The sequence below is a fragment of the Sphingobacterium sp. 40-24 genome, from assembly GCF_001899705.1.
Lineage (GTDB): Bacteria > Bacteroidota > Bacteroidia > Sphingobacteriales > Sphingobacteriaceae > Sphingobacterium > Sphingobacterium multivorum.
In genome coordinates this window covers 57,672-114,669 of record NZ_MKWH01000040.1, presented here as the reverse complement: position 1 = coordinate 114,669, position 56,998 = coordinate 57,672, and the positions used below count along the sequence as shown (strand labels likewise).

Here is a 56,998-nt window from a genome sequence, read left to right as displayed (position 1 = left end):
TCCTCATCTTGAGGATTACCATGGAAGTAAATAGTCACAGGATCTAATTTTTTTCCTGCATAAGCTTCAGCACCTTTAAATGCTGAGAATCCGATAATCATGGCTCCGCCTAATATCATGTAGCCATAATTGTTTAAAAATTTGGTTAGCATATTGCTACCCTCCTTTCTGTATTGCAAGCCAATAATTGATGAGTAAAGTTGTTGGTCTGCAAACTTTTGGTAAATAATTGTTGTCGGTACGGTTCTGTGTACCGATCGTATCTGTATGCCAGCCTGCCTACTATAGGCCTACTGACGCTGTCATATACTGGAGTATGGTCCATGCTGTCTGGTATAAACCAGATTTCATGTATTGGTTTAAATGCTGCGTTTTTATAGTTTACAATTCCTGTTGCTAGAATAATCGTGAGAAAGAGGCCGATAGAAGTCTTGTTGCTTAAGTTGTTTCGGCCGTGAAGCAAAACCTTACGATTGAGTATTTGGCCTACTAGCGATAGACCAAGAATAAGGAGATTAAAGATCAGATGCGTTGTCCAGGAGATATGACTGAGAAAGCTGGTACACATACACGGTTTCTTGTCATACACATCAAGGACGCCAAGGGCAATATAAATCGAAAACAAAGTGATCATGATAGTCGATGTTATCCAGCCCCAATGCTGTAAACGGCGTGCAGGCAACCCAAGCAAAGCTCCGATGCTAATCTCTACCAGGGGAAGCAGCCAGAAGAGCAGGGGAGCAAGGATGCTAATGACCGGTTGTTGCTGTAGTGCAATATGAAATGCACTGAGCTGCCAGAGTTTTTCAATACCTACATAAACCCAAAAGAGGATCATGGCCGCCCGGAGGACTTTGTAAATCGTTGTATTGGTTTTGTTCGCTTCCATAGCTTTAATTATTTGTACAGCGGTACTTATTATTTTTCTCCGCTGTTTTTTTCAAAAACAGGGCGCCATACCTGTGCGCCCTGCTCGGGTACAGCGGCCTGCTTCAGCGTCAACTTCTACCTTTCGTACGCTTCAAAACAAAGATAGATCGGATAACAGCCGACCGCAGGGGCAGTAAATTGGGCATATTGAGCCTACAAATACGGTTTTAAATAGTTGTATGTAAGGGGTAGGGGAATTGGCAACGAAATGGTCGCTATGGGCACGGTGCAGCAAAATAGCCCACAGAAATGATTTTAAACAGGATTTAAATCCCGGTCAATCCTGTTAGCGCAGGGGTAACGAGGGAAGACCCCTGCTTTTTAAAATTTGGATGGATTTTTATCCATTTAATTCGGGGAACTTTTCGTGTAGTTCATTCAACATGGTTTTCAGTACTTTGCGTAGGTGGACAGCAGCGGGAAATTCGCTGCCTCTGTCCATCTTTGTGAGGCTGTGTGTCGAAAGCAGTATGCCTTCCTTGGTTTTCACGAGTTTTGAGAATTCCTCGGCAACTTCCTTTTTCTCGGACGATCGCATGACTTTGGCCTTCACACATAAATGTAGCCAGAGTTTGAGCTCCTTGCCATTCAGATTGCTATGGATAAACCGATAGGGAACAGCACTGGATGACTTATCATCTGCCGATTCCGTTTCAATATACTGGCACATCAGCATGAGCAGCGTGCTGCGGTTGGGATCATAGGCAAAGTCCGGGATGGCAGAGAAATGCTGCGGATACCGCAATAGATTGTCGGTAGCGGCCGGGTCAGCTTCGTAGAATTCCTTCCAGCGATTTAAAAAGCCGATATGGTTAAAATTAAAGTTGATCATCAAGATCAAAAAGCGAGATGGCCAGTTTTTATGCTGACGCTCGTCCTGGGCCAGTTGTCTGAGTGCATCAATCAGCTGAACAAGGTATTGCTGATGATGATATTGCAGGTAGGGTATTTTGCCCCGCTGGAAAAGGCTTTCAATGGCGGAATGCACTTCATCCAGATAAGCTTGAGGAATCTGTTTATTCCTTAATCTGTCTAATGTGTTCTCGAATTGAAGATCTATATAGTTCCGGATGCGTTTTTCATGATGCTGCGGTAGCGGTGTCAGGGGATTGATATCTTTCTTAAATAAAAATTCTACACTTTCCAGTAGTTCCTCCAGACGACGGAGCGCGTCAAGTTCCTCCGGAATGGACTGGTCGCAATAGGTATATAAGACTTCATGTAGACGAAGCAACTGCGTATGGTAGAGCTGTACACCACGGATCGCCTGGTCGGCATGGGTATATTGCCGATGGATAGCCAGGGCATCGTTCAAATGTTCGGTACAGGCAGAAGCGATTGCTTCCAGTTGTTTGGTGCGGCTGGAAGGACTGATATGGGCAAAGGTCTCTATTAAAAGCATCAGGGGATATAAACTTGTGATCATTTGTACCTCCTTTTCATTTCTTTGTGATACCATGGCCAGCCATACACACCCGGATGCAGCGTCATGTTCAGCTTGCCGCCCTCTTTGGCTTGCTCAAAAGTCTTTGGATGTACCTCGACCGGAAATTGGTATTTCTCATCTTCATACGTAAATGATACCAATAATTCGTGTATATCGCAGCAAACTGGGCATTTCTGGATGACTTCGGCCTGGATATAGACAGCTTTGGGGCTATCCACATGGCGGCAATTATTCATAATAAGGTTCATCCGGATATACCAAGTACAGGCCAGGAGCATCAGTGGAAATTGAATGGCGTACAGCGTAATCAGGTTGGCACGTTTCAAGAAAATTAAATGGGCTATCGCACAGCTGGCGAGGGCGATAGGGAAGGCATGTTTAAATGCTGGCTTCAGCGGCTGCGAGCTGAGCAGCAGTTCATAGGGTAAGCGGTCATACACCGCTATGCTGCAGATCTGAATGCAGATAAAAAATAGAGCAAAAAGCTGGAGCACCACATGGTGGCTGCGGATTTCCAAAAAAGGGATCAGCAGGACGAGGACACCGATACTATATACCTTTAGGTAAAATGCCGACGCTAAAAAGGATCCATATATAGTTACCACGATCGCGATAAAAATCAGGATGTGATTGCGGCTGATCTGTCTGAAAAGTTGCATGGGAGGTCTCATACGCAGGGCTGTTAAATCAATGATTTGATGTCAAGTTAAAATTACCTATAACGCATGCTATTTGATATGAATAATATCTTTATTTCAATAAGCGTATGTTTTCTGCATCGAACTCCTTTTTTCTGTAACGAGGCATACATTTTATACAATAAAGAAGGTGTTTATAAGCTAAAAAGGTGTTTTTATGTGTATTTGGAAGGACACAAAAGGGTGGTTTACCTATCTGATGGTACTGTTTAAAAGAAATAATGGCTAAATTTAGTATACAGAAATTTTTTTAATAGGAGATTTTTGGGAAGGATTAGCCTCGCCTGCATTTATCTATCGATCAGTTCAAGGTTAATCTTTGAAATTAACAGTACATTATGGAAAGTAACCAACAGGTCAAGTATGCTAAAGATACGGAGATGCACGTACATTATCCAGATTTCATCTGGGTGTGGATCGCTTCGTTTCTTTTTGGCGGCATCTGTTGGTATATCGGAGCAGTCACAGCGCTATCAGGCTGGTTTGATAACAGACCACTGATTGTAAGTTATCTATTTAATGTATTTATCGCTGCATTGACACTCTTTTATATACGAGCTGTTATCAAGCTGTTGGATAAAAAGAAGAGCTGGCTGCTGCACATGGGCGATCGGCTGGGCACACAATTCTTTTTCTGTGTACTACTACCAACCGTAGCCCTATTTGGTATTCTCAAACCTGTTGCAGCACCTAAAAGCGAATGGATATGGCTGCCTTTATTGGTGATCTTTGTCTGTATCCTGCTTTTTAACATGATTTATATCACCTTTTTTTATTGGAGTATTTATCGGAAAAGGGAACGGTATCTGATCCGCTTGGAACGTACTTTAGAAAGGCAGAAAAAGGTAGCAGTCAACGCGGATGCGCAGATTGACGCACAATCTTTTGATTTATATGATACTATCGATCCGGCATCGGTCGATGAGATCATTAAGGAAACGGATGCTGTGGAGGAAATTGATCTGACGCTGCTCAAATCGATAAATCCGGCGCAGGAGGAGTTTGTGATCAACAACAAATACCTTACTAAAAAGATAATGTACACGGAGCTGGGGATATTTCTATTTGAGAAGACCAATAATACGCCTATCGTTAAGCTATACCTAAAAGAAGATATGGAAGATAGCAAAGGCTGCGAGCAGCGTAGCCTGAACGAAATTGTGCGCGATACCCACGGCTTTGTGCAGAAAATAGACCGGCATCACGCGATTCCATTGGACATGATCAAGGCCTGCTATCAAATGAAGGGCGGGCGGCTTCGGATCATTTTGCACGTACCGTTTGGAGATATCGACAGTTTTGTGATTTCGTCGACCATTTCCCGTAGGATAAAAGACTGGGTCATGCTGCAGGTACCTATTGAAAAAGAGAATATACTAAATAATAACCTTTAATAGATTGATTATGGAAAGCATGAAAAGCAACACTTGGAAATGCCGGGCCACAGGAAAGGTGGCATTTCCGTCCCGGATCGAGGCACAGTATGCAATGTTCCGGTTTAAATTACGCTCTCGCGTAAAAAATGTCACCAATGGTAAACGCATCAAACACCGGATGGGAAAACCGGCTTGCTGCAGAGCTTATTATTGTAGGCTCTGTGAAGGGTACCATATCACCAAATGGAAAAAGGACAATTTTGAGCGTTACAAGAAAACGGCCTTAACTTGGGACATTTCGTCCGTGATAAGCGATTGGAACTATCTATTGGAGTAGTGTAATAGTTCTCCGCTTGTTTCAGTTAGAAATCGAAAAATAAAATGTTTGCTGGCCAGCTAAGGTTATATTCTTTGAATTTTAATAAATTAGTAGGATGAGATATTTAATAGTCCTATTGTGAAGCTGGTTTACTTGCTATTCGGCCGCTGCACAAAACCAAGCGAAGGGAAATAGTGCCGGTAAAGATGAAAAGACCTATGTATTGGTGGCCAATAAGATCAATACCGATTTTAATAACGATGGAAAGATTAACCTGTCAGGAAGGTAGATTATTTTATTGCAGTATTAGTGCGCTGCTTATTGGCTTTCCTTTAGGCTGCGGTCGTTGGGGCCAAATGCTCATTAACGCCTCGTCTTTTCCTTTCATATAATTCTCGATCGTATACTTAATATCGATATCCGGTTTTAGCGGTCCTTTTTTCCCTTTCCATACTTCCCAGTATTTCGTCGAGTAGGCAATCACGATGTCTGATTTTGGTAAACTGAATCCTCTAACTTCTCCGTAATGATTGATTGAACCACTGGTTTCTTCACCAATAAAGGTTGCATTGGAATTTTTCTTCAGTTCAACGGCATTCATCACAGCCGAGGAGAAGGTATTCTTGCCTATCAATACAAAAAAACTGTCTTTTCTATTCAGGTAGCTGTTTTTGATTTGATCAATAAATGGTGTTAAAATACCGGAATTCCCGCCGTTGTTATACCTTAGATCCAGCACAATTTTATTGGGATGTTCGGCATTGATCAACGTGAACAACTCCTGATTGAATTGATCGAAAGGGTGGGCCGGATCTTCCCGGCATGTCGTATAATTAAAATAAAGAATTTTGTGAGCAGCGTCATAATCGTACCAATAGTTTCCTTTTTTCTTTTTTGAAAGTAGATTGACTGCACCTGCTGTTAGGTTTAATTTTTTTAGGTCATTGCCTTCCGATGACGTCAATTTTATCTTACTGATTTTATTGTTCCGGTCAACAAATGTGAATGCTGCTTCTTTGTCCGAATCGATGATGCCAAGGCCTTTTAAAAAAGCCGGATTGTTGATGAAACGGAGCAGGTGATCATTGAAATACGAGCGGTTTTCACTTAGGATAGCCTCCTTAAACAAAGCATTAATCTGTTTGAAGCTGTGCTTATTGATTGCGACTAATTTGGTTCCCAATAACGATGCAAAAGCTGGATCTATAGCTGTTATGTAGACTTCATCATTAAACATATCCAGCTGAATGGGAAGTATCCGATTGAATTTTGCTTCAACAAATGTATGCTCATCTTTTATACTTACCATAAGTTTGAAGAGCGCTACGGTGAAGGTCTCATAATTCAACGAATCCGCTTTGCTGGCAATGTCATCGACGAGCTTCTCAAAGGTAGCTTTTGTGGTTTTAGCAAATAGGTTGGTATGTTTGGCGGGCAATGTTCTTTTTAAAAAATCGAGGTCTTCAAGAAAGTCTGCTTTAGTCAAGGTCTGTGAAAAGCCGAGAGTAGAAACCAAAACAAATAGGATAGTAAATAGTAGTTTATTCATGATCATTTAAATGCAACCTGCGGTAAATAATAGTATAATTTTAGGTTTTCCTGTTTATAAAGATATAAATTTTCTTCAGTAGAGAAAATGGAAAAAGAGGCTGTTTAGTCTGTGATTTATATTAATCCTTGGCAAACCTATAATTTAATCCAACCGCAATTCCCAAAACCTGCACGCGATCGTAATTTCTCCCCGATTGGAAAGGGATGAGCGAGTACGTCTTATAGTGTGGGGACAGTGTAACAGCAAACTGTTGGGATAATGGAATTTTTGCCCCCAGTCCAATATGGAAACCTATACCATTCTGCTTGTCTACATGACTATTTGAGTTTTGCTGGATATGTAACATAGGTCCCGCATTTGCATAAAGGTATTTTAAAAATTTTACCCTGGCGTCTAAAGGGAATTCCCAAATAGAAAGTTCCGAGGAATATTGCATCCGCTCCACCGATGGATCGACTATTGCCGATGTTGTCGTAATGTTCTGGTGAGAATAACCCAGACCAACACCAAAAGACCATATTTCATTATAGTGATACCCTACGCGGAGCAATCCAGCTATATAATTTTTACTGGCGTCGCTACCGGCTCCCATAAGGCTCCTCCGCGGTCCAATAGTACTCTCTGCTAGAGGAGTAAAAGAAAGTTCGATCTCATAACTGCCACTATTGTTTTGCTGCGCGTAAAGTGAGGTTCCTGATAAAGTTAATAGGGAAAAAGATATCCCGGAAAGTAATTTTTTGAGCATATGAATATCGGGTTATAGATTTTATAATTGTTTTCTCTTTTAATTGGCGCTAGTTCTCACTAGAAATCTAACTGATAGCGTGTAAAGCTTCCTTTTTCTGAATTAACAGTGGCGGCCTTGTCGAATTGTAAGGGGTTCGGTCCATTATAGCCTTGCCATTTTAATACAGATTCCATATCGGCAGGAATGGTTACCCTAACGATGGTATCCAAATCACGAGGAACAGGAGCAATAGAAAAACCCGTATTGGATTTCTCTGGACCATAGCTAACCGAAAGCATCTTCAAATCGAGTTTTTTGACATTTTTTACATGCAACTCCATTTCGCCCCTTTTAAACAGCATTATTCGTTCATCAGTTGGCATGTCATACTTGAGCTCGTCCAAGTCATAGGAAGCTACGCTTTGATACGAATCTGGATGATATGCATTAAGATAATAACCATTCTTTTTGACGCTAACTATAAAAAAGCCATGTTCGGATAGGTATTTGCTGGCATCAAATCGAAAACTATATTTCCCTTTACCATCTGTCTTTGTTTTCCCCAAACTTATAGATGGTTTAAGGAACAAACTGTAATATTGGAAAGAAATCCCAATTTCTGCATCAGATAATAATTTGTTCGCAGGAGTATCCACTACAACGCCCGATAGTACAATACAATTCTGCGCACAGGTTGTGCCATCGCGCTCATCTTTTTCGCACGCAAATAGAAAGAATGGTAGGATAAAGAGCAACCATTGCCCTTTATTTACTTTTTCAAATATGTTCAGCATAATAAAATAGAATAGGTCAGTAAGAAGTATTACAGGAAAATCAATAAAACTGCGCATTTCGTTAAAATAGGTCTTTTCATAATTTATTTTGATACTATACTATTGCAAACGGAAATAATATGCGTTATGCTACAAACTTAATAAATATAAGTTAATAGTTCGCTCCAGACTCTAAAAGCTGCAATAAAGCTGCAATTTGGTTACAGGATGATTGGGCATTTGCGCGGATAATGTCTCCCAATTGACCAATACATAATAAGCTATTGGAAAATTTATTGGAGTAGTGTAAAAGTTCTCCGCTTGTCAGCTAGAAATCGAAAAATGAAATGATTGTTGGCCAACTAAGGTATTATTCTTTGAATTTTAATAAATTAGTAGGATGAGATATTTAATAGTCCTATTGTTAAGTTGGTTTACTTGCTATTCGGCCGCTGCACAAAACCAAGCGAAGGTAAATAGTGCCGGTAAAGATGAAAAGACCTATATACTAGTCGCCAATAAGATCAATACCGATTTTAATTATAAAATGCTGGATGATTTCGAGCAGTCTTTTTCGGCATTGATCAAGGAAAACAACAGCCGTGAATTGGTATTCAATCCCATAAATGGCAAATACCATTATTATAAATTTGTCGCCACCTATAAAGCAAGGGGTATTTTGCCCGATAGTGATCCTGCCAAGCCGGAGCAAACCTTTCACAATATCTTGATCATCAAGACGGATGACCAGCAAAAGATTGTAGATGGTTATCATTTTGTGCTCGAATGGGGCGAAAAGCCATTATCTTATCCCTTATTTCGGATAAAGTCTACAGGGGTGCCTCTGCAGGAAGGCTTGTCATTAAAGCAGCTGAACCTCAAAAGAGTGACCGATAATACGGATTTTGATAGCGATGGTAAGATCAAACTGTCGAGCTGGTAACGTTTAAAAAAGTTAAGAATATCTTAGAACAATTGTATGGAATTGGATAGCCTTTATATTAGTATTCGAATAGAAAAATCGAGATTGAACGAGTTTTTTTCTTTTAAACCGATTTCCCCGAACAAAGACGATAATTGGTCGCAGTGGTGGGAGAGCCGGCAGATGTACAGCAAAACAACGTTGGAAATTATTCCAAGTTATTCACAGGCCCGCATTCGTGAAGTCTTCGATAATCTGCTTAAGGATAGATTTTACGGTGCGAAGGAGTATTATGATGAGGAAAAGCAACACTGGACATTTGCCGTATTGAACTTCAGTGAAAACTATCTTGAAATATTGCCGATGCTGGCTCTCTTAAAACAACTGGAGGGCTATGTTTTGGAGGGTTATGCCCTGATTTTTGACTGGATGTGGGGTGGTGATACGGTAATGGCCTATGTTGACTTTACTGCGGGAAGTGCTTTGCTCGAAACGGTTACTGAATCTTATGCGGTCGAACTCAAACGATTTGAAGAAGCTAATCAAGGCTTACAATCGCTAGCTGAAGAGTTGGGGGCTGGCTAACAGATAGCAGTGGCTTCCTTAAGATCAGTTTTTTTTAGATAGTTCTCGTCATAACTAAATGAATAACCATGATCAGTCTCAATGAGATATTCTGCCAAGTCATCATGAAAGTATATTTTTGCTTCGCGCGCCATCACTCTCTAATTTGATCAATTACACCAACCTCTTTACCGAATAACGCCAATATGTCGTTTACTTTGTCTAAACGTAACGTTTTTTTTCCTTGCTCAAGATCACGCACAAACCGTAAGCCAACTCCAGCATTATCAGCTAAGTCTTCCTGTGTTAGCTTCAATTCTTTCCGTTTCTTTTTTACAAACATTCGTAGTGAATCCATAATTATACCCTTTCTGATATAAATTTAGTGAATATTTTTGAATTATACTACATCGGGTATAAATTATGTGTTTTGTATATTTTTTATACCCGTTCGGGATGGAAATTTTAAAACTGATGTTGGGAATTTTTGGTTTACGAAGTTCATAATGACGTAAAAAAATAATATCTATGAGGTTTTAATTTACGTATGTGCAAATTATAACCTAATATCACCTTATTTTAACCTCTTTTAGTTAAGCGTTGTAATACTAAATTGGCCATAGTATATTTAGTGTCATATTGACATTTATTTAAATCTAAATTGTTATGAAGCCAGTTCAGTTCAAAGTTCCTGCTCCTCAGGATAAATCGATCTATATTCAAGAAGACGTGCTGGATAAGTTTTATCCGCATATGCATCGTCATGAGGAATATCAATTAATATGGATTAAAGAAGGTATCGGCCAGCTCCTCCTTGACGATAATGTGCATGAATTTCAAACCGGAGACATTTTTCTATTGGGGACAAACCAGGCCCATGTGTTTAAAAGTTTCATTGCAGGTGAAAGTGTGCGGTCTGTCTCCTTATTTTTTAGCGCGAAAGGAGCACTGTCTACCATGGCTACCATGCCCGAACTTCGAAACCTGCTTGATTTTGTGCATAAATGCCAGCGGGGATTTAAGGTTCCGCCGAAACATCGGGGACAGGTATGCTATTATATTGAAATACTGCAAAAGTCCGACTTTCTGGATCAGCTCGTCAATTTCTTTTATCTGTTAAAATCACTCAGTAAAGTATTTACTGAACTGGAGCCTCTTTCTGGTATACAATTGCCCAAAAGAGAGATAACCAAACCTTTCCGTATTGAAAAGCTATGTAAATTTTTGGAAGAGCATTTTAAAGAGGATATCAGTTTAGATGAAATCGCTGAAAAAGCAAATCTGACGCCACATGCCTTCTGCCGCTATTTTAAAAACTGTACGGGAAAGACATTCATCGCCTACCTGAATGAATTGCGTATCCGCGAAGCCTGTAAATTATTGGGGTTGGGCAGGCACGATTCGATTTCTTTAATAGCCTATGATGCTGGCTTTAATAGCATCACTAATTTTAACCGTGTTTTCCGAAATATCCTAGGGGTATCTCCTAAGATATACGTTCGCAATTACCGGAATTACCTATACGATTAACGGACTTTTTAATCACTTTAGGCTATTTGATCCCATCTGGCAGAAGGTCGCTCAATTTCCTGTGCGATTTCGGCGCTGATTCAATTCCGTCTAATCATTAACAGGAAAAATATTTCTGCTATGGTTAGACGGAATTGCTGTTTTATGCCCTATGCTGCAATCCTACACCTCGCCAATAGGCCTCTTTTTCTTTTGTTAAAATGTTAGAATGAGTGGGTAAGATCTGACCGAAAACCGCTACCCCGAAGTACTATTTTTGTTACATAAAGAAGAACTAATCAATTTTTTAACATGCAGGCAATGCTCTTTTTGCGAAAGGAACCGCTTCTATCCCAGGGGTAAATGTGTAGTTGACGGTATGTTAAACTGAACATCTGCTTAACGAAATTATGACTATGTATGAAAATCTTTCCAAAAAATGCTTAACGGGCATTTTTATGTTGCTGCTGTTGGTCTGTCAACAGCTGTATGCGCAACAACCGAGAACGGTCACGGGGATCGTTAAAGACGAAAAAGGCACACCTTTGTCTGATCTGAGTATTTTAGAGAAAGGCATCCGCAATGCCACCAAAACGGATGCGGATGGAAAATTCAGCCTACCGCTTAAAACGGCAAATCCGACCCTGATTTTTAGTTACGTCGGTTATGTACGGCAGGAGAAACAGCTGCGTGCCGGCGAAAATACACTTCAGATAACGATGAAGGAAGATGGAACGGGGCTCGATGAGGTGGTCGTAATGGGCTATCAGGATGTGCAGCGCCGGAAGACGACAGGAGCTATTGCTACCGTAAAAGGGAAGGATTTTGAAAATACGCCCTATGCAACCTTCGATGCCATGCTGCAGGGACGCGTGGCCGGTCTGACCGTGTTGAGCACATCGGGTGAACCCGGTACCAATAACATTGTCAACATCCGCGGGACGAGCAACCTGGGTCTAGCAGACAACCAACTGCAGGCGCCCTTGTACGTGATCGACAATATTATTTACGACGTGAGTGATATTCGGTCGGCTTACGGTAATGCAAGTCCGTTGCAGGCCATTAATCCCAACGACATCGAATCGGTTGATATCCTGAAAGACGCTTCGGCATCGGCCATTTATGGCGCCCGTGCCGCCAATGGGGTCATTATCATCAAAACCAAACGTCCGGCGCAGGGGAAACCCGAAATACGGATCTCGGCATACAACGGAGTTTCCAGCCGTCCGGCCATGAAGCCCATTACCGTGGGAGCCGCCGAGCGCAGGCTGAAAATGAATCTGCTCTATCAAGGTGGATCGTACGACTGGTTCAACAATGGGTCCATTAGCCCCATGCTGACAGATAGTTTAAATCCGGCCTTTAACAACAATACCGATTGGCAGGGTCTTTTTCTGCAGTCGGCCAACATCAACAATGTCAATGTGAGTATCGGTGCCACCATGGAGAAATTTTTATACCGTTTCTCGGCACAGCGTTATTATGAGCAGGGTGTAATGATGGGCTTTGAAAATGAAAATCTCACACCACGCCTGATGTTACAGGCCAATCCGACCGACAATTTCCAATTTGAGACCAACTTGTTCGCAGGTTTTACGAAAGCAAAACATGGTTCGGGTGACGATACGAAATATCCATTTAGTACTTGGGGATTTCCTTCTTCTTTCTATCAGATTACAGACGTAGATGAGCAGATCTATACCGGGCGCTACGATGGCATGATGGACCGCGATAACTCCTTCAGCTTAAATGGAAATTTCGCCGGAACACTCAAAAAGTTTCTGATCAACGGCCTGACCCTGCGCTCGCAGTTCTCGTTTAATGTCAATAACAATACCCGCGATCTCTTTCGTCCCGTATTGCTTACAGGCTACAGAAACTTTGCACAGAACTGGACGAACCAAAATAAGCGCTGGGAATGGGAAACCTATTTTAACTACATAAAGAGCATTCAGAACACCCATAATTTTAGTGCCGTTTTGGGAACCGGTATCGAACGCAATACCTCCAATAATAGTTTAATGTCCGGCTATAACGATAATGGAACTTATGTGAAAACCGTAACCGGTATCCCTTCCGGGCCTGATCTCTATGCGACGACTTCCATCAGCGAGCGCTCACGCGTCTCGGTATTCGGTCGTTTTGGCTATGATTATAAGGACAAATACCTGCTTTCTGCAAGTTACCGGATGGATGCCTCGTCGCGTTACAGCAAGGATAACCGCTGGGGTATTTTCCCGTCCATATCTGCCGGCTGGGTACTTTCGGAAGAGCCTTTTTTCCAGGGAGCCAAAAATGCCATATCCTTTTTCAAAATAAGGGGTAGCTATGGTATTACGGGGCGCGACCCGGGTTCGTACTACGCACGCTATACAGGACTGACTTTTGATGCATCTTATGCAGGATCGGTGCTGGAAAATGGCATCGCTGGTTCGGTACTTTCGTATAATGGTAAACCGACAGTATCTCCTGATTATTCGGCGGCGGCAACATCACCGACAATCAAATGGGAACGCTCGCCGCAGTTTAATGCCGGATTTGATATGAACCTGCTGCACGACCGGGTTACCGTGACTGCCGATTTTTATGTGCGCGACTCCAAAGAGTTGGTATACAATCTGACCATGCCAGCTACTTCCGGATATAGCACCGTCTCCAACAATTTTATCAGTGTGCGAAACAGTGGAGTTGAAATGACTTTGATCTCCCGAAATATGGCCCCTTCGTCGGCATTCCAGTGGACGACCAATTTCAATATCGCTTACAATAAAAATTATGTCACCAGCCTGCCTGACGGTGGAAAGGAAATACAGGTGGGGGATGTATGGATGCAGCGTGCACTGAATGTAGGCCAGCCTATTTTTCCGTTCAAAGTATGGGATGTGGATGGGGTATATGCAACCGATGCAGACGTACCTGTTGATCCTTTGACAGGAAAAAGACTCACGCATTTTAGGGGGAATTTATATCAGGCTGGCGATCCGCGCCGAAGGGATGTCAATGGGGATTATGTGATCGATTACAACGATAAAATTGATATGGGTAATCCAAATCCTGACCTCGTAGGCGGTTTTATCAATCAGTTCTCCTACAAGAATTTTAGCTTATCCACACTCGTGAGTTTTGTATTTGGACGCTCCTTGTGGAACGGTTACCTGTCGGATAAATTACAGGATGCCGGTTCATCTACCTTGTATAATACCTGGGGTACCAATTCGGCTATTGCAGGCGATTTTAAGCCCAGCGACTTTTGGATGAAAGACGGCGATCAGACCAAATACCCGACTTTGTTTCGCAATACGGTAGACAACTGGCACATCGCCAACAGTACGTTTGTCGAAAATGCCAGTTTTGTACGCCTGAAAAATATTCAGCTGAGCTACACATTCCCGCAGGCCATGATTAAGAAGCTTAAGTTGAAAATGCTCCGCGTTTATGGGGTGGTGGATAATGTGGCTGTCAAGGCCTGGTCTTCTGTGCCGGACCCTGAAGCAGTGGAAGCCAATGGTTATTCAACGGGTAATGGATATCCGATCCCGAAGAAATGGACAATAGGCTTGGATGTTACCTTTTAATCATGTCAGTCCCATCGCATAACGGTGGCTTAAAATTATTTAGAGATGAAAAGAAAAATATTGTTTTTAATGCTGAGTGCTTTCATGTATCTCGCTTCAGGCTGCTCCAAGTTTCTGGACATTGAGCCTGTCAGTTCGGCAACCGACGAGAACTTCTGGAAAACGCAGGAAGATGCCAATAGCGCAACCAACGCCATGTATGCACTGCTGCGCAAGGCCCTCAATCAAGCCAGCGGTATGGCTTACTATGCTTATGGCGATTTGCTAACGGACGAGATTACTTCTTCGACCAATACAGACTTTAATCCGATTGTCAATATGCAGCTCAACACGGCTGTAGCAGCTTCGGAAACTTGGCGGCCCGCGTATCAGCTGCGGCGCTATGATGTCTTCTATCAGGCCATAGACCAGGCCAACCGCGTTATCCAGAGGCTACCTAAGATGGACGAAAATGTCTTTGACAATGTATCAACCAGGGATTACTATATCGGCGAAGCTTACTTTGTGCGTGCATTTGCCTATTTCTATATGGCGAGGGTATGGGGAACAGTGCCGATTATAACAGAATCTGTGGTGCCCATCGATGCTGTAAATCTGGCTGCAAGTAAAGAGAGTGATGTGCTGGATCAGAGCCAGGCCGATTTAACTAAAGCGTTGACTTTACTGAAATGGAGCAATATCGACCAAGATGATTTTGCCCTGCGCGCAAATACTGGAGCAGCACTTGCCCTGCAGGCGCACCTGAGTGCTTGGCGGGGCGAATATGCCGACTGCATCGAAGCGGCTAAATCGGTATTGGAAAGCGGCGAATATTCTTTTGTGGGACGGGACAGTCTGAATTACCGCAGTATTTATCAGGGAAAATCCAATGAAGGTATTTTTGAGATCTCCCAAAATGGGGAAAACGAAGGTACAAACTCGGGAATAGGATACTTCTCACTAGCCGGACCTTATTTTCGGACTTTAACAGATCCGATTTTAAGAATCAGTCAGGATTACATTAAAACGCTCTTTAAAGACAGTAACGATAAACGATTTAAAAGTGTGTTTGATATGGTTTATAACGGTAACTATGCGCTGTGTACGAAATATGCAAATGTTAAGTTTTCGAGTAATGCGTCAAATGCCAATGCGATTTTTAAAAATAACATCATCATCTTTCGCTATTCCGATATTAAGCTGCTGATGGCAGAGGGATTGGCCGCAACGGGTAAAAATAGCTCCGCAGAAACCATCTTAAATGAAATCCGGACGCAAGCTGGACTGCCTGCCTACACAAACGAGGAACCGCTCATTGAGGCCATCTTTAGTGAAAGAGCGCGCGAGCTTTTTCTGGAAGGCCATCGCTATTACGATCTCGTGCGGTTGTATAAACACTTTAACGTCTATAAATTTCCGGAAGGCAAAATGAACCAGTCGCAATTTAATGCGAAGAAATACTTTTGGCCATTTGATCCATCGTTGTTGTCTGCCAATCCTATGCTGAATCAGACACCATACTGGGGAACTGTCAATATGTAAACCACTAAACCTAAAAAAAATGAAAACCTTATATCGATTTGCGTTGCTGCTGGCTTTTGGACTGACCGTGATCGGTTGCAAGAAAGCAGCTTATCTGACGGATGATGGCCTCCATACAGCCGAAGTCAATCTGTCTACTTACGACTACCTGGCGGCTCATCCCAATGGGATGTTTGATACCCTGCTGCTGGTGATTGACCATTTTAAACTCAAAGACGAAATCAACAAGGCGAAAACCTTTTGGGCGCCTTCGGACTATTCGGTCAACCGTTATTATAAACAGAAGGCGGACTCGGTAAAGTATGTGGATGAAAATGCACAGTATTCTTTTGACCAGTTTCTCAACGAGATCCCTGTAGATTCAGTGAGGGCATACATCTACAACGATGCCCCTTACAATTTGGAAACGGCCAGCACAGCGTATACGACGATTAGCAATGCGGCCAATGTGGGTGGATTTTTCTATCATAAGCAAAAGCAGCCCAAAGCGGTCTGGTCCTCGCAGCCCGTTTATTATCTGTATTACGTCAAAGTGCGTGGCGAGGCCGATCAGATCAGTCCCGACGGTATTGTTACGGTCAAAGAAGATGATCAGGCCGATATGCGGGTATATTGTCAGACTACTGGTATTAAAACAGCTTCAGGAACTATGCTGAATGTACTGGCCAATACACATACGTTTATCGGCGATTTTGTGCCGCGCATCCTCACCGGGCCTAAAATTGTGGAAACTGGTGCTACGCTTACCTTTACTTACGACCTGAGCATTAAATACGATGCAGTCGGTTATACTGGCACCACAGTAGACGTTTTGCTTCCGCGTTTAGCACGCTTTTATGGCCTAGAGAGCGGAGCAATATCCGCGTTGGTAGGCAAGGACATCACCTATTATGCCGTGCAGCCTGATGGTAACTTAAATGCAAACAGTACGGCAAATGCACCGGGACACTGGTTCGATGCCAAAGGGCAGACCTGTTCGTGGGGTGCCGATGCACGCATTGTGTCTGAACTGGCAACCTCAACGATGACCTTCAATATTCTGCAATATCCAGGGCAAACAACGGTGGGTAGTACCTATACGGTACGACAATCCCTCGTGTACAAGTCGAAAACAAAGGGTGATTTGAATGCTGTTTTTGTATTCAACATTAAGATCAAATAAATTATGAACCTATCGGGGTTGATTCCTTTGCTGTGCTGAATCAACCGGATGGTTTTGTCACACATGAAAAAATAAAACAGATGAAAAAACGAAGTTTTATAATCGGCTTAGCAGGTTTATCCCTCGGGCTATTGAATTCCTGCAAGAGTGATCAAATAGGTTATTTAAGTGAAAATATACGTTATAATGTGGAGAATCTGCAGGTCAATCAGGGGGCAGTGGTGTACACGGATGCCATTGTTGCCAATGGAAGCACAACCCCGCTGACCGTAAATCTGCTTGCGGTAAGGAACAAGGAAACCGGCGAGCTTTCAACAGAATTTTCAAAAGAACATGAGATATCCACCTACCTGGCGGAGATCACCTGGCGGGATACTACTTTGGATCTGTTGAATGCCAAGATCGGCAAAGCTAAATATCCACCGATGATGCTCAATGCGACCGGTGGTCGCGTAGGTTTTACACAGGCGACGCAATTTGTGACCCCGGGACAATACACGATCGATGTGGAGGTGAGCAATGTCGCCGGACAGAAAAAATTTAAGAATATACTGGACTTTAATGTCATCGGTGCTAAGAAGGAAGATATTTTATTTAAGTCGTGCACGAGTTCGGACTACGGGGCCGAATCCAATTTTCTACCGTATACAGACTATGAGATCGTTGTAGAACATCAGGCGGAAGGAGAAAACAAAATTGTATACCAATGGGAAGATAAAAACGGCAAGCCCTTCAATCCTAAAAAAGGCGAGGTCATCAAGCGTGGAGACCGGCCGACATTCAAAAATTGGTCGCCTTACTATCCGGAGGAAGTTACCGATACGGGCTTGGTGTATCGCTATCCAGATGTTTCGGGTCTGGTGTATCCCATCATGAACGGTACTTATGTAGGCACAGAATTTTGGTCGGGCGATCCCATTTCTTATTACCGCATTGTAGGTACGGCGACTACGCTGGGACGTAATCTTAACCCCGTATCGACCATCAAATTCTACCGAAGTGGTACCTATACCGTTCGCTTCCGTTTTTTGACCATTACACATAGTTGATCTCTACCTATTAAACGCTCAAATGATGAAAAGTATAGTATTGCATAAAGTCCTGCTGACGCTGGTTTCAGCACTTGTATTCCTTTCGCAGGGATGCAGCAAAAAAGAAGTAGCACTTCCTGTCGAGGAAGAGGTCACCACGCCACCCGTAACTGTGGGGACAGATTCTTTGAAGATTTATAAGCCTAAAGAATTTGAAGGCATGGATTATAACGATAAAGGGAGCAAATGGTCCTATTCGCGCAGTCGTCAGTCGGAGCATTTTATTGTGTTCTGGGGTGCAAGTTATGGGAAGAACGATCCCAATGCCAACACCGTACCTGAAGAATATCGCGTCGATATTGATGATCTTTTGGCCAAGGCCGAACAGTTCTACGCATTGAACGTCGGTACGCTGAAGTTTGCAGAACGCAAAGTGAACCGATCCAATCTGGATAAATACAAAATGATGATTTTTGTGCATTATACGACAGAATGGATGGCGTATGGCGGCGGTTACGACGATACAATAGGGGCACTGTGGATTAATCCGGCGACCTGTAAGCCGGTAGGTGCCGTGATTGCCCACGAGATCGGGCACAGTTTTCAATATCAGGTATTTGCCGATCTGAAAGGCGGGCATGGGTTTCGTTACGGCTATGGCGGGACGAGTGGTAACGGATTTTGGGAGCAGACCGCACAATGGCAGGCTTACCAAACCTATCCCGCACAGGCATTTTCGGGAGCCGATTTTCCCGTGTATACCGAAAATTATCATCGTCATATTCATCACGAGAAATATCGTTATGCCAGCTATTTCATCCATTGGTATTGGACCAGCAAACATGGGATCGATATGATTGGCCGCATCTGGCGAGAAGCTTTAAAACCCGAAGATCCGGTGCAGGCTTATATGCGTATAACGGGTATCGATGTGAAGCAGTTCAACAATGAGATCTATGATGCGGCGACCCGCTTTGTGACCTGGGACCTGAACAGCATCCGGGAGTATGGGAAGAATTATATCGGTAAGCTGACGACCAAATTTACGCGTCAATCCAACGGGAGTCTTCGCGTTGCCTATGATCGTTGTCCGGGCACTACGGGTTACAATGTGATTCCGCTGGAAGTTCCGGCTGCGGGAACCAAGGTTTCGGTAGCTTTTAAGGGACTGCCAAATGCTGCTGGATTCAACCCGGTGGATGCTAGCCGTGCCGGATGGCGCTATGGTTATGTGGCATTATTGAAAGATGGCACGCGGGTATATGGTGACAGGACGGAGGGCACGGAGAATTCGGTCGCGTTTACTGTTCCGGCCAATTGCAGCAACCTCTGGTTTGTTGTCACAGGTGCCCCATCTGTTTACCAGCCACATGCCTGGGATGATGACGATAGCAACGATGAGCAATGGCCTTACGAAATCAAAATTCAGGGTACAACGGCTACGGGATACAATGAGGTGAGCAGTCAGCCGAAAGATATCGCATTGAATTATGACCTGAGCTTCCCGGCAGATGCTACAGGGTATTCGGGTACGCAAGTAAGTGTCAATGCAGCGCAACTAGGGGAGGCCTTGGCCATACCTTCGGCAGACCTGGCGGGTTTGATGAGCAGTGGAAAAATTAAGTTCTATGCTGTGGAGCCGAATGGAAGTTTAAATCCCAACAATACGGCCACGGGTTACGGGCATTGGTTTACGCCTGCCGGGGCTGTCACCAACTGGGGCGCTAGTGCGGGCTTGTTTTCGGAATTTAACGCAAGTACGATAACGTTCTCGATCGGACAATATCCGGGAGCTCTGGCAGCTGGAAAGAAATATACCATTAAGCAGGCACTGGTGTATACGTACGAAGGAGCGAAAACCGTGCAGGCGACGTTTACATTTAATGTGAATGTGAAATAAGAGTTAGTTGGAACCGCTAGATTAGGTGATGGTTCATATGTTTATGTTTATTTAAGTGAAGGCCACGTCGGGAGATGTGGCTTTTTGTTTGTTGTCTGGAGTTGAATAAAAATGTAAAGCGACGAGGAAATTAAATTTTTGCAGTTTGATGATTATATCGGGATTTATAACCTTGTTGAGCCAAATGAACTGTTTTTCAAAATAAAAGATAATAATATTTAGGTATTTCACGGCTTTGAACAATAAGGTGCTGGAGAATTTAATCAGAAATTCCGGTCACTAGGATGCAGCGCCCTAGCTTGAAGAGCTATCATCCTTGTTTCTAGGTTGCAGTCATAGGGAAGTTCTTTTTCTATAGTACCGGAGAGAACGTTGTTATGCAGCAGAATTTCTATGATATCTTTTCTGTGGAGCGCACAATTCATTTTGCTATACAGAATTTCAAGGGGATTTTTACAGGATTTGGTGTTGTTTTTTTTGAAAATAGCTGTGTATATCCCTGCCAATCGCTCAATTTCGTGTTCATTTTTTGCCTTTTCGGCGATTTCGGTCAGTAGCTTCGAGTCGCCACTTCTGTAATTAGAAATCAGCAATTCCAAATAGTCAATCGGATTTTTGGCTGTTTGTATTTTCTCCAGAGCAAAGTCTCTAATGGCTTTGCTTTTTAGATGTTTTAGTGCATTAAGGGCATTTTCAGCTATGCTGTTTTTGCCTGTTCCCTTTTGTTTAGCAAAGTCTAAAATGAATTGGCTATCATAAGGAAATTTGTGAAAGTCAAAAATATCCAAAAGGCGTTCAATATTTCCCTGGTCCGTTTCTTTCAAAAGATGCTTTGCAATGGTGTTTATCTCTTCTTCTGTTAGCTTTCTCATTCTTGCAAAAGAAATACAGGGTTTACTATTTAACACTTCATCAAGAATGTCTTTGTATTTTTGGGGTTTTGTCCGCTGCGTTTTCTGATTTATTTCTGTTCGCTGTATGTTGTCAAGGTAAAAGCGAATGAACTTATTGGTTTGGGCTTTCTTTTTAAGTTCTTCAGCAACCTGTATGCTTTGGTTTTCTGCTTGAAAATGCTGAATTATGCCATCGTCTTGCCAATCGTCAGGGTGTTGTTCAATGTGTTTTCCAAATTTCTCGGCTACGTAAAATAAGCCGTTCAGTCCATCAAGTTCTAGTATTTCATGAGCGCCGACCCAATCAGCGCCGGCGATCGGATTGTTTAAAAACCGGTCATAAATAGCTTGTTTTGCCTCGGTGTCATTTTGCTGCGCGTAAAGTTTTGCCAGGGCAAACAAATGTGTCAGATTCCAGGTGTCATCCTGTTCTTTTGCCAAGCCCTGCAAAACGGCTTTACGGATTTTGTCTTTTTGTTTTGAAATAGAAATAATCTCAAAAATATAAGTTGCCCGGTCGCCTTCAGACTGTCCGTCATAGGCGAAAATGTTTAATGCGCCTTGTATAATTTGATTTGAAAAGTCAATTTCCGGATGCTCTTTTACGATCAGGTATGCTTCACCTGTTCCGCGTTTCAGTGCATGTAGAAATTGTCGTTTTAGGATTCTTAAATCGGGCATAATCGAAAGAATGGGGTTTAAAGAAAACTCAATGAGAGGGGATGCGCCTGAAAACTGCTTTTAATTTATCCATTATGATCTTCAGCAATGATTTCGTCGATCTCATTACATATTCGCTGTATCGGTCTTGTAAAATAATGCTGTGCGAGCTGCACCTTCTTTTCTTTACCCTCTTCATTTAGGTAACGGGCGTGAAGCGATACACTCACGGTGATGAGGCCGTACTGTTTGAGTTTATGGATTGTAAATCCCTGTAGGCTTTCCAGCGGAACAGTCACCTCTTTGCCCAAAAGTCCCTTTCGGACGCGCATTTCCCTTCTGTCCATGTCAATGATAAAATAGGCTCTAAGCAGGGAAATCATCAAGATTACGACAACTCCCAGCATCCACCATTTGAAAGGGGATTCCGGCATTTTGATGAACCCAACTAGGGTCATAATAGAAAATATACCAACCAAAGGAACATAGGTTCCTAATTGGGGTTTCATTTTGTACTCGTTTCCGTTTCTGTCGAAGTTTTTCATATGCTTATCGCTAATTTTGCTATATCAATATTCCAATCTGCTGAAGCGGTTTTAGGATCGCCAACTGGTATATTATATTATCAACTATGAAGAATATCATTGTTTGTTGGTGAATTGAGCTAGATCTTCAGTAATGGTTACATTTTTTATTTTCCAAGTAAATAAAGTTATAAATTTGCTTCAGTAAAAAAAAGGCCAAAAAAAACACTTCATTCTTTAATTCTGGATCATTTAATGTGAGTATGATTTCTGAGAGAGGAATAGGCACGAAAATAATTTATAGTAGACTAGCTTAACAAAATATGAGAAGAAGTGTGCGAATTATATCGCTTGGGTTTTTATTGTTAACCATTGAATATATTATTTGTGTTCTTTTGTTTTCTATTGAATTTTTTTTTAAGCACGATAGTCAACTAAATCTTGGGCACGCAATAAGAGGAGCTACCGAAGTAAATTCGTTACGTTTAATATTTTACTTTCCCCCGTGGTGTTTTTTTATGTATTATATATATGATAAGATAAGGTTTAAAAATGTATTGATAAAGCTGGCTTTAATTAACACTGGTTTATATATACTTCTCTCTTTTATTTTTACGTTGATTTTTTCACTGGGGTCTGTATTTGCCTTTTCTTTTTTCTATGATTTGGTAGTAGCTACTTTTGTCAGTCCATTTATTTTATATACAATACCGAACATAAAAAATTGGTATGCGCAAATCTAATAAGCTACACTTACATGGAGTTCGGTGAATAGCATTGTCTAGTTATCACCCGCCATTGATTTCCCAATAATGATGCGTATTTATAATTTTCTCTGTCAATAAATTTATAAATTTGGTTAAGCAAAAGAGCCATAAAAACCGTTGCATTTTTTATTTTGAGGTATCATTAACAGGGAAGAGTTATTTCAAACAAATTAAAAATGAAAGCAATTTATAGCATACTACTATTATTAACTTTTGGATGTAATGATCCCAATGGATGTGAAGAAACTAAACAATATGCTGAAAGTTCTGAGGCTAATATTATTCTGTTAAAAAAAAATAAACACAAATTTGAAGACTATGTCCTTATTGGAGTTGATCCTAGTACAAAAAGAGATACTGTGCAGCTGCTGCCCGCCAGGTGGTTTGTGAATGTGGAACCTTTATGTGATTTAGGTGATACCATTGTTAAACGGAAAGGTGTTCCTATAATTGAAGTTCATAAAACAAAAATGAAATACGATACCACACGATTTGATATAGAATTAACTTGTACCGATTATCTTGTGAATGGAAAGCCCTTAGATCAATGGAATGAATTTCAGAAAAGTTATAATAATTATAATAATAAGCATCATTCACAGTAAGAATCAATACTCATAAGCCCTTAACTATTTTGAGTAATGGCCTTGTTTACATACTTGCCGAAACTTACGATTTTTCTTTTGGGAGCGGAATTATGGGGACCTATTCAATACCGCTAAGGTCCGACGGCAAAATAGATCCTGACAGGGCACATAAGTTTACCCTGGGTGAAGGCGTTGGTACAGGTTATGGTAAGACTACGACAATTTCATTATTTCAGACAGATTAATAAATATGAAAGTAATATATAGTATACTCATCTTGCTAACTATTGGATGTAATGATTCAAATAGATGTGAAACAACTAAACAATATGCTGAAAGTTTCGAGGCTAATGTTGTTCTTTTAAAAGAACCTAAGATCAAGTATCAGGATTTTATCCTTATTGGTGTTGATCCTAGTACAAAAAGAGATACTGTACAATCGCTGCCAGGTAGGTGGTTTTACCATGTTATACCTTTTTGTGATATAGGTGATACCATTGTTAAACGGAAAGGCGTTCCAATAATTGAAGTTCATAAAACAAAAAAGATGTTCGATACCACTCGGATTGACGTAGAATTAAATTGTATTGATTATTTCATAAACGGAAAAACGATAGAGCAGTGGAATGAATTTGAGGAAAGTTACGGTAATAATATTTATTCAAAGTAAGAGTTAATTCGTTATTTCAAACAAATTAAAATGAAAATAATTTATGGTATCGCATTAATCGCTTTAACAGGATGCACAACGTCTTCTAATGACGGTTGTGAGAAATATATGGAGTATATAAATGGACTTCAGACTAATATAATCCTTCTAAAAAAACCTAAAGTAAAGCTTGAAGACTTTATTCTTATTGGAGTTGATCCTAGTACAAACAGAGATACTGTTCAATTTCTTCCATCCAGATGGTTTGTTCATTTAAAGCCTTTATGTGATTTGGGAGATACTATTGTTAAACGTAGGGGGACTTCTATTATTGAACTTCATAAAACAAGAATGAAATATGATTTGAGACGATTTGATCTTACTTCAACTTGTGGCGATTATTTAATGAATGGGATGTCTTATGATCAATGGAATAAATTTCAGGAAAGTTATGATAAAAAGCATCATTCACAATAAGAATAGATCTTCATAAGCCTATCTATAATGGGTAAGGGCCTTGTTTACTTACCTGGCGAAACTTACGATTTCTCTTTTGGGAGCGGAATTATGGGGACTTATTCAATGCCGCTAAGGTCCGACGGCAAAATAGATCCTGATAGGGCACATAAGTTTTCCCTGGGTAAAGGCGTCGGTGCAGGTTATGGTAAAACTACGACAATTTCATTATCACAGACAAATTAATAAATATGAAAGTAATATATAGTATACTCATCTTGCTAGCTATTGGATGTAGTGATCCAAATAATTGTGAAGAAACTAAACAATATGCTGAAAGTCCCGAGGCTAATATTATTCTTTTAAAAAAACCTAAGATAAAGTTTGAAGATTTTATCCTTATTGGAGTTGATCCTATTACCAAAAGAGATACCGTACAATTACTGCCTGGTAGGTGGTTTTACCAAGTGACTTCTTTTTGTAATTTAGGTGATACCATTGTTAAACGGAAGGGCGTTCCCATTATTGAAGTCCATAAAACAAAAAAGATGTTCGATACCGCTCGGATTGACATAGAATTAACTTGTGACGGTTATCTCATAAATGGAAAAACGGTAAAGCGGTGGAATGAATATGAAGAAAGTTATGGTAATAAGCTGAATAGATCGTATAACTCCCGTTGAAGCTAATTTTAGAGGTGCATTGATTTGTAGCGAAGATCTTTTGATGGAGCTATCAAAAGACTTGATCTCTTATCCCTATGGATTGTATAAGGAAGTGGACTTGTTCTATTCGAATATTGATATCTCACATCGTTAATTGCCTTCCGTGATAAAAGTATTGGATCATCTGAATATCGATTTATTAAGTACGGATGAAAAGCTGCTGCGCAAAGTTGTCTCTGAAAATAAGTCGGATTCTTTTCTATTAAAGCCCTATAGAGGAACTTCCGTATAGGATCTGTCCGAACTATTGAAAAAATAGTAATGAGTACGATGGACAGCTTATGGAAATAGCATGGATAAGTAAGTGCCGCAATTTATTTTAGACCAAGTCAATTTTAAATATGGAAAGTCAGCACAATAAACATCGTAAGAAATAAACTTCCGTAACATAGCATTATGAAAATATTTCTACTTTTAAATATTGCCTTATTAGGTGTTTTATCGTCTTGTCAATCTGTTGAAAAATGTGAAGATCCTATATGTTTAAAAACATCGATTAGAAAAACGGGGAATGATTATCTTGTAAGGTTGGAGTTCAAATCAAAAATGGATACAATATTAAAATTAGATCAGCGAATGTTTGCAACTGGCTGTCCTGATTATTGGGAAGACGCCACCGTATTTTATAAAACGAAGAATCCAGGTGCGTTAAAACATAACCAAATTATTGTTGAAAATACAGACAATAAAATCAGGTTATTGTCAGGACAGTTTTTTCCAGAAGGAATGGATGTACCGGCTGTACTGCCAAACTGCGCATTTTTGGAGGAATTCAAATTGGAATTGAAAAAGGACAGTATTATTTCATATCGATTTACTGTAGGAAAGGACGAATTGAGAGTTTCGACCGCAGATAGGAAGGTGAAATTGCACTTATATCTAAAAAATAAGGGAAATGGGAGAATTATAACGTCAAGCAATTGGATCGAAATAGATTCTTATGATACCGAATAACCCGATAGCATATTATTAAATAAAGACCTCATGACCAATGAAGAATTAATTTCGTCAACTATTTTTTGGAAAAAACATCCAGACATTGACTATTACTATTACAACGAAGAATACGACAAGCTGATTCTATTGCGGATGAATAATTTTCCTGAAGAGCCACTTTATACACTAATCAATGGGCTTGACATCACAGATCTGGAAGATAAACCAACTGGATGGAATTTGGAAAGGCATTAATCCAAGCATAATTATGGAAAGTCAGTGCAATAAACATCGTAATAAATAAACTTCTGTAACATAGCATTATGAAAATATATTTAAAAATGGGCAGCCAGAAATGAAAACAACGAAACAGATTCTACATTTGTTTGCTAGCCAGCATGATAAGTTGCCTGCTGCTTATATCAAGCTGCAATGGACCTGTTGTTGAAAATAACAAGATAGACAGCGCATCTAGGACAGACAGTGCTTATATAAAAGTTATCTTTGAAAATGGACTTATCCAAGATGACAAATTTAGCTTTTCAACTTTTCAACAAAATATATTTGATTACGATGCTGTTGCAAAGGTCCATGATAAACTATTAGATAGTGCCGAATGGAACAAGTTGTATAAAACGATATTAAATAAATATCGAACCCAGGGAGATACCGTTAATCACGATGACAATAAAATGTATCCCTATGGCGATTATAAAATTTACCTGATTACTTCTAAAGACGATATCTTGTTAATTAATAATGATAACGATATTTTTTATAAGGGCAAAAACGGCATCGTCACGTTTCAGGATAAGGATTTTGGAGATAAAATCAGATCGCTGATTGACTATTACAATTATTTTGAAAAGGTCGACCTGATCTATTTATCTGGAAATTCAGCATTTTTGGATAAACATAAATATAAGGCCATAAAAAATTCATCAGATCCACCAAAAACTTATTGTGAAGTCGATGTAAAATATAAATAGGAGCGTATGGGATTACGATTGTTACTACTAGTTTGTTTATCAGCTTTTTTTTGTAGTTGTCATTCTGACAACAAGAAAGCGGCTTCAATAGATCCTCGTCCTAATGAAGTTAGCTTTTCTAGAGAAGACGCAGACATATTGGACAAATCCGCAAGCATTAGGACGTTTGTTTTAAGCGATAGTAGTGAATTTTTTTACGATCGAAATGATCTACTTTTTGTATACGGAAAAACAAAAGAGAATAGACTTTTTATGGGGCGCTTACTGTGGTTTAGAAACTATTTTAAGGAAAATATGGATACCGAGATAAGTTTTTCTCAATTTCTTAATAATCTTTTAACGAATCCGCAAGATGAAGCTTTTATAGCCGAAATAGTTGATAAATATGGGATTTTTAATCAAGATCCGGAAGTATTAAAATACGTTGAACAACCTATTTCAGAAGCTATTGAACGATTTACGTCCCGTATTCCTGGATCGGTTATCTTTCGCTTGAAAGATGAGTTTCTCAGTCCTCTTGATACAAAATATTCTATCGCTTATCTGTTCTATTTAAAAGGTTTTTCACTTGATGAAGATGATTATGAACCGAATAGTTTTTTTGTTCCGTTGAATAAAAATAATTGATTTAAATGATAAGGTCAGTCTTGGAGATGGGACTTTATAACCTTAATCTTATTTGTAGAATAACCGAGAGTAAAGCATGTATAGCATAATAAATCGTTTTTTGCTCATTTTTAGTGTATTTATGGGTATGTTCATCGTATCCTGCACCGGAAATAATGAAAGACTATCAATAGAAAATATACAGGGGAGTTGGGTTTTCGATACGGCAAGCCTACCGGATATTGGTTCGGGAAGAGTGATTTCAAAAATCCGAGATAATTGTGGTTTTGAATTTCGTATGGATTCGTGTAATATGAGCTGTGCATTTTATCGAAAAAGCGAGTCGAATGTTTGCGATGGTATGACGACAGGATTCCGTACCAATTTTGATATTAAAAAAGATTCTTTACGGATTTGGGATGTGGAACGAAAGAGCTGGCATATCTACCTGATAAAAAATCTGACAAAAGACAGCCTGATATTATTTGATCAAAATATGAACTATGATGTCGCATATTGCAGACCTTCGAGTTCAAAAAATAATAGTTTTGATGGAATATTTTTTTCTAAAGTATTTGTAGGTGTTGGGTACACATGTGTTGATGAATCATTATATTTTGACAGACAAGGCAATTACTATTATCAAAATAGTCAGGAAGAACTTTCAGCTTATCGATTTAATCAGAAAATGGTTGATCGTATATTTCATGCATACGATCGTTTGGATGTCGGCTCTTTAAAGTCTGAATATATTGGCGGAGGCACAGGCCCATCTTTACACTATTCCATATCATTTATTAGAAACGGTACAGTAATCAAACGTGTAATAGATCATCAAAATACGGGCCCTGATGAGCTTTTGCAGGCTTACATAGTGATGATTAGTAACTTAAAGAAATATAAGGCAGAAAAAGTTAATGTCAATCACAAACTGTCGAAATTAGCTCGAGAAGAGAGCCAGATTTTCTATCAAAAGATGGGGTTCAAATAGTTGAATTTTTTGGTTAGGTTCGTTAATAGAGCACTATAGTGTAATTAGGGCTTGATTTTAGTCAAATTAGTTGTCGGAAGTTATGCAAATGAAGTTAGACTTGAAGCAGCAACTAGGTCTGCTGAAAAATTATTTTACCGATCAGGAATGTAATGGGACAATCAAACAAAAGTTCCAAGGGTATTTATTTATGTTGGTCTTTTTTCTGCTGGGCTGTTCCCAAGATCCTAAATTTGATAATACGGTGATGCGAGAATTTCAGCAATGTAAGACAAATAATGGATGCGTTCTGAATATGGATAAAGCGTTTGAATTTGATTGGGACACCGTCTATTATTTTAGTGGAAAGTATTCTTTAGATGAAATAAATGAAATTTTAGGTTTTAATTTAAGGAATTATAAAGATGTTGGTGCTCGTTTAATTTTTGTTTACAAGGGTAGGGATGTCTATTCTTATGAGTGGTTTCCGTCTCATGAAAATTTAAATGAAGATGTATATCTGCTAACAGATTTGGACTTTTTCAAGGTGGATCGGCATAATGCGAAATTTAACCTTGAAAAAATTGATCATACAATTTTTGTTGAGCATTCCCCTTTTAGGAATGCAAGGGCCGAATTGTTGAAAATTAAAAATTAATAACTATGCTGAGAGTGATAAGTTGATGTTGTGCTTTATTTGGATTACCTGATAAAGAAATATACCAGAGCGAAAAGCTAAATATAAAAAACCTCATTTTAGCACTTACCTTCGGTATTTTGATGTTTTTGCTTTGGTTCCGAGTCATAGGATAATTATTATGATAATTTTACGGTTTGTTATATGAAAACTGTTTACGGAGACGTAGAACGATCCGTGACGTTAACGCGAAATATTATGCATAATAAATGGATTAACTTTCTGGAACGACATTTAGGTAAACATGAAATAGCCGGTCTGTCGGATGAGATGGAGATTGAGGGGGATTTAGGTATTTCCGGAGAGGATGGCTATGAATTTTTCGAAGACTTTTGTACAACTTTTAATATTAAGACCAATGGTAACAAAGCGGATGATTTTTTTCATCCAGAGCCGTCTTTTGATATTTTTAACTTATTGTTTTTGAAAAGGGATGTGGGCCAGAAGAAAAAGCTTACCATAGGAATGCTTAAGAATATTATTGTACAGGGATCTTTTTAAGTATTTTAAGGAAGAAGGCTCGTATTCTTCGAATATTGATATTTCATCGAGTGAACTTCCGTTCGTTTTAAAAGTATTGGATCGTTCGCGTATTTTCGGATGTAATATGGGCTGAAGGTGTAATCCATTGAATGAAACTAATGTAACAAGGCCAATGCTGATAGACAAGCTTTGGTTACTAAACCTATTCGGTGATTGAATGATCGGAGAGGGGCCAGTTTAAATGAAAGAATAAATTTAGTTGTTGGCACAATACAAAAGCATTAGAAAATGAAAACATTAACATATTTATTTCTCAGCATAGCCATGGCTATACTTTGCGGAAGTTCTATATATAGTCAGGTCTATAATCGATATGTAGTAAAAGCATTCAGTAAAAGTTGTTCACTTTCAGACGGAGTACCTATTGAAGGATACAAGCTCTGTTTAATTCCTAAAAATAAGAACGAATTGCCTATTGTGACGTGAGAATATAGTAATGGCATTTGGTTTAATGAATTTAGCGATGAGGAAAAAATAGCGATATTAGAGGAATTACTAAGTTTTGAAGGCGATACTTCTATTTGTTCAAAAAAGGTTTGTAACTATGGTTCAAAGAAGTTTAAAAGGCCTAAAACTATAGTTTACACTACTCAAATAGATGCATTATACCTATTTACTAATTTAGTAGTTTCTTCTTATGCTCCAAATTATTGCCCTTTTCCTGTATTATTTGATAGAAAAGAGAAAAAAGAAATTAATGATTGCCAGCAAAAGGTTAGTCAAGTTTTTAAGATCTACCGAGAATGGTTAATGGGACTGAGAATAAATGGAATAAAAAAGTTCAAAGTTCCTCTTAATGATGGAAAATACGAATGGTTTAGCAATCAAGCAACCGTATTTGGATATTATAAACCTGATTTTTGGATAAATGGAATCTATCCATCGGGAAGAATCACAGGAGTTTGCGTAGAATAGAAAATGGATGGACATTTCAGTCCTTGAAATCATAGGTTCTCATCGCGTATTGATTGCAATAATGGAAATTAGAAACAGTCAAAATGGTAAGTCTTCACAATAGACATCGTAAGAAATAAGCTTTCGTAATATAGTATTATGAAAATATATTTAAAAATGAGAAGTCAGAAATGAAAAAAGCGAAACAGATTCCATATAGTTTGCTAGCCAGAATGACGAGTTGTCTGGAAAACGGTATGTTATAAGAGCGATTTCTTCTTTTTAAATTTTCTGCCATACCAAATGTAGAATCCTGTGACTGGCAAGGACGCACAGATTAAACTAGTCACAAATGCAATCCACATGCCTGTTAGCCCAGCTATTTTTCCGACATGAATATCATAATTGGAGTTTCGCCATTTCATGCCCAGCGTTTTATCATTTTGTAGGCGTTTGTAGTATCCACTTCCATTTCGAAGGTCATAGGCATAGGCATCGGAGGCCGACCACCAGGTATTTCCTTTTGTATAGATATTTACGTTAGCTTGACTGGCTTCAGGAACCAAACTGATAAAAGCGCCCTGATGTGTACTGTACTTTTTCAAAACGTCAGACCATATCAGGTCTAAAGGTGCTATACGCGATTCTGGCACCACGCTGCCTTGAATTTTTGGTTCTTCTATTTTCGTATTGGGCCGCTTACCGTCCATAAGCCAGTAGATGCTTGTTTCCCACCACTTGAAGGACCAGACCAAACCGGTTGATGCAATGACCATCGCGATTAAAAATGCATAAAAGCCAAGTACTTGATGAAGATCATAATTGAGACGTTTCCACTTCGCGCTAAAATCTATTTTTAACCGCTTTACAGCTACCTTCCGGTTTTTTGGCCACCACAGGAAAAGTCCCGAAATTAGCGTAATGATAAACAGCAGGACGCTGCTCCCTACGATCGTGCTCCCTACGTCGCGCCGGAGATAAAGAAATTGGTGGATCTGCCTTACAATCCAGAAGAAGTTTGTCTCAACGTCTATTTTTCCTAAAACGCGCCCGCTGTAGGGATCTACAAAAATACGGTCCCAATAGATGATTTCTCTATTTACAAATATACCCACGATATCATTTTTAGGACGACGTTTAAGGGATTCAAAAATATAGGCTTCCTGATGGTCAGCTGTGGTCGGTATACGAATAATATTAATGGGATGTGCCGCGACTTGCTGTGCATTGGCTTTCAATAGCGAAAGAGGAAGAGTGCTTGTTTTTTCAGGTACATCTACCTTTACGTAGCTGGGATGAAATAATGCAAACAGTTCTTTCTCAAAGACAAAGATCGCCCCTGTAATGCTCACGATAAAAACCACCAGACCGGATAATAGTCCGATCCAGCGGTGTAAAAACAAGATCATGTTTTTTACTTTCATGATTAAAAGGTATAGCCTAGGGTAAATAGGAAATTACGTGGTGCACCTGGGAATAGACGAATATAATCGTAACCTCCGACCCAATGTGTTTTGTTGGTAATATTATTAAAGTTGGCCTGCAATTGTACTTTTCCAATGGTATAATATAATGCTGCGTTCAGTAAACTGTAAGAAGGAATTGTCTGGTTCTGGTTAAGGGAAAGGTTTCGCTTATCCACATAGTTGGCCCCGACGCCGATTCCCAAGCCTTTTGCTTTTCCGGAAGGAATGGAGAATCTGGTCCAGATGTTTGCCGTATTTTGAGGTGCATTTGGTTTTTGTCTGTTCAGTTCTTCATTATTTCCACCTTCGGTAATCTTGGCGTCATTGTAGGCATAGGAAGCAATAACACTCCAGTGCGGGAGAATTTGGCCCTGAATATCAAACTCTATCCCTTTAGATCTTTCTTTTCCGATTTGTTCCATTAAATCTGCATTTTCGGCAGTGGGGGCGGGGTAAAGCGTATTCTTCTGATTGATCTGATAGATAGCTGTACTTGCCTGGAGTTTTCCGTCCAACCAGGCTGTTTTTAACCCAAATTCAGTCATGTCATTTTCGAGTGGATCAAATGGACCTCCGGCATTAGGGTTTGCCAGTGCCGAAGCTGTCTGCGGATTATAGCCTTTTACGTAAGTTCCATATAGATTGATCTGTGGGTTGATGGTGTAAACTGCTCCAAAGCGCGGCAGTATAACATCTTGATGAACATTCTCCGACTGATCTGTTTTATAATTGGCGATATCCTTGTAATTCTCATACCTAAGCCCCAGCAATAACTGGATAGGGCCCAGAGTGAGCTGATCCTGCAGATAAACTGCATTCAGATGATAATACGTCGGTGCAACCAGTGTCGATGCATAAAAATATTTGCTGCCATCTTGCAACTGCTGGCTTTTCAATGGATTGCTGAGATCAAAACTGGAAACATTGGGTACTGGGTTGCCATTTTTGTCGAGCAGATAATCGCCTATTTTTTTTGGGTCAAATCGTGCAATGGTTCCTGTATTGTCTTTATTTCTGTAGCCACTTGCTGTCAGCTGTGAACCACCCACCGGTAATACCTCTTGTGCATAGTCATAACCGGCAATGAGTTTATGTGCGAGCCTACCCGTGTTGACATTGTAATTGAAGAAAGCGGTGATGTTATCAACAAATCTTTTTCTGTTTCGGATGAAAACCTGTCTTGCCACCATATTTTCAATATTGGCTCCTTTCCCGTCCACAGCATAGGCATTGGCTGATCGATGTTCAGAAAGGTCTTCTGCATAGCCTGTTTTCATGTAGGAAGCATTAAAGCTCAACTTCTCATTGAAACGGTGATTCAGGGAAGCGGTCACCATATAGGTCTGCTCATTCAGAAAATCATTGGCCGTACTCATGGATTGGCTTATAGGTGTCGAATAGAGATCGCCGTTGGCAAAGACGGATTGCCCTCTATCGAGCCTTGATTTCGAATCATTATAGACCATATCAAAATTGATACGGGTATTTTCTGAAGGAATAAAGGAAAATGAAGGTGCCAGGACCAAGTTTTTGTCGAACTGTAAATCCCTAAAACTTTGTGCATTTTCATAGCCAATGTTGAGGCGGTACAACAGGGTTTTATCGGTAGTCATAGGGCCCGTAAAGTCGGCAAGCGCCCGCAGGTTGTTGAAACTTCCCACAGAAAATTGCAACGATTTGCGTGCCTCATCAAGTGGTTTTTTTGTAACACGATTGACAACACCGCCAGGGCTGGCATTACCAAACAGTGCCGAAGAGGGACCTTTTAATACTTCTACCCGTTCCAGATAATTGGCTAGGGGCTGTTTCCAAAATCCTGTTGTTGTACGCATACCATTAACCAGCTGGGTATTGGATCCGCCGTTGATCCGAAAACCGCGTATCGTAATATCATCATAGAAGGTAAATTGGTTAACACCACTGAAATTTTTGACAATTTCACCTACGCGCATCAGTCCTTGGTCTGCGATTAGCTCTTTTGTCGCATACGAAACAGACTGCGGGAGGTCGCGCAATTTAGTTTCGGTCTTACTTCCGATAAAAGACTGTGTGTTCCGATAGGATTTTTCCTTGCGCCCGTAGATTTCCACGGTTTGTAAAGACTCCTCTTCACGGGACATCGGAAATGACAAGGTCGTCGGATGTGCTGGGTCTATTGATATCTTCTGTTTAATGGTTTTGTAACCGATTGCATTAATTCGGATATCATAAGTTCCTTTGGCTAATGTAGACAATATAAATTGGCCACGATTGTCTGTTGCGGTATGCTGGTTAGTTTTAAGTACAGATATCGTAGCGCCAGCTAGTGGCGTATTATATTCATCTAGAACTGTTCCATTGAGAAGCTGTTTTTCTTGCGCTTGTGTGAGTTGTAGACTCCATATCGCTGCGACGAGCATAGGTAATTTTCGCATCTTATTTAAATTTAATCTTAATAAGCGTCAAAATTCGATGATTAAACTTATATTTGTGGGAGAAAAAATATGCAATTCGGGAATTTTATAGATTGGCATGTCTTCAGATAGTTTAGAAAAAGTCCTTTCCAATAATGCCTATCTGGGTGAATCATGGTCGCCCGATGAACAGGTGGAGCGGGAAATGGCAGATACACCGCCCATTTATTCGTTTGATATCCGAACCTTTATGCATCATCCTTTTCAATTTCGGAAAAAATCATTGAAGCAGTATTCTTCGCAAATGGAAGTCTCCGAGATCGTAGTACCTCAGGGAATTCACATGATGCATGGCGAATTAACATCTGATAGCGACGGTTATATCTGTATCGAGAATGCGGTCCCTTATATTCATGTTTTTTTTGCTTTAAATAGCGACAGACAGTATTATGTAGATGGAAATCTACTGGGAAATTCTTCACCTGGCCATGTTCAGTGTTATCTGTTTGCAGGACCTCGGATAGTAGGGCTATGGCATCATCGGCCTGCGGAAAGTTTTGTTGAAGTCAATATTCCGGTCTCCTTATTCGAGTCATTTTTGACACAGGAAAGCCCTTTTCTGGCCAAGCTTCATAAGCTTTTAGAATCGTCGCGGTCGGGCATCCTGTTTGACGATTCAATCTTGTTAAGCGTACAGCAAAGGAGGATTATAGCCGAATTGATTGATCTGGAGCTTGATAAAGAATGGAAGCATCTATTTTGTTTTAGCAAGATTCTTGAGTTGTTGGCACGGACATTTGATCAGCATAAACTAAGTAATAGGGCGCACCGTACGGCTAATAATATGAGTTCCGAGATGAAAAAACTCATGGCCAGGGCAAAAAAAATAATTGAAAGCAGATTAACGGAGCCGCCTTCTTTATCGCAATTGTCTGCTGAATTGGGAACGAATGAAAACTATTTGAAAAAATATTTCAAACTTTGCTACGGGACCACTATTTATGGCTACGTTACTAAGGTTAGAATGCAAAAAGCCAGAAGATTACTTGCTCAGGGAGATCGCCCAGTAAATGAAATTTCACGATTTTTAGGCTATAATAATCCTGCGCATTTTTCGGCTAGTTTTAAGAAACATTTTGGGGTGAAACCAAAGGCTATACAGCGTTCTTCTTTATAAATTACCAGCTAATGGCGAAATTTATAAAACCGATATTGATCGGGGAAAACAAACTTCTTTCTGCTTTTATTTTTGTCTTCTTATGAATACTTCCCTTGACGAGGATAATTATAAGCCGAATAGTTTTTGTTCCGTTGAACGAAAATAATTAACTGATACAGATATAGTTTTGGATGATATTTTGTAAAAAAGTAAGAAGGTTATGAAATTTAAAGTTCGATTTCCTGCTCCTTATCAAGTTATCGATGTATATGATGATAACCTTGACGTCAATATTATTTTGGAGAATGATGATGTTTATTTTGGAACATTGTTTACGTTGACTAATATCGCTAAACTGATGGAGAAAAATCGTGAAATTTATTTTTGGTCTACAGATATGCTTATTGTAAAAGAGCTTTCTTATCAGGGGATTCATGCAGCTCTCCAAGCTATATTAAATGAGGGCTATTTTAACTCAGTTTTCAGTAAGATAGGTGTGGTCAACGATATTTATTCGCATTTGGAGTGGAAAGATTTTTCGGATGTAGTATCGGAGATAAAGGAGCAATTCATTGAACGAAACAAATGAAACAGGGCGCAATGCTGCTAGATGGGCTTTGTTATTTACTTCAGGTGGCCCTGTAGAAAAGAGAGTATTTATGTTTAATAATGATTTATCTACATTAACGCGGTAAAAGATGAAGAAAATGATGCTAATAATTTTAAGTTTTTTTGTTTGCTTTATAGTATATGGCCAAAGTAATGACGAATATAAGAGAATGGTTGAAATCCGCCGAGGGGTATGTCGGTTCAATTAAAATGGGGGAAATAATGAGATTAACTGCGTTTATTTGCATGGTCGTATTAATTTTTACAGTTTCTTGTAATAGAACCTCTAAAGACCATGTTTTGGTTAAGGCTATAACAGTCAATAGTGATATGTTTGGTGCTGCAGATTACGTTGTTGAAATACGAGAAGATTCCTCATATCGGGTAATTGACTACTCTATAGGTCTTAATTCTGTTACGTTGGAATTAATCGATCCTAAAGAAAATCCGCTATTGTTGGCAGAGAATACTGTTACGGGTAAAACTAGAATAGATGGAAATACTTTCTTCTTTACTCCCGGTTTTAAACAGGTTGATAAGGCTTCATTACGAAATGGCTTTATGGACTTATATATAGGGGATAGTTTCTTTAGGAGACTACGGTTACAAAAAGGGAACACGTATAGTACGAATTATTTCGATCAAAAGAGGTTTCATGATTATGCAATTTTCAATGCTCCAAAGGATTCTGTTTTTGATAATAGTTATAATCTGAATCAAAGAGATTTAATTTTTATTGATTCTGTTCTAACATCAATTTTGAAAAATAAAGATGGTAATAGTGCATTTTACAAACAATTGAAAGTTTATAGTAATTCGGATAGTGTACTTGTTGACGTAAATATCTTCTTAAAGAATAATAAATCTCTTAAGGATTTTTTTAGGTACTATCCTATAATTTCTTTTGATTCGCCCACATATGAAGGAAACTATGGGAAATTAGAAATTAATCTTTCAAAACGCACTTCTTCAAAATTTTCGCTGAATTAAGAATATGAAAACTAGTAAGTAAGCCCAAAAATTATCTTTTGGGCTTACTTAAAAGGGTTTAATCATTCATCTCATCATAATAGACATCCGTCTTGCTCAGGATTTGCTGTACCTGCTCGTACTGTTTTTTGCTAAGCCCTGTATCGTTCAAAAAGAAGAGACCGCTCCATTTTATTTTTTTGACAGAAGCCAAAAACGGTTCCCATTGCAGGGGATTATTTGTAAATGGTACAAACACCAGTTTGGGATTATTGTACAATGCGGCAGGGAAGCTTGTAAATTGATTGAAAGAAAAATTGGCTTTTTCTAGTTTTTTTAATGTAGCAATAGATTTTGGCAGTGTCGATAGCCCCGCATGTTCTATGCCGAGTTCTTTTAGTTCGGGCAACTGCTCAAATAGATCGGGCATATCTGTCAGCTTGGACTCCCCTTTGTAATTGCCCGAAAGGTATAGGAAAGACAGCTTGTTCAAACTAAAAATTTCTTTGGGAAAAGTGCTGAACAGATTCCCGTTGAGCCCGAGCTGTTTTAAGTTTTTGAGTTGTGCAAAGGATGCCGGCAGACTCCTCAATGGATTATTGCAGTCGAATTCTTCCAGCGCTGTCAGATTGGAAATACTTTCCGGAAGTACACTGAGATTATTTCTGCTTAACGCAATCTTTTTAAGTTTAGGATGGGCGGCTGTGACTTCAGGAAATGTGCTGATGTCTAGATTGCTAATTTCCAGTGACTCCATTTGATTGCCTTCGTCCATAATCTTTTGCAGGATTTCGCTGCTGAGCTTCTTTCCAGAGATGGAAGAACCCAGGAATAAGGTTTTTACCTGAGCTAGGTCTGTGTTTACTAATTCCTCCAGGTTCTCCAGATTGAGTTCTTGCCCATCCGTCTTTTTGATGCGCACCTGATCAGCAGCCCGCATGGGCATGGATATCATAGCCGCAGGCATGCTTTCCGAAGTACCCGCCTGTTCGATCACCTTTGGTGGCTCGGGGATAGGTTTCACCACGGGTGGTGGACCCTGTTTCTTCTTTTTCTTCTGTGCCGAAACGGTTAACGTAAGTAAGGATAGACTGAATACGATAATAAATTTTTTCATGTGGATCGGCTTTTTATTTATACAAATATGTAAATCTCAATTAAGCAATTATTCGTCCAATTTATATCCGCCTAGTGATGGTTTACGATTCGTCCATTCTTTCCTAAAATTCGATCTGTTTCAGTTTAGGGCGAACAATGTGATCAATTAAGATCCAAGTAGCACACTTTTTGAAAGGTCATAGGTTGACTTTTTCTGCTAAATTATTGCGTGTAAACGTAGCCCGAAAAAAGTTTAGTTCATACGATGTAACGGAATAAACGTATCTTTGACAATCCTAATATGGAAAATAAGTAATTAGCGTTTCCCCTATTTAAAAGTATTGGCTGAATTGAAAAGATCTCTTTTTTTGATGGTTTATTGTCGTCTATTGTTTTCTTTGGTGATAACCATGCTGTGTATTACTCTCCCGGCACAGGAAACAAGCTATTTCTTCAACAACAGGGGGATCAAAAACGGACTATCCAACAGCCGCGTGATCGCTATCGCGACAGATCAAAGTGGATTCCTGTGGTTTGGTACGGCTTCGGGACTGAATCGCTTCGACGGTTATGATTTTAAGGTATTTTTACATGATGAAAAGGATACGACCAGTATCAATGATAACTATATCGATAAAATAGTTAAAGGACCGCTCCATTCACTGTGGATCTATACCCCCAAAGGTTGGAATAGATACAATCCTCTCAACGAACAATTTGAATCCAAACCAAAGCGGTGGTTGACCCAGCTCGGATTGCCGCACGAATGGTTTAAAACCATTGTCGCCGATCCCCTAGGGAATTTCTGGTTTATCTATCCTGGCGAGGGGGTTTATAAATACAGTAACAAAGAGAAAAAATCCATATTCTTAAGTACGCAAAGCCACCGTGAACCGCTTTATAGCAATGAGGTATCATCCCTGGCATTTGACTCGAAACAGCATAGCTGGATGTTGTATGCGGATGGAACAGTCGAGATACGACGTTATTCGGATAATAAACTGCTCAGACGCCTGCATGTGCCCGCAAGCAATACCGAGCAGGCCTACCAGCTATTTTTGGATGCCCAGGATGACGCCTGGATCTATGTGCCTGGCAAAGCAAATGCGGTATACTGGTTGCGGTCTAAAGATAACAAATGGTTGAGTCTCGACCGAAAGCAGGGGCAATTCCAACTGAATAATGATATTGTCAACGGCATCGTACAGGACGATCAAGGAAAGGTCTGGATTGCTACTGATCACGGCGGAATCAACCTCGTCGATAAACAAAAGGGCGCGATCAGTTATATTTCAAATGATTTTGGTTTTAAGGATATGTTGCCCGGAAATGCTATTCAGTCGCTGTTTAAAGATCCTTCGGGGACGATTTGGATGGGGACCTTCAAAGCGGGCATCAATTCTTATAGTGAAATAAAGTCGTCTTTTCCGCAATACCGTCACGATCCCAACAATCCCAAAAGCTTACCTTTTGACGATGTCAATTGCTTTGCCGAGGATAAACGTGGAAATCTGTGGATCGGCACCAATGGACGTGGCTTGTTATACTATGATCGGACAGCAAAGTCGTTTACAACATATCTACAGGCAGAGAATGGGAGTGGACCTTCGAGCAATATTATAGCGAGCTTGTATGTCGACCGTGACAACAAGCTATGGATAGGTACTTATTTTGGGGGGCTGAATAGCTACGACGGGCAGCGATTTACTTACTATCGGCACGACAGTAAAGTCTCCAGCAGCTTATCGGAGGATAATGTATGGGAAATATTTGAGGATCGTGAAAGACGCTTATGGGTGGGGACATTAAATAAGGGAATGCAGCTTTTGGACCGCCGTACGAATACTTTTGTGGATTACCGCTACAAACATCCATTCAATTTTTCGGTCAATGCGATCATGGAGGACCATAAAGGGAACCTCTGGGTGGGTGGTTCGGCAGGTATCGAATTGTATGATCAGCATAGAAAATTCCTGCAGCATTTCAATTACCAACAGGGTGTAGAAAATAGTCTGTGTAATACTACTGTCTTGGATATCATCGAGGATGCAAAGGGATTTATCTGGATAGCAACACGGGATGGGCTATCGATTTATGATCCCGAAAAGAAAAAGTTTTTCAAATACCATAAAGCCGATGGGTTGCCCCATCAGACGATCTTGCGTTTGATCAGAGATCGTCAGAACAATATTTGGGCGAGTACGCCCAACGGTTTGTCCAAGATCTCGCCACTTTATTTAAAAGGTGGTCTCCAACTGTCCTTTCGTAATTACGATGAGACAGACGGGCTTCAAGGAAATGTCTTCAATGACGATGCCGCATTTATCACCAAGGCGGGTGAATTGGTCTTTGGTGGAAGCAATGGGTTTAACCTGTTCGTTCCGCCGGACGATAAATCTAAAGGTCATCGTTATCCGTTGCTGTTTACAGACCTACAGCTGTTTAACAATAGCGTACGTCCGGGTGAACGATACAATGGTAACCTGATTCTGTCAGCAAGTATTTCAATGACTACTAAGCTTGCTTTAAAATATGATCAGAATGCATTTGCTATCCAATTTGCGGCACTCAATTTTGTCGATGCTGGAAAGATAAGTTACAGTTACCAGATGCAGGGGCTGCACGAACAGTGGGTTACGGTGGATGGCACTAACCGAAAGATAAGTTTTACAGGATTAGCACCCGGCAAATATACACTTGTGGTGCGTACCGAAGAAAGCGGAGATGCAAATCCGGTATATGCTAAACTCGAAATTGAGATAATGCCTCCTTTTTGGGCAAGTCCATGGGCATATGCTTTTTATGGCTTGGTCATCATATTGGGGCTACTCTGGGCGCGATATCGGATCATACTCCGTACCCGCTTGAAATTTAGGCAGGAACAACAGGAACAGGAACAGTTGCGTAGACAGGAGCTTGATGCGATGAAAATTCACTTTTTTACCAATGTCAGTCATGAGCTTAAAACTCCGCTGTCTTTGATTCTTACGCCGGTAGAAAAATTGCTGGATCAGCCTTTTCCGGAAAATGAGCATCGGCAGTTCCGATTGATCCATCGAAATGCTCGGCGTCTGCTCAATTTGGTCGACCAGCTGCTGGATTTTCGTAAACTGGAACTTGGTGAGCTACATCTGCATAAAAAGGACCTTCGGGTTTTTGGGTTTTGTAAAGAAGTCTACGAGTCGTTTTTGGATCTCGCAGAAAAACGACAGGTACAGTTCTCCTTCGAAACTTCGGGCGAGGAGATTTGGGCAGCGCTGGATCCCGATAAAATGGAACGGATCCTATTTAACCTGTTGACAAATGCCTTCAAGTTTACAGCCGAAGGTGGCAAGGTGCTCTTGTCCGTCGACACCACAGCCGGCGATAGGCTTGAAGTTCGCGTCAGTGATACTGGGATAGGTATCGCCCCCGACAGATTGGAACAGGTCTTTGAACGCTTTTTTCAGAATGAACTGCCCAAAAATATGATCAATCAGGGAAGTGGCATTGGATTGGCCATCAGCCGTGAGTTTGCCAGGCTGCACAATGGAACCTTGCGTGTCGAAAGCGAAGTCGGCCATGGGAGTACGTTCGTACTGAGGCTGCCTTTACACGCCATACAAGAACATGCCACAGCATTGCAAGACAATGGGCTAACTGGAGAGGCCGGTACAGCGTTTTCCTTACACAAAACGGTATTACTGGTTGAAGATAACGAGGATTACCGCAATTATATGCGCGAATTTCTTCAGCCTTATTTTCAGGTTATCGTTGCCTGCAATGGAAAGGAAGGTTGGCAGAAGGCGCTTGCCGAACATCCGGATCTGGTTGTCAGCGACCTCAATATGCCCGAAATGAATGGTGCCGAGCTCTGTCAGAAAATTAAGGAAGATAAACGGACAGCTTTTATTCCTTTTATCCTGTTGACGGTGGTAAATTCCGAACAGCGTCAGTTGCAGGCCCTCGAAATGGGTGCCAACGATTATATTACCAAGCCTTTTCGCATGGAAGTGCTGCTCTCAAAAATGAAAAACCTGCTGGCACAACAGGACCGTTTTAAGCAAACCTACCAAAAACAGGTCTCGGTGGCTGCCAGCGAACTGGATATGGCTTCCCTCGATAATGAATGGATCACGAAAGTGCTGACCTATGTCGAGGCCAACATGGGCAATTCAAACCTCTCAGTACAAGGACTTGGGGAAGCGTTTGCTTTAGGCAGGGCGACCTTGTACCGCCGGATTTTTGACCTGACAGGTAAGACTCCCGTGGAGTTTATTCGAAGCATCCGTTTGCAACGGGCTCAGCATATGCTCGAAACCGGACAATGGTCCATCGCTGAAATTGCTTACCAGGTCGGCTTTACGGATCCCAAATATTTTACCAAAGTATTTCGCGAAGAATTTGGCCTTACTCCCTCGGCCTATCAGGAAAAACACCGTCAGAAGCTTTAAAAAGGCTAAATTGAAACATTTTTCCCCCTATATTCTGCTAAAATTCACCCTTTGGGCATAGCCAATATCTTAATTTTGATGCTATGCTGTAACCAATTTTTTGATTAACCACTCAGGTTACTGTAAGGGAAATAATTTCTAAATTATAAACGAACTGATAAATATGATTTGTTTGTCCACTGACAGTCATTCGACCTGTCTTGAACGCTCGACAGTGCATTTTTCTAAAAAGGTGGCCTTTTTAGGGATATTTATGGCGTCAATCACCTGCATGGCTCACGCACAAACTCGCATTTCTGGAAATGTGGTGGATGAGCAGCGGCGTCCATTGACCGGCGTTAATGTCAGCGTCAAAAACTCGAATAATGTGACATTGACCAATGCCACGGGGGATTATTCGATAAAAGCTCTTCCCACCGATACGCTTATCTATACTTTCGTCGGATACCTGCCCCAACGTAGGGTGGTGGGCGATTTGAAAGTGCTTAACATCCAGTTGCATAAAGATAATATCCAGATGGAGCAGGTGGTGGTTGTCGGCTACGGTAGACAGAAGCAGCCTACCGTAACTGGTTCTGTCAGTGTGGTAGCGGGGAAAGATCTAGTGCAGACTCCCGTAGCCAATGTCAGCAATATGCTGGTTGGTATGGCTCCTGGTATAACAGGGATACAGAACAGTGGCGAACCCGGGCAAAATGCGACAACCTTGCGTATCCGCGGGATATCAACGTTGAATGGGGCCAATCCGCTCGTTGTTATTGATGGTGTGCAACAACCAGCCGAAAATCCCTTTACCATGTTAAATGCCATTGATGCAAATGATATTGAGAACGTCAGTATCTTAAAGGATGCCTCGGCGACAGCGGTATATGGTATCCGTGGGGCTAATGGCGTGATTATCGTTAGCACCAAGCGGGGCCGCTCGGGAAGACCTGCTTTTAGTTTTTCGGCCAACACGGGATTTACACGCGCTACATCGCTCATGGGGATGACGAATTCGCATGACTTTGCTTCCAGCAGAAATGAATCGATCCGCAAACTGGATGCATCGGGGAATGGAGTGTACAACAATATGTTGTTTTCGGAAGACGAGCTTTGGAAATTTAAGAACAACCGCGATTATACAGCAGCCGAAATTGAAGCCATGCCACTCAACGAGCAACAGAAGCAACAGCTGCAAAACAGCCCGGCACTGTATTACACCAGTCACGATTGGTACAAAGAACTCTTCAATGGCACAGGCCGTCAAAATCAATATAATCTAAATGTCTCGGGGGGCAGCGAACGATTTAAATACGCTAGCTCGATAGGATATTTTGATCAGACGAGCATTCTGAACTATACTAAAATAGCGGGAGCAGATGTGGATCCGAAATTCTCTAGATATACTTTCCGCAATAATTTCGATATTGAGGTGGTCAAAAACCTGGAGATCAGCGTCAACATCAGCGGGCAGTTCCTAAAGAATAAAATTGCCAACCCCAAGTCGGATAATTTTAGCAACGTACAGGGTTCCGATCTGGCTTCACGTTATCAGGCGATATTGCTCAACCTCAAACATGGACCTTTTATATCGCCCGGAATCGTTGATGGACGCATCGTATTGAACTTTCTTGGAGCCGACGGCAGCGCAACGAATCCGATCGGGACGGTCAGAGGGGGAAATGGAGGTTTTCCAAGCCAGGTCATTAATCCGCTCAATCTTGTGACGCGCGGCTACGGCGTCACACAGGGGACCAACCTAAGTGCGCAAACGGTGCTAAAGCATAAAATGGACTACCTTACGCGTGGTCTCAAATCGCATTTTACAGTTGCCTATGACGATAATTACGCAAAAGGATATACGGTGACGCCAGGCGTACCGACCTATTCGGCTTACCGCAATCCACAAAATCCGACGGAAATCGTCTATATCGGTGGCATGGTCAGTACCGACAACAGCCTGACCGATTACCTTTTCAATTCCAGTTTCCGGAAAATGTATTATGAAGCTGGTGTAGACTACAACCGCGACTTTGGGAAACATAACATATCGGGACTCCTATTGGCGAATGCCCATAAATATATTGACAACAACTTGGCCTTTAATACACCTTCGGGTTTAATGAGCTTAGTTGGGCGGGCGACCTATAACTATGCTGAGCGCTATTTGGCCGAGGTGAATATGGCCTACAATGGGACCGAACAATTTGCTCCGGGTAATCGTTTTGGTTTCTTTCCGGCCTTTTCTGCTGGCTGGATTATCTCCAAAGAGTCTTTCTTGCGAGACAATACCTTTTTGAGCTTTGCCAAGATCAGAGCTTCCTATGGTGAGGTCGGCAATGATCAGATCGGTGCTATGCGCTACCTCTATTTGGCCAATTCATGGAATTTAGGGGATCAGAACAATGGCTATTATTTTGGAAATACAGACGGATCGACGACCAACCCACACATTCCGGGGGCTATTGAATCGTCGGTCGGCAATCCGGTGGTTACCTGGGAACGGGCAAAAAAGAGCAATGTACAGCTGGATCTGAAATTTTTTCGCGATAAATTGTCTTTCTCAGGCACTTATTTTAACGAAAAACGTTCCGATATCCTCGTTCAGCCGAGCATTATACCGGCCAATCTGGGCGTTGCCGGTACGCCGGTTTCCAATGTCGGTCGCGTAAGCAACAGCGGTTGGGAGTTTGAACTGGGCTGGGACGATAAGTTAAGCGAAGATTTTACCTACTTCCTGAAAGGAAACTTCTCTTACGCACGCAATAAAATCGATTATATGGCCGAGGCTGCTTTCCCTTACCCGTGGATGAACCAGACGGGTTATATGATCGGCCAGCCAAAAGGATTGGTCGCTGATGGTTTTTACAACAATGCTGCCGAATTGGCCAACCGTCCTTACAATACATTTAGCAATCTGGTGGATGTCGGTGACCTGCGTTATAAAGATATCAATGGTGACGGTATCATCGATAATAGCGATATGATACCGATTGGCTATCCTTCGTTTCCACTGATCTCGTACAACTTTCGTTTGGGGGTAACCTACAAGGGCTGGGACTTAAATACACTATTTATCGGTACCGCAAAAGGCTCTTACGATATCAGTAACACCTACTACGGTGGAAATCGCATCGTCGAAGAAGTCAATAATGGTCGATGGACGCAGGAAAAATATGAAAGTGGACAGGAGATCCTTTACCCGGCACTAAATGCTATTGACGGTGTATCCCAAGCCTCGAAAGTACGGAGTACATTTTGGCTGCGCTCAACAGACTTTCTACGTTTAAAAAATGCTTCTGTAGGCTATACCGTCCGCGACAGCAAACTATTGCAGCGTGTTGGACTGAGTTCGGTGCGGATTTACGCGAGTGGCAATAACTTAGTGACCTGGACCAAACTCGTGAAAGGGATTGATCCCGAGTCTACCAGTCAAAATAGCAATGGCTATATATTCCCGCTTGTGAGAACATACAACCTAGGTGTGAACATTTCATTTTAAAACTTTCAGATATGATCGATATAATACAACGCTATTGGCAAAAGGCTTTGTTTGCTTCTGTGTCCATGGTGATCCTGGGAAGCAGTATATCTTGCCAAAAAGATTTTTTGCAGGTTCCTCCGGGAGGAAGCCCAACAGTGGACACCGTTTTTAACCAGTCTTCCAACGCTTATAATGCAATTGCCGGCGCTTACTTCGCTTCTTTGCGCCAGGGGCTGAATTGGAACGGTTATTATTCACCGAGCACCGATGATCAGCTGGCGGGCAGTCAGGCTTTTTGGGTGCAGATCCCTGGCAGCGTGGCGGCGGTATCTATTCTTGGCGGCGGCTTTACGCCGAATTCCAATAGTCAGGACATGGGATCTAATGGCGGCTATGGCAACGATGGTTACACGGATAACTTTCAGGCAATCCGTAAAGCATACCTGGTAAAAGAGAATATTGGCCGCGTGCCTGATATGAGCGATGCGGATAAGAAAATCGTACAAGCTGAAATGCAGGCGCTGGTCGCTTACCGCTATACGCAAATGTTTATCATGTATGGCGGGGTGCCGATAATCTCAAAAAGTTTTCCACTGACTTCCTTAAACAATCTGGAGGAACTGGCCATCCAGCGTGCTCCGATAAAAAACGTATTGGATAGTATTGTAAGCTGGTGTGATCAGTCTGCGGCGATTTTGCCTTCACGCTGGGCCGATAATTCGCTGGGCAGGATGACCAAATCGGCTTCACTAGCGATTAAAGCAAAAGCTTTGCTCTATGCGGCTCGTCCTTTATTCAACAATGCAACACCTTATCTACAGCTGGGCGCTAATAATGCGCTGATTTGCTTTGGCAACAATGATCCACAACGTTGGAATGTTGCGCTCGCGGCTAGTGAAGCCCTGATCAAAGAAGCCGAAGGGGCGGGGGGACTGCATATCATCAACACAGGAAATCCGCTGGCTGACTATGGTACAGCCACCTCCACACCGAGCAACCGGGAAGTGATCTTAGCATTTAAACAGCAGGTGCCATCGTCTGGAGGTGCTGGTCCATACAATATTTTTAACGTGGTCAACTACCATTATCAGGCCAATGGGGCGGTGCTATCGAGCAGTATGCTGGAAAACTATTACAAGGAAGACGGCAGCGAGCAGAGCTGGCCAGGGGTCGGGCAAACGGCACCGTTTTCGGAATACCTCACCAAATTTAAGCAGATGGAGCCACGTATGCGCGCTGATTTCAATGGTTGGGAAATGCAGGCCGACAATAATCCAGGCGATCCCATCTGGCACATGAACGAGCATTATAAGGATGTCAACCATTTCGGTGCCGGGCAGCCGACAAAGTTTTACTATAAAGCAGGACGTCGCGAATGGTTCGACTTTCCGATTTTCCGTCTGGCGGCATATTATTTAAGTTCGGCAGAAGCGTATAACGAAATGGGGCAACCTGTCGAAGCACTCAGCCGCCTTAACGTAATCCATCAGCGTGCCGGACTGCCAGCTGTCACCGAGACCAATAAAGATAAACTGCGCAAAATTATCCAACGGGAATGGGCTATCGAGTTTATTCAGGAAAAATATCGATTTAACGACCTGAAACATTGGAAGGATAGTCAGATCGATAAAGGCATCATTGGTGGACCAATCCGTTTTCTGGTTTTTAATAATGGTGGTGACGCTTTGCCTTCGGGAAATACCAATTTTGGAAATGCGGTACGTTATAATGGGTTTTGGCATCCTAGGCAATTGTTAAATCCTTTCCCCCAAGCTGAGGTAAACAAAGGTTATCTGATCCAGAATCCGGGCTATTAATTGATAAGACTGACCCTATTAGAAGACTTTAAACTATGAATACCTATTCAATGATAAAAAAGGCTACCGCCTTACTTTTTGCCGTTTGGTCGGGAAGCACATCGCTGAAGGCGCAGCAGCCGGGCGAATGGATTGCTCCGGATTCTACGGACAGTCAAAAGGTGAAAAATTATGGCACAGTACGTGGACAGGAACTGGAAAAGATACCTGCGTCCAATTTGACCAATACCCTCTATGGACGCCTGAACGGACTGATGGTAACGCAAACCAATGGACAGCCCGGATATGATCAGGCAACGTTATTGATGCGGGGAAGGGCAACTTACGATCAGGCTGCCCTGGTCTGTTACGTAGATGGCTTCCAAGTGGATATGTCTTTCTATTTTCAATACCTTGCAGCAGGTGAGATTGCAAGTGTGACAATCTTGAAAGATCCTGTCAGCTTAGCCACATTTGGCATGAAAGGCGCTAATGGCGTGTTGTGGGTGACGACAAAACGGGCCAATATTGATACCTTCCGTATTGATGCCCAGGTAGTGTCTGGCATTCAGCAGGCCGTAAAAATCAGAAAGCCTTACGACGCTTATCAGTACGCCAATCTGTACAATCAGGCGATCAGTAACGATGCCTATGCGCTCAATGGCAACCGCTTTCAGTGGTCTCCGACCTATAGCGATGAAGCCCTGCAGCAGTACAAGGATGGAACCGGAACCAATGTAGACTGGCTCAACGAGTCGCTGCGGGATAACGGCCGGTATACCAATACCTATGTCAATATGCAGGGGGGAATGAAGGAGGTGGCTAAATATAATCTATACTTGGATTATATGGATCAAACGGGCCTCTTCAATATTCCAAGTGGTGCTGAAGCAAGCCGAAATACAGGCCTCAAAAGGTACAACCTACGCTCCAATGTGGACCTGAAATTCTTTAAAATCTTTACAGGAAAGATTGATCTGGGCGGGCGCATCGAAAGTTATAGCCAGCCCTTTAGCAACAACACGTACGACAACGCACAGAATTTTTGGAAGCGGCTGACGACTTACCCAAATAATATTTATCCCGTGCGCGATGCGCTGACAGGACAATGGTCGGGTAATGCACTTTATCCAAACAATCCAGTTGCGGAACTGAATGCCTTGGGCATGTATGCCTCGCATGACCGTACATTACAAGGGAACTTTAGCCTACGCGAAGATCTGAGCTTCCTGACGGAAGGATTATACCTTGAACAGGCGGTTTCTTTTAACACCTGGTCGCGTGTGATCCAGAATAAGGCTGCCACCTATGCCCGTTATTACGAAGGTAAACAGGCGACCGCCGATCAAAATACACCGCTTGTTTTTGGAAGCAATACCCCTTATGGGCAGTTGACCTGGCGGCAGTCCAATCTCTCGGCCGGATACAAACGACAGTTTGGAACGCATCGGATCAACGCTGTCGTCAATTATTACGCAAGTGATATGATCCCCGATGCAAATGAGGATGCATCAAAAATTGCCTACCACTATCAGCAGTTTTCTGGAAGGGCATCTTATGCTTATCAAGATAAATATTTTGCCGAACTCGGCTGGGGATACAGCGGATCGGATTCATACGCACCGGGACATCGCTGGAAACTGTATCCTGCGGCTTCTTTGAGCTGGGTACTATCGGAAGAGGATTTCCTTAAAGATAATCCGGTGATCAACTATGCCAAGCTGCGCTTAGCAGCGGGAAAGACTGGTAACGACCAGACACTGCAGGGTAGATACCTTTATCAACAGTATTATCGTTTCCTTCCTGGCAGTGTAACGGGCAACAACAGTCTGTCTTTTAATGGTGGACTGGGATTAGGCCGGCTGGCTACGCCGGATATTACGGCTGAGCAAAGCATGAAATACGAACTGGGACTGGATCTCACCCTGGTCGATAATATCGAATTTCAGGCGACCTGGTTTAATGATCGGAGATCGGGCATAATCACGCGGAACAACCTTGTTGCAGGCTACCTGGGCTATACAGGCGCAGATATGTTGCCGCTTCAGAATATTGGTAAGGTGAACAATCAAGGTGTCGAGCTGGGGTTAAGTTATCATGAAAAGATCGGAGCGATGCAGCTGAATGTGGGCATGATGGCGACCTATGCGAAGAACAAGATCGTTTATCAGGCCGAAATACCCAATAAAAATGCCTTCTCCAACACCACTGGCCTTGCTATCGGTACACCTATGGGGCTGGTGGCAGACGGATTTTACCAGTTTGAGGATTTCAATGCCGACGGAAGCTTGAAAAATGGACTTGCCAAACCGGGCTTTGGTCCGGTGCAGCCGGGGGATCTGAAATATAAAGATTTGGATCAGGACGGACTAGTTGATCAGAGCGACGTAACAGCTATTGGCAAGCCGGCCTATCCCAAATGGTATTATGCACTCAACATTGGCCTAGCTTATAAGGGAATTGATCTGTCTGCTTTATTTCAGGGGGCAGCGGGTATGGATATTAACCTATTGGGTGCAACCTACAATCAGGTCGTTCCTTTTGTGGGAAATACAACGATTTATCCCATTGCCGGAAACGCTTGGGCTTATTATCCAACGGAAGGCATTGATACACGCAACAGCGCAACTTTTCCGCGTTTAACAACGCAGAGCAATGCGAACAACTATACCAATTCAACCTTCTGGATGAAAAATGCGGACTTTCTCAAATTGAGATCGCTGCAGGTCGGATATACCTTACCATCGGCTGTATCGGAGAAAATGCAGCTGCAGAAGTTCAGGGTGTTCCTGACTGCCGTCAATCCGTTTGTCTGGTCTTCACTCTACCGGAAATACAGAATGGACCCGGAGACACCTGCGGGCTATCCGGCGCTGAAATCTTATAATCTAGGAATTTCGTTTACCTTTTAATTGTTTATCCCATGTATTTACATGATCATATATCCACTAAAATAGCGATTGCGATAGCAGCGCTTAGTCTCTCAGGCTGTGGGAAGTCATTTTTGGATACGCGTCTCGACACGCAGCCTACAGAGCATAATATCGATGGCAACTACACAAGTCTGATGCAGCTGGCCAATACGCCCTATGCCTATCTGTCCCAGCGCAACGAATTTGCGGCCTTGGACGGAAATCTTTTTGCTGCGGCTACCGATGAAGCTCAGCAGACCAATACATCAGGAGATGTTTACCTGTTTAATAACGGCAACTGGGGTGCGTTTAATAACCCCGATGATCGCTACAATATGTATTATTCGGGCATTTATGCAGCAAATTATTTTTTGGAATATCTCGACAAAAAAGGGGGTGATTACAAATCCCTATTGGCAGTAAATCGTGATACCATCACGCAGGAGTCGCGTACCAAGTATCTCAACGATGTCTCTTCCATGGGTTGGTCTATTGCTGAAGCTCATGTGCTTCGGGCTTACTATTATTTTGAGCTGATCAAGCGTTATGGCGGTGTGCCTTTATTGACCAAAACGTTCAATGTGAATGAGAAGCCAGCTATTGCAGCTTCTTCGTTTCAGGAGGTCGTCGAATATATCGTGACGTCTGTCGATAGCCATGTAAAAGACCTGCAACCAAACTGGAAAACTTCGCAATTTACGAATCTGGATGGCCGCTTTAATCAGGGCGCTGCGCTTATGCTGAAAGCGCGTGTATTGCTTTATGCCGCCAGCCCGCTGCATAATCCCGGTAATGATATTGCCAAATGGCAGCGTGCTGCAAAGGCCGCTGCGGAGGCACTGCAGTTTGCCGATCGCATGGACGATGCGGGCGGAAGAAACGCACTTGACAATAACTACAGAAATTACTTTCTCGGTAACAATACGCTAAACAGTGCTGAAACAATTATGGCGATCCGTTACACGGCTAGCAACGATCTAGAACGTGCAAATTATCCGATTGCGACACCCGGAGGATTGAGTGGAGTCACACCAAGCGAGAATTTGGTGTCGGCCTACGAAAAGCTGGACAACTATTCAGCAAGTAACCCTTATGAAAATCGGGATCCGCGTTTGGGCTATTCGGTCGTGGTCAATGGCAGCAACTGGAACAACCGTACAATCGATCAGACCGCTGGTGGATCGGACGATAGGAGACGAACCAACGCCAGTAGGACAGGGTATTACCTGAAAAAGTTTGTAAATGACAACGTCAATCTGGTCAATAACGCTACCAATCCGCACAACTGGCCGCTTTTTCGCTATGGCGACCTGCTGTTGATTTATGCGGAGGCGATGAATGAAGCCTATGGAGCCGACCAGGCCAATGGCTGGGGGCTTAGCGCCAGGGAGGCTATAAACAAACTGCGTGCTCGTCCGGGGGTCAATATGCCTGCTGTGCAGGTTAGCGGTAAAGCTGATTTGCGCACAGCAATCAAACACGAACGGCAGGTGGAGCTGGCCTTTGAAAATCACCGGTATTGGGATCTGATCCGTTGGGGCGATGCAGCCAACGTATTGAACAAACCGATCTATGGCGTTACGGTCACTAAAACAGCTTCTGGTGCGTTGGAATATGGGACGAGGCAGGTTCAAAATCGGGTTTTCATAGCGCCGAAAATGAATTTCTATCCTTTTCCGCAGGCTGAAATCCATATCACCGGTGGTGTACTGGCTCAGAACCCAGGCTGGTAAGAGCAATTGCGCAGGTGGATTTTGCAAATAGCGATACGTAAAAGCAGGCGCTAATCGGGAAAAAGAAGAGTGAAAATCGGCGATTAAATGTTGCCGGAACCTTCAAAGAAGATGAAGAAATAAAAAGAGGAGTGAAGCAAATCTTGGAAAATCAGGGTTGGAGTCACTTGTCACTAATGATGAACAGATGAAAATACTCAATCAAAAAAATAGCATATACGGGATGCTCATCGCCTGGGCTATGGCCCTGACATTTATGGCCTGTCAAAAGGATGATTCGGCTAAGGATTATGGCGATTCGCTCATTTATATGCCACAGAGCGTTAATTTTTCCATGGGATCAAATGCGATCTATCCCGTTCCGGGATCATCCAATGGAATCAGCCCAACGGGAATGAACTATGTCGTTGATGAAAAATCGAATAAAACAAAAATCATGTTAGGCGCTTCCTTGTCCGGGACTGCAAAAGGTGCCTATCGTGTGGATATTAAAGTTAATACAGATACCTTGGATCAACTTTTGAAACAGGGTACCCTTGGTCCAGATTACAAAGCGCTGCCTGCAACAAATTACAGCCTGCCCAAGCAATTGGATGTTCCGGAAAATGGATCTGCAAGCTTTTATCTCGAGGTGGACAACAGTGTCATTACGGACCCGGCCAACTTTGGTAAGCACTTGGTTGTTGCGGTGCAGATTGCCAATCCAAGCCGGTTTAGCCTGGATCAAAAACGCGCGATAACTTTGGTGGATATCAATATTGCCGGTTTATTCCCATCGGCAAATACGACATCGGAGATCAATGTGACAGCGGGAAATACTATTACCATCTCCGGACAGAATCTCGACAAAGTCACGGCGCTGAAGTTTTCCAACAGCGAAACGGCGATCCCTATTCTTGGTCAGTCAGCCAACAGTCTACAGGTAAGGGTGCCTGAGATGGATGGCATCTCGCGCTCAACGATCGACCTGATGACGCCATTTGGTACGACGAAAAGTACTTTTGAACTGGTCAACTTAAACCTTGCCCTGCAGGTATTTACCGATGCCTATGGGGCTAATATTGGGGCTAATAAAGATGGTGATGATTATGGCTCTACCCAGTCGATATCCACCAGCGTTTCTAAGCGGGGAACTTCTTCGTTAGCCCTCAAATATGCAGCGAATAATTACTCCCCAGGAGGATTGGTCAATACGGTAGGCTTTGAAGATAAGGGCTATAATTATATTACTTTTTGGGCCAAAGGGACGACTTCCGGTGCTGGCAATGAAGGTATACAAATGGCCCTAATGGGTGACGGAATGCCTGATGGTTATGGAAACGACTTCGCCGGTGTTGGGATCATTGTGACAAAAGAATGGACATATTATAAAATTCCGATTGGTAAAGGTTCCGGTAAGCCGATGTGGAGCAAAGGTACGACTTTCCGAAAATTCGGCTGGCGATTGAATAACTGGAATGTTCCGCAGGATGAAACGATCTATTTTGATGACATTCTATTTGTAAAGTAAAAATTAACGTATAACAATTATATCATAATGATGGCTAAAAAATCATATTTATTGCTGATAACACTTTGTTTTTACCTATGCTGCTGCTCGAAAAACAATGCGGAAATTATTAACGGAACTGCTGAGGTCCAGTCGTTGGATGCAGCATTTATGCAAGTATCAAAAACTGCGGTTGCAGGAGCTACTTACCAGGCAGAAGTATATCTTCCCTATGCCGGTGGTAATGGGGCGGCCTTTGAAAATGGAACTTCCATCGCTTCAACGGGTGTGTTGGGATTGACAGCAACTTTGCAGCAAGGGCGTTTGGAAAAAGGCTATGGCTCATTGTTGTATAAAATTAGCGGAGTTCCGGCACAAGCTGGCACAGCATCTTTTGTCCTATCTTTTGGTGGAAAATCGAGCGTTGTTACGCTCGAAGTAAGTCAAAAAACTGATGCTAGCTTGCTATACTGGGGATTCTTTGATGATTCGGGAACTCCGATGTCTTTCTACAACGGATTTGGCAAGAAACCGAGTATGGCCATGATGTTTAATGGCTGGACTGCGGATGGTAATCGCGAATTTCCTTTGTCATTTTGCCAGGAAGCTTCTGCGGCGGGCTATGTACCGCACGTGACATGGGAGCCTATGATGGGCCTCGATGCACTGATGTCAGGAAAATACGATAATGACATCAAACGCTATGGAGAAGCGTTGGCCAAATTTGGTAAACCAGTGATCTTGCGTTTTGCACATGAATTTAATGGTGACTGGTACCCTTGGAGCATGCAGAATGATCAAGTTGTGCCCGTTGCTACGTACATCAAAGCCTTTCGCTATGTGCACGATAAGGTTCGAGCGGCAGGTGGTACAAATGCACGTTGGGTCTGGGCACCTAATAATGCCAATGGCAATAAAAATCCGCAAATGGTAGAATCCTACTATCCGGGTGATGACTATGTGGATTTGATCGGTATGGATGGTTACAATTTTGGGACCTCCCAAAGCTGGTCGTCTTGGCAGTCTTTTGCGCAGGTTTTCGGCCCACTTTATAATAAGTTAACGACGACGTTCCCCAACAAACCGATTTTTATCGCTGAAATGGGCTGTTCATCGTCAGGTGGCGATAAAGCAGCTTGGATTAACGAAATGTTTGCCCAGCTGGAAACACAGTTTCCCAAAATAAGAAGTTTCGTATGGTTTAATATTAATAAAGAAACAGATTGGCGTTTCACCAATGGACAGGAGGCCATCGGTGCATTTAAATCAGGCTTGAGCAACCCGAGAGTGGGTGTCGATCCAACATTGGGCGGTGTGATCCAATAAATTTGCTTCATACCATTATCGAATTGCAACCATGTTAAAAAGGCAGCCAATCTCCTAAAGAATGGCTGCCTTTGGTTTTTACTTAATAAGCTATTTGAGGGCTGTAAGATCCCGGAACGGCTACTTTGCTTCGATCTTGTATACGTAAATCGGGATTTCTGGGTTCTTGATAGTGGGTAAAGACAGTTGTAGCGTATCTCTTCTTTGTGTCCATTTCACCTTTGAGGAACTGCCGAGAAGCGTTAAACTTTTGATGTCGCGGCCACTTTTTGCAAGCTCCGGGATGTCGATCGTAGCGGTTGACGGACTACGTACAAAAAGATAAACACTTTTCCCTTTCTGCGTAAAACGATAGTCTGATACGATTTCTTTTGACGTTGCATCATTCACGGCATCTTTCATGCCCGCTTTTTCCTTTTCGGCTATCTTTTTGTCGGTCTGTATGGCTTGTGCTGCTTCCTTGGCGCCACCCCAGACCGTGGTGCCGTAAATCGCTTCGCCGTTGGTCTTCATCCAGCTTCCTATAGTATGTAGGTTTTCCTGGCTTTCGACTGGCCAGGTACCATCGCCTTTGGGGCCGACATTGAGCAGCAGGTTGCCCCCCTTGCTCACGACTTCAATAAGGTTGCGGACCAGCAGCTCCGGACTTTTCCATTTGGTGTCATGTCTATTGTAACCCCAGTTTTCACTCATCGTGATGCAGGCTTCCCAGTTCTTGCGTGCAGTAGAAACCAGCGACTGCTCAACAACGGCATAATCGCCAAGTCCATTACCTATCCGGCTGTTGATAATACAGTCGGGCTGAATGGAATGAATCAGATCTTTGATTTCCTGACTTTGTTTTTTGGTGATCAGCTCGGGTGTATCAAACCAAATAATACCGATAGGACCATATTGTGTCAGCAATTCGCGCAGCTGCGGTTTGACCTTATTTTCAACGTATTTGTTGAGGTCTTTGGCATCTTCATCGGGATAATCCCAGGTATTGCTGCGCCCAGCTTTAACTGGCCAGTTGGTGGGCACATCTGGGTTTTCCCAGTCGCGGCCAAGGGAATAGTAGAAACAGAGCTTCAGACCATATTTCTTACAGGCTGCAGCAAGCTCCTTCATTGGATCTTTTGCCCAAGGGGTACGCTTGACGATGTTATAGTCGCTGACGGCCGAATTGTACACCGCAAAACCATCGTGGTGCTTGGCTGTGATCACCAGGTATTTCATGCCGGCATCGTGGGCCATCTGAGCCCAAC

46 protein-coding genes (1 of these 46 running past the window's edge) are annotated in these 56,998 nt (G+C 42.0%); 33 read left to right on the top strand and 13 right to left on the bottom strand.

The genetic code is table 11. From position 1 onward, the window contains the following. Positions 1-145 precede the first annotated feature (145 nt). The 3 genes from BGP15_RS16870 to BGP15_RS16860 all read right to left on the bottom strand — a co-directional run bounded on the left by BGP15_RS16870 (position 146) and on the right by BGP15_RS16860 (position 3,048). On the bottom strand, positions 146-889 hold the full coding sequence (locus tag BGP15_RS16870) for a MauE/DoxX family redox-associated membrane protein (RefSeq protein WP_115047469.1): 744 nt from the start codon (positions 887-889) through the stop codon (positions 146-148). Positions 890-1,270: 381 nt separating this feature from the next. After that, on the bottom strand, positions 1,271-2,356 hold the full coding sequence (locus BGP15_RS16865) for a hypothetical protein (RefSeq protein ID WP_147282006.1): 1,086 nt from the start codon (positions 2,354-2,356) through the stop codon (positions 1,271-1,273). Further along, complete coding sequence (locus BGP15_RS16860) at positions 2,353-3,048, bottom strand: hypothetical protein (RefSeq protein WP_147282007.1); 696 nt, start codon at positions 3,046-3,048, stop codon at positions 2,353-2,355. Before BGP15_RS16860 ends, BGP15_RS16865 begins: the two co-directional genes overlap by 4 nt. A gap of 365 nt (positions 3,049-3,413) precedes the next feature. Here BGP15_RS16860 and BGP15_RS16855 point away from each other — a divergent pair, with 365 nt between their 5' ends. Both BGP15_RS16855 and BGP15_RS16850 read left to right on the top strand, forming a co-directional pair. Beyond that, positions 3,414-4,469 (top strand): hypothetical protein, encoded by a 1,056-nt coding sequence (locus BGP15_RS16855; RefSeq protein ID WP_115047475.1) that lies wholly within the window; start codon positions 3,414-3,416, stop codon positions 4,467-4,469. A gap of 19 nt (positions 4,470-4,488) precedes the next feature. Next, positions 4,489-4,788 (top strand): hypothetical protein, encoded by a 300-nt coding sequence (locus tag BGP15_RS16850; protein WP_286770214.1) that lies wholly within the window; start codon positions 4,489-4,491, stop codon positions 4,786-4,788. A gap of 277 nt (positions 4,789-5,065) precedes the next feature. Here the strand turns inward: BGP15_RS16850 and BGP15_RS16845 are convergent, their stop codons facing one another. The 3 genes from BGP15_RS16845 to BGP15_RS16835 all read right to left on the bottom strand — a co-directional run bounded on the left by BGP15_RS16845 (position 5,066) and on the right by BGP15_RS16835 (position 7,843). Next, positions 5,066-6,319 (bottom strand): S41 family peptidase, encoded by a 1,254-nt coding sequence (locus BGP15_RS16845; RefSeq protein ID WP_147282008.1) that lies wholly within the window; start codon positions 6,317-6,319, stop codon positions 5,066-5,068. Positions 6,320-6,440: 121 nt separating this feature from the next. Next, positions 6,441-7,067 (bottom strand): outer membrane beta-barrel protein, encoded by a 627-nt coding sequence (locus BGP15_RS16840; protein ID WP_115047480.1) that lies wholly within the window; start codon positions 7,065-7,067, stop codon positions 6,441-6,443. A gap of 59 nt (positions 7,068-7,126) precedes the next feature. Continuing rightward, positions 7,127-7,843, bottom strand: a complete 717-nt coding sequence (locus BGP15_RS16835; protein WP_147282009.1) for a hypothetical protein — start codon at positions 7,841-7,843, stop codon at positions 7,127-7,129. A 379-nt stretch (positions 7,844-8,222) separates the two neighbouring features. Here BGP15_RS16835 and BGP15_RS16830 point away from each other — a divergent pair, with 379 nt between their 5' ends. Together BGP15_RS16830 and BGP15_RS16825 are read left to right on the top strand one after the other, a co-directional pair. Continuing rightward, a complete protein-coding gene (locus BGP15_RS16830) occupies positions 8,223-8,765 on the top strand; it encodes a hypothetical protein (RefSeq protein ID WP_115047483.1) in 543 nt (180 codons plus the stop codon). Positions 8,766-8,801: 36 nt separating this feature from the next. Then, positions 8,802-9,329 (top strand): hypothetical protein, encoded by a 528-nt coding sequence (locus BGP15_RS16825; RefSeq protein ID WP_115047485.1) that lies wholly within the window; start codon positions 8,802-8,804, stop codon positions 9,327-9,329. Between the two features lie 133 nt (positions 9,330-9,462). Here BGP15_RS16825 and BGP15_RS16820 read toward each other — a convergent pair whose 3' ends face one another. Continuing rightward, entirely contained in the window at positions 9,463-9,666 is a 204-nt protein-coding gene (locus BGP15_RS16820) for a helix-turn-helix transcriptional regulator (RefSeq protein WP_088160598.1), read from the bottom strand. A gap of 308 nt (positions 9,667-9,974) precedes the next feature. On the opposite strand from BGP15_RS16820, the gene BGP15_RS16815 reads away from it, so the two are divergent. From BGP15_RS16815 to BGP15_RS16790, 6 genes are all read left to right on the top strand, one after another. Then, positions 9,975-10,838, top strand: coding sequence for a helix-turn-helix domain-containing protein (locus tag BGP15_RS16815; protein ID WP_115047487.1), 864 nt, complete (start codon positions 9,975-9,977; stop codon positions 10,836-10,838). A gap of 389 nt (positions 10,839-11,227) precedes the next feature. Then, on the top strand, positions 11,228-14,392 hold the full coding sequence (locus BGP15_RS16810) for a SusC/RagA family TonB-linked outer membrane protein (RefSeq protein WP_115047489.1): 3,165 nt from the start codon (positions 11,228-11,230) through the stop codon (positions 14,390-14,392). 45 nt (positions 14,393-14,437) lie between these two features. After that, entirely contained in the window at positions 14,438-15,913 is a 1,476-nt protein-coding gene (locus BGP15_RS16805; RefSeq protein ID WP_286770213.1) for a RagB/SusD family nutrient uptake outer membrane protein, read from the top strand. 19 nt (positions 15,914-15,932) lie between these two features. Continuing rightward, on the top strand, positions 15,933-17,075 hold the full coding sequence (locus BGP15_RS16800) for a DUF4859 domain-containing protein (protein ID WP_286770212.1): 1,143 nt from the start codon (positions 15,933-15,935) through the stop codon (positions 17,073-17,075). Positions 17,076-17,155: 80 nt separating this feature from the next. Beyond that, positions 17,156-18,124, top strand: a complete 969-nt coding sequence (locus tag BGP15_RS16795) for a hypothetical protein (RefSeq protein ID WP_286770211.1) — start codon at positions 17,156-17,158, stop codon at positions 18,122-18,124. Positions 18,125-18,146: 22 nt separating this feature from the next. Continuing rightward, the gene (locus BGP15_RS16790) at positions 18,147-20,006 is read left to right on the top strand and encodes a DUF4859 domain-containing protein (RefSeq protein WP_286770210.1); all 1,860 of its coding nucleotides are present in this window, start codon (positions 18,147-18,149) and stop codon (positions 20,004-20,006) included. Positions 20,007-20,269: 263 nt separating this feature from the next. Here BGP15_RS16790 and BGP15_RS16785 read toward each other — a convergent pair whose 3' ends face one another. Both BGP15_RS16785 and BGP15_RS16780 read right to left on the bottom strand, forming a co-directional pair. Further along, a complete protein-coding gene (locus tag BGP15_RS16785) occupies positions 20,270-21,580 on the bottom strand; it encodes a hypothetical protein (RefSeq protein ID WP_286770209.1) in 1,311 nt (436 codons plus the stop codon). A 65-nt stretch (positions 21,581-21,645) separates the two neighbouring features. Further along, positions 21,646-22,104, bottom strand: coding sequence for a hypothetical protein (locus tag BGP15_RS16780; RefSeq protein WP_286770208.1), 459 nt, complete (start codon positions 22,102-22,104; stop codon positions 21,646-21,648). Between the two features lie 922 nt (positions 22,105-23,026). Between BGP15_RS16780 and BGP15_RS16775 the strand changes: the two genes are divergently transcribed. From BGP15_RS16775 to BGP15_RS16715, 13 genes are all read left to right on the top strand, one after another. After that, positions 23,027-23,455, top strand: coding sequence for a hypothetical protein (locus BGP15_RS16775; protein WP_286770207.1), 429 nt, complete (start codon positions 23,027-23,029; stop codon positions 23,453-23,455). Between the two features lie 29 nt (positions 23,456-23,484). After that, positions 23,485-23,682: a hypothetical protein gene (locus tag BGP15_RS16770; protein ID WP_286770206.1), complete on the top strand. Its 198-nt coding sequence runs from the start codon at positions 23,485-23,487 to the stop codon at positions 23,680-23,682. A 5-nt stretch (positions 23,683-23,687) separates the two neighbouring features. Beyond that, on the top strand, positions 23,688-24,107 hold the full coding sequence (locus BGP15_RS16765; protein WP_286770205.1) for a hypothetical protein: 420 nt from the start codon (positions 23,688-23,690) through the stop codon (positions 24,105-24,107). Positions 24,108-24,137: 30 nt separating this feature from the next. Further along, the gene (locus BGP15_RS16760) at positions 24,138-24,563 is read left to right on the top strand and encodes a hypothetical protein (RefSeq protein WP_286770204.1); all 426 of its coding nucleotides are present in this window, start codon (positions 24,138-24,140) and stop codon (positions 24,561-24,563) included. A gap of 27 nt (positions 24,564-24,590) precedes the next feature. Next, positions 24,591-24,788, top strand: a complete 198-nt coding sequence (locus BGP15_RS16755; RefSeq protein WP_286770203.1) for a hypothetical protein — start codon at positions 24,591-24,593, stop codon at positions 24,786-24,788. Positions 24,789-24,793: 5 nt separating this feature from the next. Beyond that, positions 24,794-25,225 (top strand): hypothetical protein, encoded by a 432-nt coding sequence (locus BGP15_RS16750; protein ID WP_286770202.1) that lies wholly within the window; start codon positions 24,794-24,796, stop codon positions 25,223-25,225. Between the two features lie 438 nt (positions 25,226-25,663). Further along, positions 25,664-26,221 carry a hypothetical protein gene (locus BGP15_RS16745; protein ID WP_286770201.1) on the top strand — a complete coding sequence of 186 codons (558 nt, stop codon included), beginning with the start codon at positions 25,664-25,666 and terminating at the stop codon, positions 26,219-26,221. Between the two features lie 30 nt (positions 26,222-26,251). Then, the gene (locus BGP15_RS16740; RefSeq protein ID WP_286770200.1) at positions 26,252-26,458 is read left to right on the top strand and encodes a hypothetical protein; all 207 of its coding nucleotides are present in this window, start codon (positions 26,252-26,254) and stop codon (positions 26,456-26,458) included. Between the two features lie 143 nt (positions 26,459-26,601). Next, entirely contained in the window at positions 26,602-27,192 is a 591-nt protein-coding gene (locus tag BGP15_RS16735; protein ID WP_286770199.1) for a hypothetical protein, read from the top strand. Positions 27,193-27,198: 6 nt separating this feature from the next. After that, positions 27,199-27,819, top strand: coding sequence for a hypothetical protein (locus BGP15_RS16730; RefSeq protein ID WP_286770198.1), 621 nt, complete (start codon positions 27,199-27,201; stop codon positions 27,817-27,819). 76 nt (positions 27,820-27,895) lie between these two features. Then, entirely contained in the window at positions 27,896-28,789 is an 894-nt protein-coding gene (locus tag BGP15_RS16725; RefSeq protein ID WP_286770197.1) for a hypothetical protein, read from the top strand. A gap of 82 nt (positions 28,790-28,871) precedes the next feature. Beyond that, positions 28,872-29,426 (top strand): hypothetical protein, encoded by a 555-nt coding sequence (locus BGP15_RS16720; protein WP_286770196.1) that lies wholly within the window; start codon positions 28,872-28,874, stop codon positions 29,424-29,426. A gap of 183 nt (positions 29,427-29,609) precedes the next feature. Further along, positions 29,610-29,966, top strand: a complete 357-nt coding sequence (locus BGP15_RS16715; protein WP_286770195.1) for a DUF1493 family protein — start codon at positions 29,610-29,612, stop codon at positions 29,964-29,966. 1,196 nt (positions 29,967-31,162) lie between these two features. Here BGP15_RS16715 and BGP15_RS16710 read toward each other — a convergent pair. Both BGP15_RS16710 and BGP15_RS16705 read right to left on the bottom strand, forming a co-directional pair. After that, a complete protein-coding gene (locus tag BGP15_RS16710; protein WP_286770194.1) occupies positions 31,163-32,326 on the bottom strand; it encodes a PepSY-associated TM helix domain-containing protein in 1,164 nt (387 codons plus the stop codon). A 2-nt stretch (positions 32,327-32,328) separates the two neighbouring features. Further along, complete coding sequence (locus BGP15_RS16705) at positions 32,329-34,782, bottom strand: TonB-dependent receptor (protein WP_286770193.1); 2,454 nt, start codon at positions 34,780-34,782, stop codon at positions 32,329-32,331. A gap of 97 nt (positions 34,783-34,879) precedes the next feature. Here BGP15_RS16705 and BGP15_RS16700 point away from each other — a divergent pair, with 97 nt between their 5' ends. From BGP15_RS16700 to BGP15_RS16690, 3 genes are all read left to right on the top strand, one after another. Further along, on the top strand, positions 34,880-35,938 hold the full coding sequence (locus BGP15_RS16700) for a helix-turn-helix domain-containing protein (RefSeq protein WP_286770192.1): 1,059 nt from the start codon (positions 34,880-34,882) through the stop codon (positions 35,936-35,938). Between the two features lie 202 nt (positions 35,939-36,140). Next, positions 36,141-36,509, top strand: coding sequence for a hypothetical protein (locus tag BGP15_RS16695; protein WP_286770191.1), 369 nt, complete (start codon positions 36,141-36,143; stop codon positions 36,507-36,509). 161 nt (positions 36,510-36,670) lie between these two features. Further along, complete coding sequence (locus tag BGP15_RS16690) at positions 36,671-37,519, top strand: hypothetical protein (protein ID WP_286770190.1); 849 nt, start codon at positions 36,671-36,673, stop codon at positions 37,517-37,519. Between the two features lie 58 nt (positions 37,520-37,577). Here BGP15_RS16690 and BGP15_RS16685 read toward each other — a convergent pair whose 3' ends face one another. Beyond that, entirely contained in the window at positions 37,578-38,615 is a 1,038-nt protein-coding gene (locus BGP15_RS16685; RefSeq protein ID WP_286770189.1) for a leucine-rich repeat domain-containing protein, read from the bottom strand. Positions 38,616-39,006: 391 nt separating this feature from the next. Between BGP15_RS16685 and BGP15_RS16680 the strand changes: the two genes are divergently transcribed. The 7 genes from BGP15_RS16680 (at position 39,007) to BGP15_RS16650 (ending at position 55,751) form a co-directional block, all read left to right on the top strand. Next, positions 39,007-43,029 carry a hybrid sensor histidine kinase/response regulator transcription factor gene (locus BGP15_RS16680; protein WP_286770188.1) on the top strand — a complete coding sequence of 1,341 codons (4,023 nt, stop codon included), beginning with the start codon at positions 39,007-39,009 and terminating at the stop codon, positions 43,027-43,029. 172 nt (positions 43,030-43,201) lie between these two features. Beyond that, on the top strand, positions 43,202-46,513 hold the full coding sequence (locus BGP15_RS16675; RefSeq protein WP_286770187.1) for a SusC/RagA family TonB-linked outer membrane protein: 3,312 nt from the start codon (positions 43,202-43,204) through the stop codon (positions 46,511-46,513). A gap of 11 nt (positions 46,514-46,524) precedes the next feature. Continuing rightward, positions 46,525-48,312 carry a RagB/SusD family nutrient uptake outer membrane protein gene (locus BGP15_RS16670; RefSeq protein ID WP_286770186.1) on the top strand — a complete coding sequence of 596 codons (1,788 nt, stop codon included), beginning with the start codon at positions 46,525-46,527 and terminating at the stop codon, positions 48,310-48,312. Between the two features lie 35 nt (positions 48,313-48,347). Further along, the gene (locus BGP15_RS16665) at positions 48,348-51,203 is read left to right on the top strand and encodes a SusC/RagA family TonB-linked outer membrane protein (RefSeq protein WP_286770185.1); all 2,856 of its coding nucleotides are present in this window, start codon (positions 48,348-48,350) and stop codon (positions 51,201-51,203) included. An 11-nt stretch (positions 51,204-51,214) separates the two neighbouring features. Beyond that, complete coding sequence (locus BGP15_RS16660; RefSeq protein ID WP_286770184.1) at positions 51,215-52,936, top strand: RagB/SusD family nutrient uptake outer membrane protein; 1,722 nt, start codon at positions 51,215-51,217, stop codon at positions 52,934-52,936. 187 nt (positions 52,937-53,123) lie between these two features. Then, positions 53,124-54,446, top strand: a complete 1,323-nt coding sequence (locus BGP15_RS16655) for a DUF1735 domain-containing protein (protein WP_286770183.1) — start codon at positions 53,124-53,126, stop codon at positions 54,444-54,446. A 150-nt stretch (positions 54,447-54,596) separates the two neighbouring features. Beyond that, positions 54,597-55,751 carry a glycoside hydrolase family 26 protein gene (locus BGP15_RS16650; protein WP_286770182.1) on the top strand — a complete coding sequence of 385 codons (1,155 nt, stop codon included), beginning with the start codon at positions 54,597-54,599 and terminating at the stop codon, positions 55,749-55,751. Positions 55,752-55,871: 120 nt separating this feature from the next. On the opposite strand, the gene BGP15_RS16645 is transcribed toward BGP15_RS16650, so the two are convergent. Continuing rightward, positions 55,872-56,998: the 3' portion of an alpha-L-fucosidase gene (locus tag BGP15_RS16645; RefSeq protein WP_286770181.1), read on the bottom strand. Its footprint extends 271 nt past the window's final position; only the last 1,127 of its 1,398 coding nucleotides appear in the window; its start codon lies beyond the right edge, outside the window; its stop codon occupies positions 55,872-55,874.

Coding starts and splice junctions, on each gene's coding strand:
- BGP15_RS16870 (WP_115047469.1), bottom strand. CDS start 889: ATGGAAGCGAACAAAACCAATACAACGATTTACAAAGTCCTCCGGGCG.
- BGP15_RS16865 (WP_147282006.1), bottom strand. CDS start 2,356: ATGATCACAAGTTTATATCCCCTGATGCTTTTAATAGAGACCTTTGCC.
- BGP15_RS16860 (WP_147282007.1), bottom strand. CDS start 3,048: ATGAGACCTCCCATGCAACTTTTCAGACAGATCAGCCGCAATCACATC.
- BGP15_RS16855 (WP_115047475.1), top strand. CDS start 3,414: ATGGAAAGTAACCAACAGGTCAAGTATGCTAAAGATACGGAGATGCAC.
- BGP15_RS16850 (WP_286770214.1), top strand. CDS start 4,489: ATGAAAAGCAACACTTGGAAATGCCGGGCCACAGGAAAGGTGGCATTT.
- BGP15_RS16845 (WP_147282008.1), bottom strand. CDS start 6,319: ATGAATAAACTACTATTTACTATCCTATTTGTTTTGGTTTCTACTCTC.
- BGP15_RS16840 (WP_115047480.1), bottom strand. CDS start 7,067: ATGCTCAAAAAATTACTTTCCGGGATATCTTTTTCCCTATTAACTTTA.
- BGP15_RS16835 (WP_147282009.1), bottom strand. CDS start 7,843: ATGCTGAACATATTTGAAAAAGTAAATAAAGGGCAATGGTTGCTCTTT.
- BGP15_RS16830 (WP_115047483.1), top strand. CDS start 8,223: ATGAGATATTTAATAGTCCTATTGTTAAGTTGGTTTACTTGCTATTCG.
- BGP15_RS16825 (WP_115047485.1), top strand. CDS start 8,802: ATGGAATTGGATAGCCTTTATATTAGTATTCGAATAGAAAAATCGAGA.
- BGP15_RS16820 (WP_088160598.1), bottom strand. CDS start 9,666: ATGGATTCACTACGAATGTTTGTAAAAAAGAAACGGAAAGAATTGAAG.
- BGP15_RS16815 (WP_115047487.1), top strand. CDS start 9,975: ATGAAGCCAGTTCAGTTCAAAGTTCCTGCTCCTCAGGATAAATCGATC.
- BGP15_RS16810 (WP_115047489.1), top strand. CDS start 11,228: ATGACTATGTATGAAAATCTTTCCAAAAAATGCTTAACGGGCATTTTT.
- BGP15_RS16805 (WP_286770213.1), top strand. CDS start 14,438: ATGAAAAGAAAAATATTGTTTTTAATGCTGAGTGCTTTCATGTATCTC.
- BGP15_RS16800 (WP_286770212.1), top strand. CDS start 15,933: ATGAAAACCTTATATCGATTTGCGTTGCTGCTGGCTTTTGGACTGACC.
- BGP15_RS16795 (WP_286770211.1), top strand. CDS start 17,156: ATGAAAAAACGAAGTTTTATAATCGGCTTAGCAGGTTTATCCCTCGGG.
- BGP15_RS16790 (WP_286770210.1), top strand. CDS start 18,147: ATGATGAAAAGTATAGTATTGCATAAAGTCCTGCTGACGCTGGTTTCA.
- BGP15_RS16785 (WP_286770209.1), bottom strand. CDS start 21,580: ATGCCCGATTTAAGAATCCTAAAACGACAATTTCTACATGCACTGAAA.
- BGP15_RS16780 (WP_286770208.1), bottom strand. CDS start 22,104: ATGAAAAACTTCGACAGAAACGGAAACGAGTACAAAATGAAACCCCAA.
- BGP15_RS16775 (WP_286770207.1), top strand. CDS start 23,027: ATGAAAGCAATTTATAGCATACTACTATTATTAACTTTTGGATGTAAT.
- BGP15_RS16765 (WP_286770205.1), top strand. CDS start 23,688: ATGAAAGTAATATATAGTATACTCATCTTGCTAACTATTGGATGTAAT.
- BGP15_RS16760 (WP_286770204.1), top strand. CDS start 24,138: ATGAAAATAATTTATGGTATCGCATTAATCGCTTTAACAGGATGCACA.
- BGP15_RS16755 (WP_286770203.1), top strand. CDS start 24,591: ATGGGTAAGGGCCTTGTTTACTTACCTGGCGAAACTTACGATTTCTCT.
- BGP15_RS16750 (WP_286770202.1), top strand. CDS start 24,794: ATGAAAGTAATATATAGTATACTCATCTTGCTAGCTATTGGATGTAGT.
- BGP15_RS16745 (WP_286770201.1), top strand. CDS start 25,664: ATGAAAATATTTCTACTTTTAAATATTGCCTTATTAGGTGTTTTATCG.
- BGP15_RS16740 (WP_286770200.1), top strand. CDS start 26,252: ATGACCAATGAAGAATTAATTTCGTCAACTATTTTTTGGAAAAAACAT.
- BGP15_RS16735 (WP_286770199.1), top strand. CDS start 26,602: ATGATAAGTTGCCTGCTGCTTATATCAAGCTGCAATGGACCTGTTGTT.
- BGP15_RS16730 (WP_286770198.1), top strand. CDS start 27,199: ATGGGATTACGATTGTTACTACTAGTTTGTTTATCAGCTTTTTTTTGT.
- BGP15_RS16725 (WP_286770197.1), top strand. CDS start 27,896: ATGTATAGCATAATAAATCGTTTTTTGCTCATTTTTAGTGTATTTATG.
- BGP15_RS16720 (WP_286770196.1), top strand. CDS start 28,872: ATGCAAATGAAGTTAGACTTGAAGCAGCAACTAGGTCTGCTGAAAAAT.
- BGP15_RS16715 (WP_286770195.1), top strand. CDS start 29,610: ATGAAAACTGTTTACGGAGACGTAGAACGATCCGTGACGTTAACGCGA.
- BGP15_RS16710 (WP_286770194.1), bottom strand. CDS start 32,326: ATGAAAGTAAAAAACATGATCTTGTTTTTACACCGCTGGATCGGACTA.
- BGP15_RS16705 (WP_286770193.1), bottom strand. CDS start 34,782: ATGCGAAAATTACCTATGCTCGTCGCAGCGATATGGAGTCTACAACTC.
- BGP15_RS16700 (WP_286770192.1), top strand. CDS start 34,880: ATGTCTTCAGATAGTTTAGAAAAAGTCCTTTCCAATAATGCCTATCTG.
- BGP15_RS16695 (WP_286770191.1), top strand. CDS start 36,141: ATGAAATTTAAAGTTCGATTTCCTGCTCCTTATCAAGTTATCGATGTA.
- BGP15_RS16690 (WP_286770190.1), top strand. CDS start 36,671: ATGGCCAAAGTAATGACGAATATAAGAGAATGGTTGAAATCCGCCGAG.
- BGP15_RS16685 (WP_286770189.1), bottom strand. CDS start 38,615: ATGAAAAAATTTATTATCGTATTCAGTCTATCCTTACTTACGTTAACC.
- BGP15_RS16680 (WP_286770188.1), top strand. CDS start 39,007: ATGCTGTGTATTACTCTCCCGGCACAGGAAACAAGCTATTTCTTCAAC.
- BGP15_RS16670 (WP_286770186.1), top strand. CDS start 46,525: ATGATCGATATAATACAACGCTATTGGCAAAAGGCTTTGTTTGCTTCT.
- BGP15_RS16665 (WP_286770185.1), top strand. CDS start 48,348: ATGAATACCTATTCAATGATAAAAAAGGCTACCGCCTTACTTTTTGCC.
- BGP15_RS16660 (WP_286770184.1), top strand. CDS start 51,215: ATGTATTTACATGATCATATATCCACTAAAATAGCGATTGCGATAGCA.
- BGP15_RS16655 (WP_286770183.1), top strand. CDS start 53,124: ATGAAAATACTCAATCAAAAAAATAGCATATACGGGATGCTCATCGCC.
- BGP15_RS16650 (WP_286770182.1), top strand. CDS start 54,597: ATGCAAGTATCAAAAACTGCGGTTGCAGGAGCTACTTACCAGGCAGAA.